Raw genomic sequence first — 41,217 nt, 5'->3', positions numbered from 1 at the left:
TTGTGCAATTTGTTGGTTTTGTTGGGTTTTGTACCCGGTGCCGGATGCGATGCTGGCGCATCTTATCCGGCCTGCGGATTGTGCAATTTGTTGGTTTTGTAGGCCGGATAAGGCGTTTACGCCGCATCCGGCAACCTGTCTTTACGCGGTAGCTTCATCCTCGGCTAACCGCGTTTCAGCATCAGCGACTATCGCTTCCAGCTCGCTCAACATCTCTTCATAGCCAAAGTTTTTAGTAGCGCGGGTGGCTTCTTTCGCCACTACGGACTTCACTTGTTGACGTTTCTTCGTCGATTTTTTACTCACCATCTTCTCCCTGTAAAAACAACTAGACGGGTAAATCTATCAGCAAAGCGCGCAGTGGGGAATCGGCAACCAGCGTAATGTTAGTCTCGTCACGAATAAACGCCCCGTCGCCGCAGCTCAGCGCCGCTTTCTCTTCGTTGTGCGTAATCGCATGAAACTGACCGTGAATCGATTGCAAATAGGCACGCGGGCCGTGTAGTTGAAAGCTCGCACTTTCGTTCTTATCGAGCACGATATGATGCAGCCACACCTGCTGGCGCAGTTGCAGGCTACCCTTCGCGCCATCGGGCGAGGCGATTAATTGCTGCTTATCCATATTAAGCGCCAGTTTTTGAATCAGCGGATTCTCCCGCTGTGGACAAGCGTCCAACCAAAGCTGCATCCGCGTTAACGATTTGTCCTTGCTGATGTTATGTTCGCTATAACTCACGCCCGGCTGAGTAGAAAGCAATAAGGCTTCACCAGCGCTGGCTTGAACATGATTGCCTTCACTGTCGCGGTATTCTGCTTCTCCATCCAGAATCACATTCAAAATATCGACTTTTGGGTAGGTTCGCGGCTGGAAGGCGGCACCTGGGGTCAGCACTTCCTGGTTAAGTACACGCAGGGAGGCATAGCCTAACAATGTAGGGTCGAAGTAGTGTCCAAAGGAAAAAGTATACCGGGCCTGCAACCATCCGTAGTCTGCTTGTCCACACTGTCTGGCAGTTCGGGTAGTAATCATAATTCTTGACCTCTCTTTACTTCCTTTTATGGTAAGGGGCTGGACGCTACATTGTTAGCCAGATATTCTGCCCGGTATGTTCAAATTTCCTGAATGAGAACGACATGGCCAAAGAAAGGGCATTAACGCTGGAAGCACTGCGTGTTATGGATGCTATTGATCGCCGTGGCAGTTTTGCGGCAGCAGCAGATGAGCTGGGACGCGTGCCTTCTGCGCTTAGCTACACCATGCAAAAACTGGAAGAAGAGCTGGATGTGGTGCTGTTTGACCGCTCGGGGCATCGGACAAAATTCACCAATGTCGGGCGTATGTTGCTGGAGCGGGGACGTGTTCTGCTGGAGGCAGCAGATAAACTGACTACTGATGCCGAAGCCCTCGCGCGCGGTTGGGAAACACATCTCACTATTGTGACCGAGGCGCTGGTGCCGACATCGGCCTTTTTCCCGCTAATCGACAAACTGGCGGCGAAAGCCAATACCCAACTGGCAATCATCACCGAGGTGCTGGCGGGGGCGTGGGAGCGACTGGAGCAGGGCCGGGCAGATATTGTTATCGCGCCGGATATGCATTTTCGTTCTTCGTCGGAGATCAACTCGCGCAAGCTCTATACCTTAATGAATGTCTACGTCGCCGCGCCGAATCACCCGATTCATCAGGAGCCGGAGCCGCTTTCGGAGGTTACGCGTGTGAAATATCGTGGGATCGCGGTGGCAGATACCGCCCGTGAGCGTCCGGTATTGACGGTGCAGTTGCTGGACAAACAGCCGCGCTTAACGGTCAGCACCATTGAAGATAAACGGCAGGCGTTACTGGCGGGGCTTGGCGTGGCAACCATGCCGTACCCGATGGTCGAAAAAGATATTGCTGAAGGGCGGTTGCGTGTAGTCAGCCCGGAATCGACCAGCGAAATCGATATTATTATGGCCTGGCGTCGCGACAGTATGGGGGAGGCAAAATCCTGGTGTTTGCGAGAAATCCCTAAATTGTTTACGGCAAAATAATCCATTAAGCACCTTTTGCAAGGTGCTTAATTATTATTCTTGTTCCAGTTTTGGGTCTGGCCCAAACCGGTTTTCACCTGGTGTACCCGCCTGGCAGTTAAACACGATGATAATCAGCCAGCCGATAACCGGGATTAAGAACAGTAGCACCCACCATGCCGAGCGGTCGGTGTCGTGCAGGCGACGGAACTGAACCGCCCACCACGGTAAAAACACCAGAATGCCATAGATGGTCGTCAGAATGCCCTCGCCACCGGCGCGTTGCCAGCCTAACATTTTGTCCAGCAGCCCCAGCACGAACGTAAAGATGATGTTGACCAGAATAAACATCCAGTACTCTTTGCGCCGCGCACGTCCCCGGAAACCGACATAATTTTTCAGTACTTTCAGATACCAGTCCATTTTTGCCTCAATTTTGCTCAATCACTTGTTTTTAAAGCAGCAAATTAAGAATAGACATGAATGAAATGACAGTAAATATTAACTTGATGAATTAATAAGGCATCGTGAAGGGTACCTTTGTTTAGCTGAAGCGAACATCCCGCCCGTGTGGTTCATCGAGATCCTGCCACGGACCAATCGAAATAATCCCGGTGGGATTGATGGTCTTATGGCTGCGGAAGTAGTGATTACGGATATGATCGAAATTGACAGTTTCGGCAATCCCCGGCATCTGGTAGATATCGCGCAGGAAGCCGTACAGGTTCAGGTAATCGCTGATGCGGTGCTTATCGCACTTGAAGTGGGTGACATACACCGGATCAAAACGGATCAATGTGGTCCACAGGCGAATATCGGCTTCGGTGAGCTGGTTACCTGTCAGGAAGCGATGCTGCCCTAAGAGCTGTTCCAGACGCGCCAGTGATTCAAATACTTTTACCACTGCTTCGTCATAGGCCTGTTGGCTGGTGGCGAAACCGGCCTTATAGACGCCATTGTTAACGGTGTCGTAAATCCAGTCATTGAGTTCGTCAATTTTCGTTTGCAGTGCAGGCGGGTAGTAATCACCAGCTTTCGCACCCAGCGCATCAAAAGCGGTATTGAACATGCGGATGATTTCCGCTGATTCGTTGCTGACGATGGTGTGATTCTTTTTGTCCCACAGCACGGGAACGGTGACACGACCGCTATAGTGCGGATCGGCATGAAGGTAAAGCTGATACAGAAACTCGTGTTGATAGAGCGTGTCGCCGGTTGCACCTGGAAAACTGTCATCAAAGGTCCAGCCATTTTCCAGCATCAGTGGGTTCACCACGGAAACAGAGATGAACGGTTCCAGACCTTTGAGTTTACGCATAATCAGCGTGCGGTGTGCCCACGGGCAGGCGAGTGAAACATAGAGATGGTAGCGGTTTTTTTCTGCGACAAAACCACCTTTGCCAGTCGGCCCAGGCGCGCCATCGGCAGTGAGCCAGTTACGAAATGCGGAAGCTGAACGTTGAAATTTACCGCCGGTGGATTTTGTGTCGTACCAGGTGTCATACCAGACACCGTCAATCAGTTGACCCATTTTTTTTCCTCCAATAGCAAAAACGAGGAGCTTCCTCCTCGTTTTTTATCGTTAAGTATAGCCTGTGCTTACCACTTTTTATTCAGCAGGCGGTCGATGCTATATGCGCCCGGACCGGTAATCGCCAGAAGCAGGTATCCACCAGAAATAGTCATATTTTTCATAAACATTAGCGAGTTCATGCCTTCGGCAAAGTTGCTGTGAAATAAAAATGCCGTCAACAGTGTAAAGCCAGCGGTAAACAGTGCGGTGGTACGCGTCAGGAAACCGAACAGGATTGCCAGGCCGCCACCGAACTCAAGCAGGATCACCAGCGGCAGCATAAAGCCCGGGACACCCATCGCTTCCATGTATTGTTGCGTGCCTGCATAACCGGTAATTTTCCCCCAACCTGCGCTAATAAACAGAATTGGCATTAAAATACGCGCTACCAGTACACCAACATCTTCTAATTTTTTCATCTTACTCTCCACTGCGTCACTCAGGCCGCTGATTGTTTTTTTCTGCAAGAGCGCGGTATTAGCGTCGTTGCTGTCGATGGAGAGAAGCATAAACGTAGTGAATGGTGATTGTTAGCAAGGAAAACTGTCAAAAATTTTCAAAAAATTTGAGGGATAAGGCCGGAATGACTCCGGCCAGAGAGGTAATTAACCGCGAAGCTGCTGCTGATTAATCGTACTTTTAACCAGACGCCAGGCACTCCAGACGCCAAAACCGCGTCTGGCCCAGCGAACCAGCATATTCGGATGGCGAATTGTCCAGATAGCCATCACGCTGCTGCCAACCAGCGCCCAGGAGCGCAAACTCAACAGCATATTCCAGCGACGATCGTAAGCGCCTGTTGCCTCCAGCCAGTCACGACGACTGGCGGAAAGATCCAGCCGTTGTTGCTGGATCTGGCTAAGTAGCTGTGCCTTGCGGCGTTCACGTTCGACTTTACCGCTCACGGGACTCCTCCTCGAGCAGTTGCCGATCGTTCGCCAGTTCATGGCGCGTATGGCGCAACAGGGTCGATTTCCGCGACTTGCGTAATGTCCAGATACCGCCAATCAGCGCTAAAAGGAACAACACCACGGTGGTGGCAATCATTGCATTCAGGCGATATTGCGGATCAATCGCCCAGATAATCAGCACCATCAGGCTCATAAGACCAAATGCAGCAAAAAGCATCGTCAGACCCAGCATCAGTAATAACTGAAAGATATTGGCTTTTTCTTCTTCCAGTTCAACCACCGCCAGCCGCAGACGTGTCTCCACCATTTCAACCATGATAGTGACAATTCGCTGCCCGATGCCCAGAACGCTTTTACCGGGCCCTTGCGCGTGCTGAGTGTCCGCCATAATTAACGACGAGACAGTAGAACGCCCAACACTACACCGACGGCAGCGCCAATGCCTACGCCTGTCCACGGATTTTCACGCACGTATTCATCGGCACGTGCTGCCGCTTCACGGGTCTGTTTGGCAATTGCATCACCGGTTTCACCCAGACGGTAACGGCTCTGTTTCAGTGCCTGCTCCGCTTTGCTGCGAATCTTACTCAACTCTTCTTTCGACTTCTCTCCTGAAGCGCTTAGTACTTCTTCCAGCGTATCAGACAGGGATTTCAACTCAGCACGCAGATGTTCCGTAGTGTGTTCTTTCGACATAGTTTTCTCCAGGTGAGTAAGTAGTGACTATTGTGGATTAGTAGGCGCGCGCTTCCAGCTTTTTCAGCTCTTCCTGCGCTTCTGCCAGTTTCCGTTCGCGTTTGGCAATCTTATCCGCATCGCCTTTTTGTTTGGCCTCGGCTAAATCATGTTTGCGTTCCGCTACCTCATCTCTCTGCTTTGCGATTTTCTTCTGATGATCGGCGCGCAGTTGGCTATCTGAACAATTGGCCCGTACTTCTCTAAGGGCTTTGTTCAGGCCGTTGATACGATTCTGGTTTTGGTGTTTTTCAGCATAGCTGATCTCCTTAAGGATATTTTGCTCCTTTTCCTGACAAAGAGTAGTGGCATAACTACTGACACTAAGAGCAAAAAGAGAAACAGCTAAAGCGATGCGGTATTTCATTCTTGAACCTTCCATTGTGACTCGGACCCATTACAGAGGAACGATTGTCCAGACAACGAAGCGGTAGTGTTAACCACCGCCTCATTAATCATAGACAGTAACAGTGAAATCACCAAAGTGAGTGATATGTTTCGGATAACAGGAAGTTATCCGAAGCGATGAGAGTTATCTCGCAGCCGGGTCAGCCACTGCATAGCCTGACTATTATTGTCCTGCTGTGCAATGATGTAGCCATGAGGCAATGTTCTGTCGAGAACAGCTTTTGCGGCGGCACTCTGGTCGCTGGAATCAAATGTAATCAGTAGAGTGTCATTCTTGGGAGTGATGCTTTTGAAAGGAATGCCGTGAGCGTCAAGGTGATGCCAGATGGAAAAACCGTCTGGCATCGTCGTGCCTTGATGAACGGCACGGATCGCCAGCGTTGAATCTTGCTGACGAACCGCGGACCAGGCCAGCAGCAGCGTGCCGACCAGCAGTAAAGCAGCGCCGGACCAGACTAGCTGACGAAGCGACATGCGAGGTATTTGCATCCCTTACCCCCGATTTCCATATTTCTTTTTCCATAACACAACCAAAGAACCTGCCAGACCAAACACCAGCAGTACCACCGGGAGCAGCATCAGGCATGACATGAGCTGATCCTCATACTTCAAAAATACCGGCGTTTTGCCGAGCATGTATCCTAAGGTTGTCAGGATCAACACCCACAGCAGACCGCTCATCCAGTTGAAGAACTGAAAACGGGCATTATTCAGCCCTGACAACCCGGCAATAGTCGGCAGTAATGTTCTGACAAACGCAATAAAGCGACCAATCAGCAACGCGGATAAACCGTGTTTGTGAAAAAGATGATGTGCGCGTTGGTGATAGTGCGCGGGTAAATGGGAAAGCCAGTTTTGCACGGTGCGGGTATTGCCCAGCCATCGCCCCTGTATGTAACTGACCCAGCAGCCAAGGCTGGCGGCAACGGTCAGTAACAGAATCGTTTGCGGATACCCCATCGCGCCTTTAGCAATCAATACACCGACCAACACCAGTAAGCTGTCGCCCGGTAAAAAGGCTGCCGGAAGCAAGCCGTTTTCAAGGAACAAAATTACAAACAAGACAAAATACAACATGCCAATCATCGATGGATTGGCCAGCGTTTCAAAATCCTGCGCCCACAGGGCTTGCAGTAATTGGGTCAAAAGTTCCATTCATTATTCCTGGTGAATCGGTTAACGCCACGCCGGTTTTAAATGATGCACTCCCGCCAGGTTATTACTGTTTTTGTATGGATTGCGGGTCGGGACACCAACACGGCCTGAACTATTCCCTGTTAAAACGTGAGATAAGAAAACATTTAATAGCATAAATTCAAATTGAATCTAATTGTAACAAAGGTCAACGTTGTTCGTTATCAAAATTACATGTCCGTGGGGTCTGATTTTGCTGATTGCAGGGGAGGGTGGCGAGAGGATTTACACAGGCTGACACTTTATACTTTTCGCTTACTGATAAAGCGCACAGGCACCTGGCAGCGCCTGTCAGAAGAGAGGGCTATTTATTGCTATTGGCAGCCGTATCCAGATGTACAACCGGGTTTTCAGCAAACAGGTAACGGTCAGCATTGAATTCGAAATCATCACTGGTTTCGTTAAATAACATAATTTTAGTGTTTTCCAGATGCTGCCACATTGCCAGTTTAGCGGCATGGGGATCTTTGCGAATCAGCGCTTTAAGGATTTGATCGTGGTCATCGCACCAGTTATCGACGGTACGAGAATCAATGTGTTCGTGGAGTTTTTTCCAGTACGGGTTATGGCTACGCTGGGTCCACATTTTCTCAACGATGGCTGCCAGCGCCGAGTTCTGCGTTGCCAGGGCTACCTGAATATGAAACTGCAAGTCCCACTCGGAATCGCGGAAGCATTGTTCGCCGCGTGCCTGCTCCTGGATGGCCATCAGTTTCATGATGTCCTGTTTAGTGACCTGGGTAGCGGCAAACTCAGCAATATTGCTTTCGATGAGCTGGCGTGCCTGGAGCAACTCAAACGGACCGTAATTAGCAAATTCCATATTATCGTCAGCCGCTTGCTGATGGCGAGGCTGGTTGGAAACCACATGAATACCTGAGCCTTTACGCACCTCTACATAGCCTTCTACTTCCAGCATGATGATGGCTTCACGAACCACGGTGCGGCTGACGTTTTTTTCATCGGCAATAAAACGTTCGGCGGGTAATTTATCACCCACCAGATAGACGCCCTGCTCGATGCGCTCTTTCAGGTCAGCAGCAAGTTGTTGGTACAAACGGCGTGGTTCAGAGATTTCCATATGCGCTCCAGGCATGATACAGCAGACTATATTTGTTATACCACTTTTGCGAGATTTGCTCTACTCGCAGTGATGAAAAAGCCGCCTGAAAAGGCGGCTTCGAAGGGAAACTAAAACTTATACTTTGCGTTAATGTTGCGGTGCGGGATCGTTATGTGTTTCCTGCGCCACCTCAATCGCTGGTTTGTTCTGCAATACCGTCCAGATAACCAGCGCGCCTAACAGGTCGAACACTGCCAGTACCGCGAACAGCGGGCTGAAGCCGATGGTGTCAGCCAGTGCACCCACAACCAGCGCAAACAGCGTACTTGCCAGCCATGCGGACATCCCGGTCAGACCGTTTGCCGTTGCCACTTCGTTACGACCGAACACGTCAGAAGAGAGCGTAATCAGCGCGCCAGACAGTGCCTGGTGAGCAAAACCACCGATACACAGCAGCATAATCGCTACATACGGGTTGGTGAACAGACCGATCATACCCGGGCCAATCATCAGTACCGCACCCAGCGTTACAACCATCTTACGGGACACGATCAGGTTCACACCAAACCAGCGCTGGAACAGCGGCGGCAGGTAACCACCGAGGATGCAACCGAGGTCAGCAAACAGCATCGGCATCCAGGCAAACATAGCGATCTCTTTCAGGTTAAAGCCGTAAACTTTAAACATGAACAGCGGGATCCACGCGTTGAAAGTACCCCAGGCGGGTTCCGCCAGGAAGCGCGGCAGTGCGATACCCCAGAACTGACGGTTACGCAGGATCTGACCAACGGACAGTTTTTTCGCCGTGCCAACCTGGTGCTGGGCTTCCTGACCATTAATAATGTAGTCGCGTTCTTCATCGGTCAGATGCTTCTGGTCGCGTGGATGCTTATAGAAAATCAGCCATGCCATCGCCCAGATAAAGCTCAATGCACCAGAGATGATAAATGCCATCTGCCAGCTATGCATTACGATTGCCCATACTACCAGCGGCGGTGCAATCATCGCGCCAATTGAAGAACCAACGTTAAAGTAACCTACTGCGATGGAACGCTCTTTCGCCGGGAACCATTCGGAGCTGGCTTTCAGACCCGCCGGGATCATTGCCGCTTCAGCAGCACCTACTGCACCACGAGCAATCGCCAGGCCGCCCCAGCTACCCGCCAGCGCGGTAGCGCCACAGAACACTGCCCACAACACGGCAAACATCGCGTAACCGATTTTTGTACCCAGAACATCCAGTACATAACCCGCTACCGGTTGCATGATCGTATAAGCAGCAGAATAGGCTGCGATGATGTAGGAATACTGTTGGGTGGAGATGTTTAACTCTTCCATCAGAGTTGGCGCAGCCGCCGCTACAGTGTTACGCGTCAGGTAGCCAAGCACGGTGCCGAGCGTCACCAGTGCGATCATGTACCAACGTAACCCTTTAATTTTACGCATGTAAAACCTCATCGTTTTGTTATATCCGCAGGAATCGCGGCCATCATCCCGCCAGAGGCTGAAGATGTTAGTTACGACCGGGTAACCGAAAAAAAACCGGCACGCCCCGAACGTTGCCATGAAAGTTTCGTGCTAATTCGGCTTCCGTACCGGTCAACCCGATTCATCTAACAAATGAATGAATCAGCAATTTGCATTCCGTCGACTTATGATTTGCGACGGCAGAAAGATAACTTGTCATACAACTTTAAAAGGTGAGAGCCATCACAAATGTGCGAATATTTGTAGGGACATTACTGGATAATGACGAGGCCAGAAATGGCGCGGCTTGCGGCGGTGTTTACCACTTTGAGAGTAATTTTTTTAATTACGTTTATTGATCTAACTCACGAAAATATCTTCTGGCTCTGGAAATTGGTGTGATAACTTTGTCAGCATCGCACCATAAGCAAGCTAGCTCACTCGTTGAGAGGAAGACGAAAATGACTCCGTTTATGACTGAAGATTTCCTGTTAGATACTGAATTTGCCCGCCGCCTGTATCACGACTACGCAAAAGACCAGCCGATTTTCGATTACCACTGTCATTTGCCGCCGCAGCAGATCGCAGAAGATTATCGCTTTAAGAATTTGTATGACATCTGGTTGAAAGGTGATCACTACAAATGGCGTGCAATGCGTACCAATGGCGTGGCTGAACGCTTGTGTACAGGTGATGCCTCTGACCGTGAGAAGTTTGATGCGTGGGCGGCGACCGTTCCACACACTATCGGCAACCCGTTATACCACTGGACGCATCTGGAACTGCGCCGTCCGTTTGGTATCACCGGTAAACTGCTGTCTCCGTCGACTGCCGATGAGATCTGGAACGAATGTAACGAATTGCTGGCGCAGGATAACTTCTCCGCGCGCGGCATCATGCAGCAGATGAACGTGAAAATGGTTGGCACCACCGACGATCCGATTGATTCTCTGGAACATCACGCAGAGATCGCCAAAGACGGTTCTTTCACCATTAAAGTGCTGCCGAGCTGGCGTCCGGATAAAGCCTTCAACATCGAACAGGCGACTTTTAACGACTATATGGCGAAGCTGGGCGAAGTTTCCGACACCGACATTCGCCGCTTTGCTGATCTGCAAACCGCCCTGACCAAACGTCTGGATCACTTCGCCGCTCACGGTTGTAAAGTGTCTGACCACGCGCTGGATGTGGTGATGTTTGCCGAAGCGAACGAAGCGGAACTGGATAGCATCCTGGCACGCCGTCTGGCTGGTGAAACTCTGAGTGAGCACGAAGTGGCACAGTTTAAAACTGCGGTACTGGTGTTCCTTGGTGCCGAATACGCACGTCGCGGTTGGGTGCAGCAGTACCACATTGGCGCACTGCGTAATAACAACCTGCGTCAGTTCAAACTGCTGGGGCCGGATGTAGGCTTCGACTCCATCAACGACCGTCCGATGGCGGAAGAACTGTCTAAGCTGCTGAGCAAACAGAACGAAGAAAACCTGCTGCCAAAAACCATTCTTTACTGCCTGAACCCGCGCGATAACGAAGTGCTGGGCACCATGATCGGTAACTTCCAGGGCGAAGGTATGCCGGGCAAAATGCAGTTCGGTTCCGGCTGGTGGTTTAACGACCAGAAAGACGGTATGGAACGTCAGATGACCCAACTGGCGCAGCTCGGTCTGCTGAGCCGCTTTGTCGGTATGCTGACTGACAGCCGTAGTTTCCTGTCATACACCCGTCACGAATACTTCCGCCGCATTCTGTGCCAGATGATCGGTCGCTGGGTGGAAGCAGGCGAAGCACCGGCGGACATCAACCTGCTGGGCGAGATGGTGAAAAATATTTGCTTTAACAATGCGCGTGACTACTTCGCCATTGAACTGAACTAAGGTCTGGGGTTGATATGCAATACATCAAGATCCATGCGCTGGATAACGTCGCGGTCGCTTTAGCGGATCTGGCTGAAGGCACAGAAGTCAGTGTCGATAGCCAGACTGTTACGCTGCGTCAGGACGTCGCTCGTGGACATAAATTTGCGTTAACGGATATCGCAAAAGGAGCCAACGTCATTAAATATGGTCTGCCGATTGGTTATGCATTGGCGGATATTGCGGCGGGGGAACACGTTCACGCCCACAATACGCGCACGAATCTGAGCGATCTGGATCAGTATCGCTATCAACCTGATTTTCACGATCTGCCAGCACAAGCGGCAGATCGTGAAGTGCAGATCTATCGTCGCGCTAACGGCGATGTCGGGGTGCGTAATGAGTTGTGGATCTTGCCGACCGTTGGCTGTGTCAATGGCATCGCGCGGCAGATCCAGAATCGTTTCCTGAAAGAGACTAACAACGCCGAAGGGACTGATGGTGTGTTCCTCTTCAGCCACACCTACGGCTGCTCGCAGTTGGGCGACGATCACATCAATACTCGTACTATGCTGCAAAACATGGTGCGCCATCCGAATGCGGGCGCAGTACTGGTGATTGGTCTGGGGTGTGAAAACAACCAGGTTGATGCTTTCCGCGAAACGCTGGGGGATATTGATCCTGAACGCGTTCATTTCATGATCTGCCAGCAGCAGGACGATGAAATCGAAGCCGGGATCGAACATCTGCATCAGTTGTATAACGTGATGCGCAACGACAAGCGCGAGCCGGGCAAACTCAGTGAACTGAAGTTTGGTCTGGAGTGCGGCGGTTCCGACGGTCTTTCTGGTATTACCGCTAACCCGATGCTGGGGCGTTTTTCTGACTACGTGATTGCTAATGGCGGTACTACCGTACTGACAGAAGTGCCGGAGATGTTCGGTGCAGAACAGTTGCTGATGAGTCATTGCCGCGATGAAGCGACGTTTGAAAAACTGGTCACTATGGTTAACGACTTCAAACAGTACTTTATTGCCCATGACCAGCCGATCTACGAAAACCCATCACCGGGGAACAAAGCAGGCGGTATTACCACGCTGGAAGACAAATCACTTGGTTGTACTCAGAAAGCGGGTTCCAGTGAAGTGGTTGATGTGTTGCGTTACGGCGAACGTCTGAAAACGCCGGGACTGAACCTGTTAAGCGCGCCGGGTAACGATGCCGTGGCAACCAGCGCACTGGCGGGCGCAGGCTGCCATATGGTGTTGTTCAGTACTGGTCGCGGTACGCCGTATGGTGGTTTTGTTCCAACAGTGAAAATCGCCACCAACAGCGAACTGGCGGCGAAGAAAAAACACTGGATCGACTTTGACGCGGGTCAGTTGATCCACGGTAAAGCGATGCCGCAGTTGCTGGAAGAGTTTATCGACACCATCGTTGAGTTTGCCAACGGTAAGCAAACTTGCAACGAGCGTAACGACTTCCGCGAACTGGCGATCTTTAAAAGCGGCGTAACGTTATAAGATCGAAATGAGTTGTTAATAAAAAACGGCGTTTCATAATGTGAAGCGCCGTTTGCTTTTCCATACCTGCTAAGGATTTATCATGACCGCGTATTGGCTGGCCCAGGGCGTGGGTGTCATCGCCTTTCTGATTGGTATCACAACATTTTTCAACCGTGACGAACGTCGCTTCAAAAAGCAGCTTTCGGTCTATAGCGCCGTTATCGGCGTGCATTTCTTTCTCCTGGGCACCTATCCTGCCGGTGCCAGTGCCATCCTTAACGCCATCCGTACACTGATTACCCTACGCACGCGCAGCTTATGGGTGATGACAATCTTCATTGTGCTCACTGGCGGAATTGGCCTGGCGAAGTTCCATCATCCTGTTGAATTGCTGCCGGTTATTGGCACGATCGTCAGTACCTGGGCGCTGTTTCGCTGTAAAGGGCTGACTATGCGCTGCGTGATGTGGTTTTCAACGTGTTGCTGGGTGATTCACAACTTTTGGGCCGGGTCGATTGGTGGCACGATGATTGAAGGCAGTTTTCTGTTGATGAATGGCCTGAATATCATTCGTTTCTGGCGGATGCAGAAAAGGGGAATTGATCCGTTTAAAGTAGAGAAAACCCCTTCCGCCGTAGACGAAAGGGGTTAAGCATTAATTACGCAGGGCGCTATTTGCCAGACGCTCATCTTCTGCCTGGCATGCTGCCGCGGTGAACAGCACGTCAGTTGACGAGTTCAGCGCGGTTTCGCAGGAGTCCTGCAATACGCCGATAATAAAGCCGACGGCGACCACCTGCATGGCGATGTCGTTTGGGATTCCGAACATATTACAGGCCAGCGGGATCAGCAGCAGAGAACCACCTGCTACGCCTGATGCGCCACAGGCACATAAAGAAGCAACCACGCTCAACAGCAGCGCCGTGGGCAGATCCACCGGAATACCCAGCGTATTGACCGCTGCCAGCGTCAACACCGTAATGGTGATCGCCGCGCCCGCCATATTGATGGTTGCTCCCAGCGGAATAGAAACGGAATAGGTATCACGATCCAGATTCAGCTTTTCGCACAGCGCCATATTCACCGGAATATTCGCCGCAGAGCTACGGGTGAAGAAGGCGTACACGCCGCTTTCACGTAGGCACAGCAGTACCAGCGGGAACGGATTACGACGAATTTTCCACCATACCAGCAGTGGATTAACCACCAGCGCCACCAACAGCATACAGCCAACCAGCACCGCGAGCAGTTGCGCATAACCCCACAACGTGTCGAACCCTGTGGTTGCCAGCGTAGAAGAAACCAGGCCAAAAATACCGATCGGCGCGAAGCGAATCACCAGCTTCACCATAAAGGTGACGGCATTCGACATATCGTTGACCAGGTTTTTGGTGGTCTCGTTACCATGACGCAGGGCAAAACCGAGGCCAATCGCCCACACCAGAATCCCGATGTAATTACCTTTTAGCAGGGCGTCGATAGGGTTGGAAACCATACTCATCAGCAACCCGCGCATGACCTCAATAATGCCTGACGGGGGGGTAATATCCCCCGCACTGCTGGATAAATGCAGAGTAGAAGGGAAGGCGAAGCTGAAGACAACTGCGGCCAGTGCAGCGGAGAAAGTACCCAGCAAATAGAGAAACAGAATAGGGCGGATATTGGTTTTTTGTCCGTGCTGGTGGTTAGCGATGGAAGCCATTACCAGCATCAGCACCAGGATTGGCGCTACAGCTTTCAGCGCGCCGACGAACAGGGTGCCTAACAGGCCGACAGCTTCAGCCGCCGGTTTTGAGATCCATGCCAGGAGAATCCCCAGAACAAGGCCGACCAGGATTTGTTTTACCAGGCTGCCATGAGCCAGACGCCGGAATATCCCCGGTGAACGTTGCGTAGTCATTTTTCGATCCTTTCGTTGTGTTGTCGCACATCCCTGGTGCGTTCTGTCGACGCATCTTTCAGGATGTAACAAAGTATTTGCAAGGTTGAGTATAAGGAAAGTTGTGGGTTCGGGAAGCTAAAAATACTGGATTTTAAAGAGAGGTCATATTTTGCAACTTAATTGTTACATTTATTTGACATAAACAGAGGGAAGGACTGACTACTAAGGCTGATTAGATAACATATGGGCAAAACTATTTGGAGTATGAGAACGGTTGCGCTCCTTTAATGTGCAATGCCATATAAAGTCACTGGCGCAGGGGGCGGCCAATCGCCGCTGCCCCCTGCACCCCGGGCTCTGGCGAACAAAATCGCCGCCGCGCGGTTCCCTCAGCTTATCCCTTGCGGCTATCGGGTACGGGCGCGAGGTAACATCCCTGTAAAACACGCCCTCGCCGCGCATCCATGCGGTCTTTTTGTAACGAGCTATAAGTCGATTACATAATTAATAGCTCATCTTTGTCTGGAATGAGTTATCTCCAGTAATGGCTTAATATACAGCGAATTACTCTACCCGCTGCTTATCATGCTGATAATTCACCCACGCGTTGATAATAAACGTCGTCACCAGAATGCCAAACACCACGCCCAGCGAGACGGCGATCGGAATATGGTAGAAATCGACAATCAGCATCTTGATACCAATAAACACCAGAATCACCGCCAGGCCATATTTGAGCATCGAGAAACGCTCCGCCACGCCCGCCAGCAGGAAATACATCGCACGCAGGCCGAGTATCGCAAACAGGTTTGAGGTCAGCACAATGAACGGATCGGTGGTGACGGCGAAGATTGCCGGAATGCTATCCACGGCGAAAATCACGTCGCTTAACTCCACCAGAATCAACACCAGCATCAGCGGCGTGGCATACAGCAAGCCATTCTTACGCACAAAGAAGTGCTCGTTGTCGATGGTGTCGGTCATGCGCAAATGACCCCGCAGCCAGCGTACCAGCGGCTTGTCGCCAATCCCTGATTCGTCTTCATGGGCCAATGCCATCTTCACGCCAGTAAACAGCAGGAATGCGCCAAAGATATACAGGATCCAGTCGAACTGCGAAATCAGCCAGCTACCGGTGAAGATCATGATAGTACGCAGGACAATCGCCCCGAGCACGCCATACACCAGCACGCGGCGTTGTAATGCCGCCGGAACAGAGAAATAGCTGAACAACATCAGCCAGACAAAGACGTTATCAACCGCCAGAGATTTCTCAATCAGATAACCAGTGAGGAAGGCCAGCGCCTGCGGGTCCGCGACTTCGCGTCCCTGTGTCTGCGCCAGATACCACCAGAAAGCGGCGTTAAACAGTAACGACAGCGTCACCCAAACCAGTGACCAGGCTGCAGCCTGTTTCATGGTCATAGCGTGCGCACCCCGACGCCCCTGCAACAACAGGTCGATAGCCAGCATAACAGCGACAACGACAGCGAATCCGCCCCATAACAACGGCGTGCCGACAGTATTCATAGAAGTTCCTTACACATAAAAAAACGGCCAACGTCGGAAGACGTCAGCCGCTGCTTTTTATGCATAGACCTCGCCTTCCGGCAAGGTCTCACTTACAACAAAAAAGGAATACGTCTGCGTATTCCTTTCGGGTTGCCCGGTGACCGGATGTGGTTTTTCACACATCGTAATGACGATCGACCGGCAATGAAGTTACTCCCCTTTGCAGGTAACAAAGTATGACAGACCATTCATCCAGTCAATGGTCTGTTACATGCCTTTTACACTGCTTTACGGTAACAATTATTGCTTTACGCTATCTGCCGGAAAAATCACCCCGGTCTGGCGGCGGATCTCGGTCAGCAGTTTGGCGGTGATACGACTGACTGCCAGACCCGGATGATCTACCAGATGCTCATCCACCAGAGTGGCGAACAGCTCTGCTTCGTAGAGCATGGTATTAATATGCTGCGGCAAGGTGAGATCCTGCATCTGGCTGCCACGCGGTACAAAACAGACTTTCTGGCACTCGGAAAGTTTTTCAATTACCAGTGATCCCGCTTCGCCCTGAATCTCGCTTGCCAGTACAGAATCGCTGACTTTGGAGTGCTGCAACGTAACGCTGAAATCACCGTAATCCATCACCACCACGCCGTGGGCATCCACGCCGCTTGCCAGCAAACTGGCGGTTGCCTGCACGCTTTTCGGCTCACCAAATAACGCCACTGCCGACGCCAGGCAGTAAAAGCCGATATCCATGATCGAGCCGTTAGAGAACGCCGGATTAAAGGTATTGGGATTCTCGCCGTCGAGATAACGTTGATAACGCGAAGAGTACTGGCAGTAGTTAAAAAAGACTTTACGCAATTTGCCGACTTTCGGCAGCGCCTGGCGTAACAAATGAAAGTTAGGCAGGCTGGCCGTTTTAAATGCTTCAAACAGCACCACCTGATTTTCCCGCGCGCAGGCAATGGCGGCATCCACTTCCGCCAGATTCGACGCCAGCGGTTTCTCGCAAATTACATGCATTTTGTGACTGAGGAAAAGCTGCGTCTGGGAAAAATGCAGGGCATTCGGGCTGGCAATATACACCGCGTCAATGGCATCGCTTTCCGCCATCGCTTCCAGCGAAGTGAACAGATGCTCGACAGAAAAATCATTGGCGAAGTGCTGGGCCTGTTCAAGGCTGCGGGAATAGACGGCGGTTAGCTTGTATTTGCCGCTCTCATGGGCGGCCTCGACGAACTGGCGGGTGATCCAGTTCGTGCCAATCACGGCGAAACGTATCATAACGCGTGGTTACTCCATAAAGGGATTCTGTCGTCAATGTAGCACGCCTTTTTCATCTTCGGCGTGCGTGGATACGCATTATTTCTGCGCCGGACAGCCATGTTCGCTAAATGGCCCAATCATGACCGACGGCCCGAGATATTTCGGCTGGCGATGGAGGATTTTGGCGTCAATCACCGCGCTGACGCGAGCGAGTTTTTCCCGCAGTTGAGTATAAAAACCCTGTTTCATATTCAGGTCAGGGGCATTAAAACCGATAGCATCGATGCCGTACTGTTTTGCCAGCCAGATGGCGCGTTGGTTATGAAATTTTTGCGAAATAATGGTGATATGGTTCTCACCAAACACTTTATTGGCGCGCACCACCGAATCAAGCGTTGAGAATCCGGCATAATCGCAGAAGATGACTTTCGCCGGTACGCCTTTAGCGATGAGCGCCCGCTGCATTCCTGACGCTTCATCGTAATTTTTTCGTCCGTTATCGCCACTGACCAACAGCCACTTCACTTTTCCGGCGTGGTACAACTCTGCGGCGCTATCAATACGTCGGGTAAAGTAGCGATTACCCGGCTTTGCTCCCAGCAATAACCCCACGTTACGTACCGGAACTGCGTTGACATCGCTCCATGTTAGTTGCTGGCTGGCGTTGACCATCGCCCGATCGCTGATAAAAACCGTCGCGCCTGCTACAAGCAACAGTAAACAGGCAATCTTAAGAATCCGGCGGGAAAAACAAACGCGACGAAGAAGGCGGAAAAATGCGCGCAGCATGGTCGTTATCCTTAACGAAAGAGGGACGTCGATTTTAGGCGTTAATGGGAGAAAATATAACGCCTGAATCCATTTTCAGATTTTGCCCCGGCCAAGCGACAGTTGCGTCAACCACAGGCGAGTGTCGAACTCAAGCTGGTGGTACTGTGGTTCCATATGACAGCACAACTGGTAGAACGCTTTGTTGTGCTCCTTCTCTTTCAGATGCGCCAGTTCATGCACCACGATCATGCGCAAAAACGGTTCCGGCGCGTTGCGAAACACGGTAGCAACGCGAATTTCAGCCTTCGCTTTCAGCTTGCCGCCCTGCACGCGGGAAACAGCAGTATGTAATCCCAGCGCGTTTTTCAGCACGTGGATCTTATTGTCATACATCACTTTATTGATCGGCGGGGCATTACGCAGAAACTGATTTTTCAGATCCTGAGTGTATTGCCAGAGGGCTTTATCGGTGGCGTAGTCGTGCGTTCCCGGATAGCGTTTTGCCAGCACATCACCCAGACGCTGTTCATTAATTAGCGTGCGCACCTGGGAAAGTAGCTGCTCGGGATAGCCCTGAAGATAAGTAAGATTGCTCATAACTGCCCATGAAAAAGAGAAAAAGGGTATACTCACGCACCCTTTTCAGGGGCAACGTCGAAATTTTATCATTCAGGAGGGCCGATGAGCCACTTAGACAACGGTTTCCGTTCACTGACACTACAACGTTTTCCGGCGACGGATGACGTTAACCCGCTACAGGCGTGGGAAGCGGCGGATGAATATTTGCTGCAACAGTTGGACGACACAGAAATCCGCGGCCCGGTGTTAATCCTGAATGATGCTTTCGGTGCGTTAAGCTGCGCGCTGGCGGAACATAAACCGTACAGTATTGGTGATTCGTATATCAGCGAGCTGGCAACGCGCGAGAATTTGCGTCTCAACGGGATTGATGAGTCGAGCGTGAAGTTTCTCGACAGCACTGCCGACTACCCGCAACAGCCGGGCGTGGTGTTGATCAAAGTGCCGAAAACGCTGGCGTTGCTGGAACAACAACTGCGTGCGCTGCGCAAAGTGGTCACGCCGGATACACGTATTATTGCTGGCGCTAAAGCCCGCGACATTCACACTTCCACGCTGGAACTGTTCGAAAAAGTGCTCGGCCCAACCACCACCACGCTGGCATGGAAAAAAGCGCGACTGATTAACTGTACCTTCAATGAACCGCCGCTGGCTGATGCACCGCAGACCGTTAGCTGGAAACTGGAAGGCACCGACTGGACTATCCACAACCATGCGAATGTCTTCTCCCGCACCGGGCTGGATATTGGCGCGCGTTTCTTTATGCAGCATCTGCCGGAAAATCTTGAAGGGGAGATTGTCGATCTCGGCTGTGGTAATGGCGTCATTGGTCTGACGCTGCTTGATAAAAACCCGCAGGCGAAAGTGGTGTTTGTCGATGAATCACCGATGGCAGTTGCTTCCAGCCGATTGAACGTAGAAACCAACATGCCTGAAGCGCTGGATCGCTGCGAGTTTATGATCAACAACGCACTTTCTGGCGTAGAGCCTTTTCGCTTTAATGCTGTGCTCTGCAACCCGCCGTTTCACCAGCAACATGCGCTGACCGATAACGTTGCCTGGGAGATGTTCCACCACGCCCGCCGCTGCCTGAAAATCAACGGTGAGCTGTATATCGTTGCCAACCGCCATCTGGATTACTTTCACAAACTGAAGAAGATTTTTGGCAATTGCACCACTATCGCGACGAATAATAAATTTGTGGTGCTGAAAGCAGTGAAGCTGGGGCGTCGTCGATAAGGTTGGGAGCTACCTGCCGGATGCGGCGTAAACGCTTATCCGGCTTACATTCAGCACGTTACCCCGAGGCCGGATAAGACGCGTCAAGCGTCGCATCCGGCACTTCAAAGAACGATTTAAATCTCCAGCGCAAGCCGCGTCCCCTGAGCTATCGCTCGCCGCGCGTCCAGCTCCATAGCCACATCGCAGCCGCCAATTAAATGCACGGTTTTCCCGCTATCAATGAGCGGTTGTGCCAGTGCGCGGTTTGGCTCTTGCCCTGCACAGATCACCACATGATCTACTGCGAATACCTGCGTTTCACCGTTGATCACCACATGCAGTCCGTCATCATCGATCTTCTGATAACTTACGCCTGGGATCATTTTCACGCCGCGCGAGAGCAGGGTGGTGCGATGGATCCAACCGGTGGTTTTACCCAATCCCTGACCTGGTTTGCTGGCTTTACGTTGGAGCATTACAATTTGTCGTGGGCTACGGGGGAGCTGTATACCTTGCGAACTTAAGCCACCAGCTTGTTGCAGGCTGCTGTCGATACCCCATTCTGTGCAGAATTCAGCGATATTCTGGCTGGTGGATTCGCCTGGCTGACTCAAATACATTGCCGTATCAAAACCAATACCGCCACAACCGATGATGGCGACTTTGTTGCCCACTGGCGCTTTGTCGCGCAGTACATCGAGGTAACTCAGTACTTTCGGATGATCGATCCCGTCGATGGGCGGAATACGCGGCACGATCCCGCTGGCAAGGATCGTTTCATCGAACGCCTGTAATTGATCCGCCGTCACGGTGTGATTGAGTTTCAGCGTCACGCCCGTCACTTCGATCATCCGGCGGTAGTAACGCAGTGTTTCGTAGAACTCCTCTTTACCGGGGATCTGTTTGGCAATGTTGAACTGCCCACCGATCTCGCCGCGAGTATCAAACAGCGTTACCTGATGTCCACGTGCTGCTGCGTTAATGGCAAACGCCAGCCCCGCCGGACCTGCACCGACCACCGCCAGATTTTTTTTCTGCATAGCAGGAAGGATTGGCATTTTGGTTTCATGGCAGGCGCGAGGATTGACCAGACACGAAGTCACTTTGCCGACGAAGATCTGATCCAGACAGGCCTGGTTACAGCCAATACAGGTGTTGATCTCATCAGCTCTCCCCGATTGCGCTTTTGACAGCAGCTCGGCATCAGCCAGAAACGGTCGCGCCATCGACACCATGTCCGCATCGCCACGCGAGAGGATATCGTCGGCAACCTGCGGATCGTTAATTCGGTTGGTGGTCACCAGCGGCAGTGATACATGGCCTTTCAGTTTGCGCGTGACCCAACTGAATGCGCCGCGCGGCACGGGAGTGGCGATGGTCGGAATCCGCGCTTCATGCCAGCCAATGCCGGTATTGATAATGGTTGCGCCAGCCGTTTCAATGGCCTGCGCCAGTTGCACCGTTTCGGTAAAAGTGCTGCCGCCTTCTACCAGATCGAGCATCGACAGACGGTAGATAATAATGAAATCGTTGCCGACGCGTTCGCGCACTGCACGTACCACTTCAACGGCAAACCGCATCCGGTTAGGGGAATCACCACCCCACTGGTCGCTACGCTGGTTGGTGCGCAGAGTCAGAAATTCGTTGATCAAATACCCTTCGGAACCCATAACTTCTACGCCATCGTATCCGGCCTCCCGCGCCAGTTGCGCACAGCGGGCGAAATCGTTGATCAGTTGCAGGATCTCTTCATGGCTTAACTCATGAGGAACGAAACGGTTGATGGGAGCCTGCAATGCGGACGGGGCGACCAGATGCGGCTGGTAACTGTAGCGCCCGGTATGCAAAATTTGCAGGGCGATTTTGCCGCCTTCCTGATGTACCGCTTCGGTAATAATGCGATGGTGTGGGATCTGACTGGCGTCGTTGAGCATTGCGCCGCCTTCCATGCCAACGCCCGTTAAATCTGGTGCGATACCGCCGCTGACAATCAGCGCCACGCCGTGGCGGGCGCGTTCGGCATAAAACGCCGCCAGCCGCTCAGCGCCATCCGGGTATTCCTCCAGCCCGGTGTGCATTGACCCCATCAGTACGCGGTTTTTTAACGTGGTGAAGCCTAAATCAAGCGGGGCGAACAGCGACGGGTAGCTCATAAGATTGTCCAGTATGTAAAATAATTGTTATGTGGTCGGATGAGTTCTAATTTAGCCGTCGCCGGAGAAAAGGGAAAAGGGGAATGCGGGGTTTGTGATGGGATTCAAAAAGAATACGCCCGGTGGTAATGCCGGATGCGACGCTTGCCGCGTCTTATCCGGCCTACGGGGACTTATCCGGCCTACGGGCGTACATGTAGGGCGGATAAGGCGTTCACGCCGCATCCGCCAGTGGCGCGGTGCAGATGCCGGATGCGACGCTTGCCGCGTCTTATCCGGCCTACGGGGACTTATCCGGCCTACGGGCGTACATGTAGGGCGGATAAGGCGTTCACGCCGCATCCGCCAGTGGCGCGGTGCAGATGCCGGATGCGACGCTTGCCGCGTCTTATCCGGCCTACGGGGACTTATCCGGCCTGCGGGGACGTACATGTAGGGCGGATAAGGCGTTCACGCCGCATCCGCCAGCCGTTGTAAATTACTGCTTACGGAAAAAATCGTTATACAACATATACAAATGCGCTGCGCTCCAGGAGAAATTTGGGGCACCTTGCTGTGCGCCGGTCAGCGGGTTGTAATTCTCCTGAATCGGACCGTCGGCGGTTAAGCCTTTGGCGTGCTGGAAAAAAGTATCCGCAAGTTTCAGGGCATCATCGCGATAACCGTAACGCTCCATACCTTTCAGAGCAAACCAGAACTGATCCACCCATACGCGCCCGCGCCAGTAGATATCCGCGCCAAAGGCCGGATTGGTTAACGCTGCCGTTCCCAGTGGGACAAAGGTGTTGAACTCTTTGGTGTCCAGCATCACCTTCACCACCGCGTCGGCATTGGCCTGCGTTGCTGCACCATTAAACAGCGGCGACCAGCCTTCCGGCCCTTTACCGCGCTCGACAATCGGCTTGCCCGCGCAGCCGTTCGCTAACGGTTTATCTTCAATGCGTATGTCATAGTAGAACTGTGTGGCCGGGTCGAACATACAAGTATTGATGTAATCTGCGAGCTGTACTGCCAACTGGCGATAACGTTTGGCTTCTTCGGGTTTGCCGAGGATTTTCGCCATCTCGGCCAGATAATGATTATCGCTGTACATATAGCTGGCCTGATCCACCGATTCCTGTAACAACGAGTAGCCCAGCAACGTCCCGTCCTGACTGCGGTTTTCAGCGAATTTCACCGTCCAGTCACTACGTTTGCCGCCGTTAGCGACATATTTATCCAATTGTTCTTTGTCGATAAAACCAAAGACGGCTGCATCATCACGCCCCGATTCCCACGACGCGGCAACCTGCGCCGGAATTTCCAGGCTGTCGTACTGGCCTTTCTCAACTACCCGGGCGTAATTGTTCAGCCCGGACTGCGTCTCTTCTTTGTCGCCTTTTTTCACTGTAAACAGCATCTCGCCATTCTCAGTATTGTGGGCTTTATCGCGGGTTGCGCCATATTCCGGTATGCCGTTGCCGTTATGATCGCGGTTACGTAACCACCAATCGTGATAGGCCACCAGTTTCGGGTACATCTCTGCCAACCAGCCTTTATCCTGTGTGACGTTGTACACTTCCATCACCGACCAGGCGGCAAGACTGGGTTTGGTATTACGTTCATTCCAGTTGCCGCCATCGCCGCCACGCTCGGGGCTAAGGTTCCACGCAATCAGGTCCGGCACAAATCCCACATCCTGCGGACGCACGGCGTCGCCAGGTTGGATCTGCCAGGAGAAGACCGCGCGGATATTCTCTTTGGCGATGTCCGGATTGAAATGCGCCATCGCAAACGCCTGCTTCCAGGTATCCCACGGCCAGGTCTGATTGCCGGAGAACCAACGCCCGGTTACCGACGGCGTGACGGTGTTATATTTCACCGCACCGCCCGGCGAACGCCAGTTGCCGTTGAGGGTTTCGATCGCTTTCACCGCGACGCGCGTCTGCTCCAGCGTCGCATCCGGATTGGTTAACCCTTTCTTCAGGTACTCTTCCCAGCGTCGCTGCGAGGCGGTGAGATAAAACGCCGGACGCGCCAGAATATCGCGGATTTGCATCTGTTCTTTGCTGACTTCCTGGGCGGTCAGCAGATGGGAATAGGTGGTATAGAGTGTCGTCGAACCGTTGATATGCGCCTTACTGGTAAAGCGATTACCGTTGATTTCAGTCTGCATCGGTAATGATTTATGCACCTGATATTCCGATTCGCCGGAGGTCAGCAGATCCCAGGTGGCGCGCACTTTGCCAAAGGTAACTTTCAGGCCATCACGGGTGGCGCTGATCTTGCGTTGATAATCAGGGTACTCGCCAGTAATGGTTTTATCAGAAAGCGGTTTCCCTTCTTTCGCTTCCAGTTTTTCCAGCAGCTCGCCGTCCCACACCAGATCCAGCGGTTTATCGCTGGTGATTTTGGTTTCCAGTAGTGACGTGCGCGGCGTGGCGAAGCGCAGAGTCATTTCTATCTGCACATCTTTTGCTGTCAGCTTTTGCACCAGCGCACCGGGAATACTGTATGCCTCCGGTGTGAAGTCGACTTTTTGGCCGTCCTGCCAGACAGTCAGGCGGTCGAAATTGGTGGCCATAAAGTTGATGTACTCTTCCGTTAGCAGTGCAACGCCCGGAAAGCCACCCATGGTGTTCGGGCCGTCAGGCAACAGGTGGCCATGCCAGGCACCGAGATCGAAAAATGGGTTAAAACGCTGGTGGTCGTCGTAATCGTAATCCTTCATGTACTGCGGCGCGCCGGTACGGTTAATCACGTTTTTATAATTGTCGGCGTTAGCGGCATGGGCGGAAAAGCTCATCAGCAGGGCGCAGGCTACTGGCGTTAAAATGGTTTTGATTTTCATGAGATTACTGTCCTTATTACCAGTAAAAATATTGCATCAGGAAGAGTTGGTCGCTGGGATCGTGAGAGGCATTTTTCATGTAGAAGCGGCTGTCAAAAGCCGTAGCGAAACGTCCGCCACCGTATTCGTACCAGATACCAAACTGCATGAAAGAGGTGGTTTCATCGTCTGCGTGGTCAGGGCGATGTCTGGCGTAGGTGTAAGCGGTGGAGAGATAAATGCCTTTTAACGCTTCATACATGGCGCTCACCATCATCCCGCTTTCACTTCCCGGTACGTCCAGCCCGTCGGCGCGTCCGGTATGGTGCCAGGCGCGTGCGGCGAAGTTAGGGGTAAGCAGGCCAGTGAGATAAAGCTGTCCTGTGCCGTCGGTAATTTCCAGACCGTTCATCCAGGTGATGCCTTCGGCAAGGTCATACTGGATGTAACCGTTCATCATTGCCGGATAGGTGTATTTATCGTCGTAGCGATCGTATTTGCCAAAATGCAGCCAGGCTTTGCTTTCGTCATGATGTCCGGCAGGTGTGGCGGTGACGCTATAACGAAAATTACCGGTTAGGTTTTGTACCTTCAGCGCGGTCATAATGTCACGGGTATTGGGAATGACGTAGCCCAGATCGGGCGTGAAATCGCCCCACCATTGCAGGTCATCCAGTGAGGAATCCTGACGCAGACTCAGCATGATTTCGGTGCCATCATTGGTACGATAACCGCCATAGAAACGGTTAATCCCACCTTCAAAACCGCCCCAGCTATGGTCAGGCACCCATGCATTGCCGTCGTGGTCGGCCTGCACGGTCCAGCCTTCACCGTAAATCAGGCCGAACCAGGAGCCATACTTCATCTCCAGGCCACCTTCAATATAGGTGCCGTCACTGTATTTATGTTTATTCTCACCCTCTAAATCCATATATCCACCAACCCCTAATTCGCCGTAAAAACGAAATGAAGGAGAAGACGTCGAAGTAATCGCGGGTGTTTTTGTGTCGTCATGTTCTGCCGGACGTGCTTCATCAGCGGCCGCAAAAAACGCGTAGCAAAACGGCAGAGCAACTAATGCTCTGCAAGGCGTACTATTAAATTTCATAATGTTAATCCATGAGCTAAAGAAAAAGTACAGCCTTTTATCGACATAATTAATAATGTTAAAAATACTCAGGCAGAAACTATTTTCCCTCTCCCCATCCAGGAAGAGGGAAAATGCCTGCTCATTTTTTATTAGTCTGCTTAATCCACGTTGTTGGCTGGCGTCGCTTCAATATGGCGTTCTTCAGCCGTTAATCCTTTTATATATTTGCTGTATTTCCACCACGCAAAGCCGAGGAAAATAACAATACCGCCGACGTTATAAAAAATGATGGTCAGAATATTTGCACCGGTCGGGAAGGTCGAGGCGACAAATCCTACGGCAAATATCGCAATCAGCATTGAAACAACGATAATACCGGTGCGACGGGAACCCATACGGAAATCACGTGGCAGGTGATCTAATTTGGCGCGTAAATTCAGATAGGCCAGCATGATGAATAACGGCGGAAGCATGGACGCTGCCGCGGTCATATTAATAATAGTATTCATTAGATCCTGCACGGTATTGGAGCCGAGCATCGGGATAATCATCAGTGGGATCACGATCAGGAACTGGATCCACGCCGCGCGTGCCGGAACGCCGTTTTCGTTCAGTTCGACGGTTTTCTTACCAAAGATCCCTTCCGGGATTTCGGAGAAGAAAATTTTCACCGGCGTTGCGGTCCACATCAGCAGGGAACCAAACATCGCGGTAAAGGACACAAGGCCAACAAAGCGGTTCATTAATGCTTCCGGCAGACCAAAGTATGCGGCCATGCCGTGGAATACCTGCACCGATCCGCCAGTAAATTTCAACTCTTTGCTGCTGACGAAGACGTTAATCAGCACCGAGGAGACGGAGTACAGTACACCGATAAAAATCCCGGCGAGGATGATCACTTTAACGAACGATTTCGAGCCGCCTTTAACGTCGTTAACGTACACAGCAACGGACTCTGCGCCGCCTGCGGCCATAAAGATCCAGGTGGTAACGCCGAGGAACGCCCAGTTAAAGTTCGGGATCATCGCGTCAACGGTGATGGGGTCTGCAGGTTGTACGCCGCCAACCAGCGCCGTACCTGCCAGTAAAATGTAGGAGAGCGTTAACAGCAGCATCAGCGTTGAAGTAACGGAGGTGATTGGTCCCAGCATTTTCGCCCCGTTGGTGGAAACCCATGTGGAGAAGGCGAACAGCACCATGCTGATAATGGTGGTGGCAACTGGCGTCATAATATATTCGTAGCCGAGGAAGGCATACGAGGCGTAAGCAATAACGCGCGGCAATAATGAGGTGAAAAAGAACAGGTTCACGAACCAGTAGGTATAGGCAGTAATAAATGCCCAACGTCCGCCCAGCGAACTTTTTACCCATGCGTAGACACCAGCTTCCGAGTTTTTATTTAACGAAACAAATTCTGCGATGATCAGACAGAAGGGAATAAAATAAAAAATCGTCGCGAGGAAAAACATCGGTGCCGAGGCCAGTCCAAGCTCAATATTATTATTGATGACGTTATTAAAGCTATAAACGGCGGCAAAAGTCAGCGAGAGCAAGCCGAATTTGCCGATTGTATTACGTTTGGTATCAGACATAACACATCTCCGAAAATGAGTAGGGTAGCGGTGGCGGCAAACTCCTTTTGCCGCCGTAGTTGTTATTTGTTATGGAAATAACCATCTTCGATGGTGACTTTGAGAACGACCTTTTTGACTGCGTTATTACAGATAAACCGATACGCTTCATGGTTATCGCAAATAATGATTTGCCCTTCATGAACTTCAACGGTTTCTCCGCAGCCCTTTAAATATTCACGGTCAGTTTCATCGCGATAATATTCCACGACCTGTAACATCTCTTTCGGTGCATATTCAATTTTTTGCTGCCCTTGCAGGTAGTAATGCACTTCAAAATAGCGGCGATGTCCGGTAAATAACGCATCAGTCGCGGAGTCGTTTTCCACTCGATAGGTCAATGAGTCACCGATGGAGTGGGCGACGCCAGGCTGAATATTGTCGATATTTTCAATCGCTTCAACGCAGCGTTGCCACTTCTTGCCAGAGGCGTAAATCTGGCGGAACTGTTCTAAGTTATCGATGATCCTCATTGCTTATTCTCGCTGTGCAAATTCGTGGAAAAGAACCCTGCGCCGAACTCATGCGACGCCAGGCTTTGCGCGGTGGCTTCTCCGCCAGAAACTGGCAGCAACGTAAAGCCGTAGCTGAAGTCACGGAACCAGACGCGCCAGGAGTCCAGCACCTCGCTACCCCAGGAGTTGGAGCCGAGGCCAAGCAACTGGTGATCGAGGTTCAGAGTGATGTCATCGCTGCGCCGCAGCTCGTTGCAGTGCTGGGCTGCGTGGATGTTCTCCTGGGTATAGTGCCAGGCGCTGAAGTTAATCGGGCGCTGCGGAACCACCAGCAGACCGCTGCCGTGGCGGTTAGTCAGTGCCGCCCAGCGGACATGCTGGCGGTTGCCGTTGTTCTGCGGGAAGGGATAGTTCTCGAACATGGCATCGACGTTGCTGCGCCAGATATCGATGATGTTAGCCTGCTGGCTGTCGGCGTAGTTTTCGCCCGGTCCACGTCCGTAATACGCCACCTGATCGTATTCGCCGTTAATTCCCATGGTGAAACCGATGCACGGAATGATGTGCGGATAGTCGCCGTAACGTTCGCCGGAAAGTGCCACGTTAACCTGACCATCGGCAGCGATGCGCCAGATGTAGGTGCAGCGCATCCCGAAGTCAAACACCGGCGGAGCAATAACCGTGCGGCTGATGATCAACACCTCGCCATCACTTTGCTCAACGGCAAAGTCGCGCAGATGCTCCTGCATGATCTGCAAATGATTCGGTTGCCACAGTCCTTCGTACTCCTGCTTGTGGTTGTCGATCATTGGCTTGAAGAAGTTGATCTTTGGCTCGCGAGTCAGCAGTGATTCGCCATTCACCTGCCATGACGTCGGTTTGCCAGTCAATTTTGAGAAGGTGATTGCGAAGTTGTAGCCGCGAACGGTGCAGCTCAAACGTTCATCTTCCAGCGTCAGCGGATGGGCGTTATTCGGCGCGAAAGGCACAGGCTGCGCAGTGTTTTCCTTCAGCGGGAACTGATAAGTGGCGATAGGGTGCCCGGCGTCGCTGTAGCGAGTGCGGGAATCTTTGGTCACCGTAATGTTGAGAAACGCTTCGCGGGTGTCCAGTTGCGGCAGCGTGATGTGCAAGGGGGCTTCGCTGTTCGGCGCAACGTCGCGCAGCTTAATTTGCTGCGTCGCGAGCGTTTCACCTTCGGCGCGCACGTCTACGTGCAGGGTGTAGTCATCAAGCGTGGTAAACCACAGTTTATTTTCGACGTTCAGTTCGCCGCGATTCAGATCCAACGCGTGAATTTTTACCGGCGCGATAACCTGTTTGTACTCTTTCAGACCCGGCCCCGGTGTCTGATCGGAATAGATCAAACCATCAAGACAGAAGTTATAGTTGTTGGGATAGTCGCCGTAATCGCCGCCGAATTTATACCAGACGTTGCCGTTGTCATCCTGCGCCTGGATCCCGTGATCACACCACTCCCAGACATAATGCCCCTGAATGCAATCGTGCTTATAGAAGACGTTCTGGTATTCCGTCAGCCCGCCAGGTCCGTTACCCATCGCATGGGCGTATTCACAGATGATGCGCGGTTTTGGATGCGGGTATTCACCAAACTCATTCATCAGCGGCACGCGGGTGTACATGGTGGAAATAATATCGACCACTTCAGCATCGCGATCTTCTTCGTAGTGAACCAGGCGCGTGTCATCCAGCGCCTTCGCCGCGTGGTACATCGCGCGGATGTTACAGCCATAGCCGGACTCGTTGCCCAGCGACCAGATGATGATCGACGGATGGTTTTTCTGCGCGTGAATATGACGAACGATGCGCTCGACGTAGACTTTTTCCCACTGCGGATCGTCGGTAATGCGGCTGATATCACCAACGTTAGCAAAGCCGTGCGATTCGACGTCGGTTTCCGCCATTACAAACAGGCCGTAGATATCACACAGTTCGTAAAAACGCGGATCGTTCGGGTAGTGAGCAGTACGCACAGAGTTGATGTTGTGTTGTTTCATCAACTGGATATCTTTCTCAACGCGATCTATCCCAACGGCGCGGCCTTTGCGATGATCGTTGTCGTGGCGATTGACGCCGTGCAGCATCACATAACGGTTATTGATCCAGAACAGACCGTCGCGCACTTTGATATCACGGAAGCCAACGCGTTGCGGCACCACTTCCAGAACATTGCCGTTGGCATCTTTCAGCGTCATGACCAGATGGTAAAGATAAGGGGATTCTGCTGACCATTGCTGCGGCTGTTCGACAGTAAAAGCAAAACTGGCGCTGGTCAGTTTTTCAATTGCCAGGTGATTAATGGCGCTGCGGTGCACCACGCGTTCGCCGTCGAACAGGGTATATTCCAGCGTCGTTACGGCAGGGGAGGCAGCGAGATTTTCCAGCACCACTTCGCAGGAAAGTGTGGCGTCGCAATAGGCTTCGTCAAAGTCGGTACGCACGGTGAAATCGTTAATGTGCGTCAGTTGTTTACCGATCAGATAAACATCGCGGAAGATCCCCGCCGACCACCACATATCCTGGTCTTCCACGTAGGTGGAGTCAGCCCACTGCATCACGCGCACACACAACAGGTTGTCGCCGGTTTTAACCATCGTACTGATGTCAAACTCTGCGGTCAGGCGACTGCCCTTGCTGAAGCCAACATACTGACCGTTAACGTAGACTTCAAAATAGGTTTCGACGCCGTCAAATTTAATCAGCGTCTGTTTACCCTGCCAGCCGTCGCTGAGGGTGAAAATACGTTGATAGGCACCGGTTGGGTTATCGCTGGGAACAAACGGCACATCGATGGGGAATGGAAAACCTTCGTCGGTATATTGCAGTTTGCCGTGACCTTCCATTTGCCACATGGCGGGGACGGTGATGTGCCCCCAGTCAGCCATTAGCTCAGAGGTGAAGGCTTCTGGCACTTGCAGCGGATGATCAAAAAAATGGAAATTCCACTGACCGCTTAAAGGCAGAAACAGGCTGCTGGTTTCGCGGGCAAAGGTACGTGCCTGCGCAACAGAATCATATGAAAAAAAGTACGCACGCGGCGTAAGTCGGTTTTCGTGGGTGAGCTGAATGTTTTCCCAGCGATTCATAGGGCCTCCCGGTAGAGAGAAATCGGAACCATTTATGGCGATGGTAGTTTGTGTAATTGATGGGGAGTTTAGTAAAATTTTTACTAAAAAGTAGCAGGTAAATGCATTTACTTTAACTGGATCACGAAAATAAACGGCAGCACTGTCCGGCAAAAACGATTGCCAGACAGTGTGTGAGGGGATTTAGCGGGTTGTACCGCGCAGTTTTAATTTGCTGGGAACGAAGACTAGCAGCGGCAGCGCGCGACCATCGCGAGCCTTTTCATACACCAGATTAACGCCCTGGCTTCCCATCATCTCGGAATGGATTCGCACGGTTGAGAGCGGCGGAAAGGTAAATCGCGCGGTAGGAATGTCGTTAACGCTGATAAGCGAAATATCCTGCGGGATGTTCAGGCCACGTTCATGAATTGCCCGTAGTACGCCGATAGCAATGGAATCGGAAGCGACAAACAATGCCTTCGGGTAGTTTTCCCGCGCCAGCATTTGTTTTGCCAGTTCATAGCCTGACGAGCTGGAAAAACCGCCGCGCCAGATATCCTCTTCGCGCACAACGTGCTTGAGATGACCATACTCGACAAATGCCGCTTCGCGAATATCTGCTTTGCCTGGCTCGTCTTCGCCGCCAATAAAACCGATGCGATTTACACCCTGAGCAATATAGAAATCGATGATTTCTTTACTGATGCGTGCCAGATCGATATCTACCGCATCGTAATTGCTGCCTGGCTCGTGAAAGTCGATAAAACAGATATTATCGGTTAACGCACTGGCGGCGGCGCGTAGGGCAGGCGTGGGCTTGCCGACAATTAAAATGCCGGTGACGTTTTTAATGTCCGGCAAGCCGTTGTGCTCATAACAGTTGGTCAGTTCGATCGCCAGCTTTTCGCACTGGGTTTCAATGCCGTGACGGATCGCCAGATAGTAAGGGTCGTTGATCTCCAGCTCCTGCTGGTAGCTGTAGATGGCCAGAATATGGTGCTGGTTGACTGCGCCAGTCTGTAATTTACGGGCGCTGCTGGTCTTGTACTCCAGCTTTTCTGCGATCTCCAGAATGCGATGTTTCGTCTCTTCCTTTACATTCAATGTCGGATCGTCATTTAAGACCCTGGATACTGTCGCCAGGGATACGCCAGCTTCGATTGCGATGTCTTTTAGTGTTGCCATGTTTACCTTTTTTACTTTCCCTGATGTGCGCCTTCATTGTAGAGGAAGTGCTTATTGGGTCACCTGTTTTCAGTAAATAAAGCGCGTTTCTTTGACGCTGTAACGGTAACACAGTGGCTTACGAATGTGATCACGCCTGCATTCTCTATTTTTAGCCTACAGGATTCAGAAAAACTTTTGCTATAGTTTAGTAAAATTTTACTTGAAGGGGAGAAACAATGGAAACCGTGGCTTACGCTGATTTTGCGCGTCTGGAAATGCGTGTCGGGAAGATTGTGGAAGTTAAACGCCATGAAAACGCCGACAAGCTGTACATCGTACAGGTTGATGTCGGTGAAAGAACGCTGCAAACCGTGACCAGCCTGGTGCCGTACTACCGCGAAGAAGAGCTGATGGGTAAAACGGTGGTGGTACTGTGCAATCTGCAAAAAGCAAAAATGCGCGGTGAAACCTCGGAATGCATGCTGTTGTGTGCAGAAACTGATGACGGCAGTGAAAGCGTGTTATTAGCGCCGGAGCGGATGATGCCTGCGGGTGTGCGTATCGTATAAAAAATGGCGGATGGCGAATTTGCCTCGCTATCCGCCATCGGTATTACGCCTCTTCGACACTTACTCGCATGGCGGCCAGCGCCTTACGCGCCGCTTTGATCACCTGCTCACACTGTTCAATGCTCAGTGTCAGTGGCGGTTCAATGCGGATCGTTTTGGCATTGTTGAGCGTTCCGGCAACCAGCACGCGCTGGCGGAACATCTCGCTGGCAAAGTTGTAGCCGATTTCGTTATCAACAAACTCAATCGCCATCAACATTCCTTTGCCGCGCGCGTCCTGCACCAGATCGGGATATTCCCGCGCCAGTTGACGGAAACCGTCCAGCAACATATCGCCTTTTTGCTCAGCCTGGGCCGGTAAATTCTGTTCCAGCAACACGTTGATGGTTGCCAGCGCTGCCGCACAGGCCAGCGGGTTGCCGCCAAAAGTGGTGGTATGCAGAAACGGATTGTCGAACAGCACTGAGAATACCTCTTCGGTGGCGATGGTCGCGCCAATCGGCATTACGCCGCCGCCGAGGGCTTTCGCCAGGCACAGGATGTCCGGCTGAACGTTCTCATGTTCGCAGGCGAACATCTTGCCCGTGCGCCCCATGCCCGTTTGCACTTCATCGAGGATCATCAGTGCGCCGAACTCATCGCACAGCTTACGTACGGCGGTGAGATAACCCGGCGGCGGCAGAATTACACCACCTTCGCCCTGAATTGGCTCAAGGATCACTGCGGCAACATCATCACCGGTTTTTTTGCACTCGCTAAGGGCTGTGCGCATGGCTTCAATATTGCCAAACGGTACATGACGGAAACCCGGCAGCAGCGGCATAAACGGTTTGCGGAAGGTCGATTTCGCCGTGGCCGACAGTGCGCCAAGCGATTTGCCGTGGAACGCGCCGCTGGTAGCAATAAAAGTAAATTTGCCGCGCGGTGACTGATAAGCCTTCGCCAGTTTTAGCGCCGCTTCAACGGACTCGGTGCCGCTATTACAGAAGAAGCTGTATTTCAGTTTACCGGGCGTCAGCGCGGCAAGGGTTTTCGCCAGCATCGCCCGTAACGGATCGAGCAACTCCTGGCTATGCAGTGGCTGTTTCGCAAGTTGATTCTGTACGGCGGAAACTACAACTGGATTACGGTGCCCCACGTTGAAAATTCCAAAACCTCCCAGGCAGTCAATAAACTCCTGTCCCTGGGTGTCGACAAGCGTATTTAAACCTCCCGCTTGCCACTCTACGGCTCCGTAATCCCCGCCAGCGGTAACAGATTTGCGATACTCTAAAAATCCCGGATTGACATGTTCTTTGAAGTATTCAATCACCTCCCGGTTAAGTGCTTTCATCTCCTCATGATCCAGCGTTCGCTTTTCAATGAGATTCAGGGCGTGGGCGCTGCACGCTAAAGCCGATGCGCTCGAAGGTAACCTGTTCAAAATATGCTCCGGAGGCTCGCGTATCACATGATACCGATTTAAGTATTGCAGGGATTGCGCCACTCCGGCTGCGATTGCGAAAATCGGGATAAACACAAATGCGGCAATCATCTGTGCAACATTTAATGCTGATTGTTAACATTTGTTGTTATTTGGTACGATTTCTATCGAGTATGGATTTTGCGCTTGTTATGTAAATGCACTCTTTCAGGGCAGCAAATGCCTGTTTTTTGGGCAATGTAATTAATGTTATCGCATAGTAACATGGTGAAAGTATTTTAAATCAATGAATTACATTTTGTGCTTTAATCGCAAATTGCGATCTAAATCAAATTAAACCGCTAAAGATAACCGCGCCGGGGCCGACATAACTTCCGACAAGAAGTTAACAACAATATAACCTGCACAGGACGCGATTATGTCTTCTCATCCGTATGTCACCCAGCAAAATATCCCGCTGGCTGACGATACCACTCTGATGTCTACTACCAATCTACAAAGCTATATCACACATGCTAATGACACTTTTGTGCAGATTAGCGGCTATACATTGCGGGAGTTACAGGGGCAGCCGCATAACATGGTGCGCCATCCGGATATGCCGAAAGCGGCCTTTGCTGATATGTGGTACACCCTGAAACAGGGGGAACCCTGGAGTGGAATCGTGAAAAATCGGCATAAAAATGGCGATCATTATTGGGTGCGGGCGAACGCGGTGCCGATGGTGCGCGATGGCAAAATCAGTGGCTATATGTCGATTCGCACGCGGGCGACGGATAAAGAGATCGCAGCGGTAGAGCCGCTGTACAAGGCGTTGAATGTCGGGCGCACAAATAAGCGTATCCATAAAGGTTTAGTGGTGCGTAAAGGCTGGTTGGGAAAACTCCCTTCATTGCCGCTTCGCTGGCGGGCGCGTGGAGTGATGGCGCTGATGTTTATCGCGCTGGCGACCATGCTCTGGTTTGCCGCCGCACCAGTGGTGAATTATTTCCTCTGTGCGTTAGTGATGCTGTCAGGAATTGCCTGTTTTGAATGGCAGATTATTCGTCCGATAGAAAATGTCGCCAGCCAGGCGCTGAAGGTGGCGACCGGTGAGTGTAACAGTGTTGATCATCTGAATCGCAGTGATGAACTGGGGTTGACGTTGCGGGCAGTAGGGCAGCTTGGTTTGATGTGCCGCTGGTTGATTAATGACGTATCAAGCCAGGTTTCCAGCGTCAGAAGCGGCAGTGAAACGCTGGCAAAAGGCACCGATGAACTTAACGAACATACTCAGCAGACGGTAGATAATGTTCAGCAAACGGTAGCGACCATGAATCAGATGGCAGCGTCGGTAAAACAGAACTCTGCCACGGCTTCGGCTGCCGATAAACTTTCTATTACCGCCAGTAATGCGGCAGTGCAGGGCGGGGAAGCGATGACCACGGTGATCAAAACGATGGATGATATTGCAGACAGTACTCAGCGCATTGGCACTATTACTTCGCTGATTAACGATATTGCTTTTCAGACCAATATCCTCGCGCTGAATGCGGCGGTGGAAGCGGCGCGTGCCGGAGAGCAGGGTAAAGGTTTTGCGGTGGTTGCGGGCGAAGTACGTCATTTAGCCAGCCGCAGCGCCAATGCTGCCAACGATATTCGCAAGCTGATCGATGCCAGTGCTGATAAGGTGCAATCCGGTTCACAACAAGTGCACGCTGCCGGACGGACGATGGACGATATTGTGGCGCAGGTGAAAAACGTAACTCAGTTGATTGCTCAGATTAGCCATTCAACGCTGGAACAAGCTGATGGGCTTTCCAGTCTGACCCGTGCGGTAGATGAGCTTAACCTGATTACCCAGAAAAACGCCGAGCTGGTGGAAGAGAGCGCGCAGGTGTCAGCGATGGTTAAACACCGCGCCAGCCGACTGGAAGACGCGGTGACGGTGCTGCATTAATCGGTATGCCGGATATCGTGGTTGGTACACAATGCCTGATGCGATGCTGGCGCATCTTATCAGGCCTACGGGCGCGTAGGCTGATAAGGCGTTCACGCCGCATCCGGCAATCGGTGATTAATCCAGTTGCGTAATATCAAAAGCGGCGCGGTCAATTACCGCAATGATCTTTTTTATCTGCGCGTCGCTGATGTCACACTGGTTGACACGTAAGTCCAGCACCGCTTTAAAATTATCCAGCGCCCGCTTCATTTGCGGGTTCTGGCGTAGCGCAGCGCCAACGCAGCGGGCTTTGATCCGTTCTTCAATCATTTCCACTTGTTCGCGATTTTCTTCCAGCCACTGCGCGCCCTGTTCGGTCAGCGCAATCTGCTTCTTGCCGCCTTCTTCTTCGCGGATGGTAATCAGCGACTGCTCCTGGAGAAAATCCAGCGTCGGATAGATGACGCCCGGACTTGGGGTGTAATTTCCCTGGGTCAGATTCTCAATCGCTTTAATCAACTCGTAACCGTGGCTGTCATCGCGTGAAAGAATATCCAGAATCACCAGACGCAATTCACCGTGACCAAAGAAACGCTGCCGACGACCACCGCCGCGACCGTGACGACCACCGCAGCATTGACCATGCTCGTGCTCATGCTGATGACCGTGCCCGCAGTGCTCGTGTTCTGACTTCTCACCTTTGCAGCAGCCTTCATGGCGTGGCTGGCCTTCATGTTTACAACACCCTTCGTGATGATGGCTCATAATCAGCCTCCTGTTGCTTAATTAGATATATCTAATTTATATCTAATGTGAACATTACTGCAAGTGTAAAAATGATTTTTAAACGCAGATGTGCTCAACATGTAGGCCGGATAAGGCGTTCACGCCGCATCCGGCAGCCTTGCTATGGTGCTGAATGCCTTCACATACTTCAGATATATCAATTCTACAAATTGCTTGCATTTATCATGATTAGCAATCATTATCATTTGTGAATTTTATTTAGATATATCTGATTACCATCACGAAGGCGATAACAATGACTAACTCTCCCCGCTACCCACAGCGCGTTCGAAATGATCTGCGCTTCCGTGAACTGACTGTGTTACGTGTTGAGCGTATCAGCGCCGGTTTTCAGCGTATTGTCCTTGGCGGCGAGGCGCTGGACGGTTTTACGTCGCGCGGCTTTGACGATCACAGCAAACTCTTCTTTCCTCAAACTGACGCTCATTTTGTGCCGCCAACAGTAACGGAAGAAGGTATCGTCTGGCCGGAAGGACCGCGCCCGCCGTCGCGTGACTATACGCCGCTGTACGATGAACAACGCCATGAACTGGCGATCGATTTCTTTATACACGACGGCGGCGTCGCCAGCGGCTGGGCGATGCAGGCGCAACCAGGCGATAAACTCACGGTGGCCGGACCGCGAGGTTCGCTGGTGGTGCCGGAGGATTACGCGTATCAGGTGTATGTCTGCGATGAGTCCGGAATGCCTGCACTGCGCCGCCGCCTGGAAACGTTGAGCAAACTTGCCGTTAAACCGCAAGTTACTGCGCTGGTCAGCGTGCGGGATAACGCCTGTCAGGATTATCTCGCGCACCTTGACGGTTTTAACATCGAATGGCTGACGCATGATGAGCAGGCGGTGGACGCGCGTCTGGCGCAGTTGGCAATTCCTGCCGATGATTACTTCATCTGGATAACCGGTGAAGGAAAAGTGGTTAAGAATTTAAGCCGTCGCTTTGAAGCGGAACAGTATGATCCACAACGGGTACGCGCAGCGGCTTATTGGCACGCGAAGTGATTGAACAGAAAGAAAAAAACAAAAGGCTGACGATTTCTCGTCAGCCTTTTGCTGTGTCTGGTGGCCCCTGCTGGACTTGAACCAGCGACCAAGCGATTATGAGTTGGTTGATAACCCTTTACTTACAGATACTTAGTGATACTTTTCAATACCTTGGCATTTTTTAAAACTACTGTATAAATACCTGTATATACCCCTAAATACTTCTTTACGGTATCCTATAGGTATCCTAGAGCAGAACAAGCGATTTTCCAGGATGCCAGATCGCTTGGTGGGGTGTATGAGTGAAATTATTCAGATTCTCTAAAGTAAAAATTGCAGAACTGCCAACGCCGGAACATGGACAGGTCGAATATGGTGATACGGAGGTTAACGGGCTGCGTGTCCGTGTGGGTTCGTCTGGTGTGAAAAGTTTCTGCATTTCCCGTAAGCGTAACGGAAAATTTATTCGTGCAACGCTGGGGCGTTTTCCCGATCTGAGTGTGGACAATGCCAGGGCTAAAGCTATGGAACTCCTTGGAGAGGTCGCCACAACGGGGAAAAACCCGAACATAGCGAAGCGCACGAACAACAAGGCCATGATAACGCTGAATGAGGCGCTTGAAGCCTACATAAAAAATCGTGGCCACCGCCTGAAACCCGCCACAGAAAAACAGTACCGCAGCATATTACAGAATTATTCCGGTGACTGGATGGCCCATACCCTCGCCAGTATTACCCGCGAACGGGTGGAACAGCGGCATAAGGCTGTCACAGACGGGGCTGTATGGTTCGGTGCTGATAAAACCACGTTACGGGCTGGGGTTGGCACAGGAAGCAAGGCACAGGCCGATTTATGGGCGCGTGCGCTGCGTGCCGTGTGTCGGTTTGCGCATGATCATTACCGTGATGATGCGGGTAATACTCTTTTACCGGATCCGCCGACGCTGGTACTGAGTACCAAACGACAGTGGCACGGAACGGTAAGAAAAACGGAACGTATCCGCCTGCATGATTTTCCCCGCTGGTTTGCTGCTGTAGCTGCTGTACGTGACCAGGGCGAACAGGAAAGGGATGATATAGCGGTAACGGTATGCGATGCCGTGGAAATGGCGCTTTTTACCGGGCTGAGGAAATCAGAAATTTTTGGCCTTACGTGGGATCGCGTGAATATGGGCGGTCGTTTTTTCTGGATAGACACCACGAAAAACGGGGATCCGCTCGAATTGCCGATTACTGATACGTTGCGGGAAATGTTCCGCCGCAGGCTGAAAATAAAAAACGCTGATGATGTTCTGGTGTTTCCTGGTGTGAAGGGAGTGATTCAGGAGACACGGCACATCATAGACCGGATAAGCGCGGCTACCGTTCCAGAGTCGAACGATGAAATGCTCTCCACTGTACCATTCAAATGGCACGATGCGCGCCGGACGTTCGGGACGGTTGCTGAGCTGGTGGGCGTGGGTAATTACATCCTCAAGCGCTTGATGAATCACCGCACTATGCGAAGTGCTGACGTAACGCAGGGGTATTTACATTTTGGTGCTGATGAACTGCTGGAGCCAGCGTCACGGATAGAACGGGCAATTCTGGAACATGCCGGGCTGGTGGAGAGTAAAAAATCTATCGATGCGCAATTGCTTTCCGCACTGGAGAGCATGGGTGATGATGAAAAACGTCGCTTGTTGTTTGACTTATTAAATCAGCAAAAGGCTATTGAGAAATGAGCTACTTAGATAGAGTTGATGCTGAATACGTCGAAATGCTAATGGCGTTGAGAATAATGGAACATGATCGTGCTTATCGATCTGCTGAAGAACATGTTGAACTTCTTGATAGAGAGCTTAAATATAAAACAATTAACGAAAGGCTATGGATTGCCAATAAGTTATCACAAATGAAATTTTCGGCAAAACACAGGGATCTACAAACATTACTTAAAGCGACAAACGTATTAATTGCGTTGGGTTATAACGAATTGGGAAAAGAATTAGGAACATTCACTGAAAAATTTCATCTCCGCATGAATTTATCAGAAACATATGTTGATCATATTATTGATGGAGCAATAAAGAAGCACCGGAGCGATTCAGCTTCCGGCCCCCGCCACCATTTGCATGACGAGATAGTCGCCATCATGAAAGCAACATGGAAAAAAGAGCCAGCATTATCCAGAACAAAAATGATTGCGAAGCTGTCGCGTCGGTATGAGGGCCGGATAAGCGAGGAAACAATCAAGTACTGGATAAAAAGCGAAAAACTAGCCCCACCGCCACCGCCTGGTAAAAAGTACAAAGACGCGAAGTTAGTGATCCCGCCAGAGTACGCATAAAAATTTTTTTATCAGCCAGGGTAAAAGCAGCTATTCCCCTGGCTTACCTGCTTTCCCCTGGGAAAATCTGCTTTTCACCTTACCGCCCTCACAGCAAAAAACTAAAGTAATCCACGGTAACAATAGGTAATACGTGGAGTTACTTGTGAACGTAATCAATTCTCAAGAAAAAATGACCCGCAAAGAAGCCGCCGAGCATTTGGGGGTAAGTGTCCAGACGCTGGCGAACTGGGCCTGTACTGGTAAAGAAAAAATCCCTTTCCATAAGCTGGGGCGCAAAGTGCTGTATATGCGCTCTGATCTCGATGCTTATCTTGCATCCACTCGCAGAACGCAGACGGCATAACCACCAGCAAACAAAAGTAACTTAATTCGATAGCAGGAGTTTTTATGAAACTGCGAAAAACGCCCGTACAGGGGCAGGGCTTCGTTCGGCCTGAAAACCAGAGCCAACAAAATTTCGGCGAAATTATCCCGGTTATTTCTGGCGTTATTGGCAGGCGTGAAACCAATATTGTTAGCGCCAGAGCGTTGCATAAGGCGTTAGGTGTAGGGCGCGTTTTCCGTTCGTGGATCAAGGGGCGCATTGAAGAATACGGCTTCACGGAAAGCGTGGATTATGAGGTTGTTGAATATTTGAGCCGACCCGATCCGGTGAGCGCAAAATCTCGCCAGCAAACAGCTCTTGAGTACATCATTACCGTGAACATGGCGAAAGAACTGGCGATGGTCGAACGCACCGAACAGGGCCGCGCCGTTCGCCAGTACTTCATCAAATGCGAGGAGGAGCTACACAAGGTAGCGCCAGTGCGTTCCGCAGCGTTACGCCGGGAACTGAA

General features: G+C 51.5%; 40 protein-coding genes. 12 read left to right on the top strand and 28 right to left on the bottom strand.

Annotated elements, in window-relative coordinates:
• Positions 1-141: 141 nt before the first annotated feature.
• A complete protein-coding gene (gene yhaL / locus BEA93_RS20265) occupies positions 142-306 on the bottom strand; it encodes a protein YhaL (RefSeq protein ID WP_010379152.1) in 165 nt (54 codons plus the stop codon).
• Between the two features lie 22 nt (positions 307-328).
• A complete protein-coding gene (locus BEA93_RS20260) occupies positions 329-1,030 on the bottom strand; it encodes a pirin family protein (protein WP_000633605.1) in 702 nt (233 codons plus the stop codon).
• 104 nt (positions 1,031-1,134) lie between these two features.
• On the opposite strand from BEA93_RS20260, the gene yhaJ reads away from it, so the two are divergent.
• Positions 1,135-2,031 (top strand): DNA-binding transcriptional regulator YhaJ, encoded by an 897-nt coding sequence (yhaJ, locus tag BEA93_RS20255; RefSeq protein WP_001041020.1) that lies wholly within the window; start codon positions 1,135-1,137, stop codon positions 2,029-2,031.
• A gap of 33 nt (positions 2,032-2,064) precedes the next feature.
• Here the strand turns inward: yhaJ and BEA93_RS20250 are convergent, their stop codons facing one another.
• From BEA93_RS20250 to exuT, 12 genes are all read right to left on the bottom strand, one after another.
• Positions 2,065-2,433 (bottom strand): DUF805 domain-containing protein, encoded by a 369-nt coding sequence (locus BEA93_RS20250; protein WP_000384147.1) that lies wholly within the window; start codon positions 2,431-2,433, stop codon positions 2,065-2,067.
• A gap of 121 nt (positions 2,434-2,554) precedes the next feature.
• Positions 2,555-3,541, bottom strand: a complete 987-nt coding sequence (gene yqjG / locus BEA93_RS20245; RefSeq protein WP_105224985.1) for a glutathionyl-hydroquinone reductase YqjG — start codon at positions 3,539-3,541, stop codon at positions 2,555-2,557.
• Positions 3,542-3,609: 68 nt separating this feature from the next.
• Positions 3,610-4,002, bottom strand: a complete 393-nt coding sequence (locus BEA93_RS20240) for a DoxX family protein (RefSeq protein ID WP_000732229.1) — start codon at positions 4,000-4,002, stop codon at positions 3,610-3,612.
• Positions 4,003-4,188: 186 nt separating this feature from the next.
• Positions 4,189-4,488: a YqjK-like family protein gene (locus BEA93_RS20235; protein ID WP_000015590.1), complete on the bottom strand. Its 300-nt coding sequence runs from the start codon at positions 4,486-4,488 to the stop codon at positions 4,189-4,191.
• Positions 4,478-4,882, bottom strand: coding sequence for a phage holin family protein (locus tag BEA93_RS20230; protein WP_001517136.1), 405 nt, complete (start codon positions 4,880-4,882; stop codon positions 4,478-4,480). Before BEA93_RS20230 ends, BEA93_RS20235 begins: the two co-directional genes overlap by 11 nt.
• A gap of 2 nt (positions 4,883-4,884) precedes the next feature.
• On the bottom strand, positions 4,885-5,190 hold the full coding sequence (locus BEA93_RS20225; protein WP_000031410.1) for a DUF883 family protein: 306 nt from the start codon (positions 5,188-5,190) through the stop codon (positions 4,885-4,887).
• A gap of 37 nt (positions 5,191-5,227) precedes the next feature.
• A complete protein-coding gene (gene yqjC / locus BEA93_RS20220) occupies positions 5,228-5,596 on the bottom strand; it encodes a DUF1090 family protein YqjC (protein WP_010379140.1) in 369 nt (122 codons plus the stop codon).
• Positions 5,597-5,742: 146 nt separating this feature from the next.
• Positions 5,743-6,126, bottom strand: coding sequence for an EnvZ/OmpR regulon moderator MzrA (gene mzrA, locus BEA93_RS20215; RefSeq protein WP_001166776.1), 384 nt, complete (start codon positions 6,124-6,126; stop codon positions 5,743-5,745).
• A gap of 3 nt (positions 6,127-6,129) precedes the next feature.
• Positions 6,130-6,792 (bottom strand): DedA family general envelope maintenance protein YqjA, encoded by a 663-nt coding sequence (gene yqjA, locus BEA93_RS20210; RefSeq protein WP_000422149.1) that lies wholly within the window; start codon positions 6,790-6,792, stop codon positions 6,130-6,132.
• Between the two features lie 21 nt (positions 6,793-6,813).
• Complete coding sequence (locus tag BEA93_RS26390) at positions 6,814-6,948, bottom strand: hypothetical protein (protein ID WP_420842026.1); 135 nt, start codon at positions 6,946-6,948, stop codon at positions 6,814-6,816.
• Positions 6,949-7,135: 187 nt separating this feature from the next.
• Positions 7,136-7,912, bottom strand: a complete 777-nt coding sequence (gene exuR / locus BEA93_RS20205; RefSeq protein ID WP_000406032.1) for a transcriptional regulator ExuR — start codon at positions 7,910-7,912, stop codon at positions 7,136-7,138.
• Positions 7,913-8,041: 129 nt separating this feature from the next.
• Positions 8,042-9,340: a hexuronate transporter ExuT gene (exuT, locus tag BEA93_RS20200; protein ID WP_001517135.1), complete on the bottom strand. Its 1,299-nt coding sequence runs from the start codon at positions 9,338-9,340 to the stop codon at positions 8,042-8,044.
• Between the two features lie 482 nt (positions 9,341-9,822).
• Between exuT and uxaC the strand changes: the two genes are divergently transcribed.
• The 3 genes from uxaC (at position 9,823) to BEA93_RS20185 (ending at position 13,371) form a co-directional block, all read left to right on the top strand.
• Positions 9,823-11,235 carry a glucuronate isomerase gene (uxaC, locus tag BEA93_RS20195; protein ID WP_000187442.1) on the top strand — a complete coding sequence of 471 codons (1,413 nt, stop codon included), beginning with the start codon at positions 9,823-9,825 and terminating at the stop codon, positions 11,233-11,235.
• A gap of 14 nt (positions 11,236-11,249) precedes the next feature.
• Positions 11,250-12,737 (top strand): altronate dehydratase, encoded by a 1,488-nt coding sequence (uxaA, locus tag BEA93_RS20190; RefSeq protein WP_001199399.1) that lies wholly within the window; start codon positions 11,250-11,252, stop codon positions 12,735-12,737.
• 82 nt (positions 12,738-12,819) lie between these two features.
• A complete protein-coding gene (locus tag BEA93_RS20185; protein WP_001517134.1) occupies positions 12,820-13,371 on the top strand; it encodes a YgjV family protein in 552 nt (183 codons plus the stop codon).
• Positions 13,372-13,374: 3 nt separating this feature from the next.
• On the opposite strand, the gene sstT is transcribed toward BEA93_RS20185, so the two are convergent.
• From sstT to BEA93_RS20155, 5 genes are all read right to left on the bottom strand, one after another.
• Complete coding sequence (gene sstT, locus BEA93_RS20180; RefSeq protein ID WP_000211634.1) at positions 13,375-14,619, bottom strand: serine/threonine transporter SstT; 1,245 nt, start codon at positions 14,617-14,619, stop codon at positions 13,375-13,377.
• A gap of 546 nt (positions 14,620-15,165) precedes the next feature.
• Positions 15,166-16,131: a TerC family membrane protein Alx gene (gene alx, locus BEA93_RS20170; RefSeq protein ID WP_001098824.1), complete on the bottom strand. Its 966-nt coding sequence runs from the start codon at positions 16,129-16,131 to the stop codon at positions 15,166-15,168.
• A 282-nt stretch (positions 16,132-16,413) separates the two neighbouring features.
• On the bottom strand, positions 16,414-17,400 hold the full coding sequence (locus BEA93_RS20165) for a Gfo/Idh/MocA family protein (protein ID WP_001517133.1): 987 nt from the start codon (positions 17,398-17,400) through the stop codon (positions 16,414-16,416).
• 78 nt (positions 17,401-17,478) lie between these two features.
• Entirely contained in the window at positions 17,479-18,171 is a 693-nt protein-coding gene (locus BEA93_RS20160) for a SanA/YdcF family protein (RefSeq protein WP_000942580.1), read from the bottom strand.
• 75 nt (positions 18,172-18,246) lie between these two features.
• The gene (locus BEA93_RS20155) at positions 18,247-18,750 is read right to left on the bottom strand and encodes a M48 metallopeptidase family protein (RefSeq protein WP_016249231.1); all 504 of its coding nucleotides are present in this window, start codon (positions 18,748-18,750) and stop codon (positions 18,247-18,249) included.
• A gap of 84 nt (positions 18,751-18,834) precedes the next feature.
• On the opposite strand from BEA93_RS20155, the gene rlmG reads away from it, so the two are divergent.
• Entirely contained in the window at positions 18,835-19,971 is a 1,137-nt protein-coding gene (gene rlmG / locus BEA93_RS20150; protein ID WP_000018671.1) for a 23S rRNA (guanine(1835)-N(2))-methyltransferase RlmG, read from the top strand.
• 116 nt (positions 19,972-20,087) lie between these two features.
• On the opposite strand, the gene fadH is transcribed toward rlmG, so the two are convergent.
• The 7 genes from fadH to ebgR all read right to left on the bottom strand — a co-directional run bounded on the left by fadH (position 20,088) and on the right by ebgR (position 32,365).
• Positions 20,088-22,106, bottom strand: a complete 2,019-nt coding sequence (fadH, locus tag BEA93_RS20145; RefSeq protein ID WP_105224986.1) for an NADPH-dependent 2,4-dienoyl-CoA reductase — start codon at positions 22,104-22,106, stop codon at positions 20,088-20,090.
• Between the two features lie 478 nt (positions 22,107-22,584).
• Entirely contained in the window at positions 22,585-24,936 is a 2,352-nt protein-coding gene (gene ygjK, locus BEA93_RS20140) for an alpha-glucosidase (protein ID WP_105224987.1), read from the bottom strand.
• A 16-nt stretch (positions 24,937-24,952) separates the two neighbouring features.
• Positions 24,953-26,023 (bottom strand): protein YgjJ, encoded by a 1,071-nt coding sequence (gene ygjJ, locus BEA93_RS20135; protein WP_000671503.1) that lies wholly within the window; start codon positions 26,021-26,023, stop codon positions 24,953-24,955.
• Between the two features lie 140 nt (positions 26,024-26,163).
• Complete coding sequence (locus tag BEA93_RS20130) at positions 26,164-27,597, bottom strand: amino acid permease (RefSeq protein WP_001285444.1); 1,434 nt, start codon at positions 27,595-27,597, stop codon at positions 26,164-26,166.
• A 62-nt stretch (positions 27,598-27,659) separates the two neighbouring features.
• The gene (locus tag BEA93_RS20125) at positions 27,660-28,109 is read right to left on the bottom strand and encodes a beta-galactosidase subunit beta (protein ID WP_001517130.1); all 450 of its coding nucleotides are present in this window, start codon (positions 28,107-28,109) and stop codon (positions 27,660-27,662) included.
• The gene (ebgA, locus tag BEA93_RS20120) at positions 28,106-31,198 is read right to left on the bottom strand and encodes a beta-galactosidase subunit alpha (RefSeq protein ID WP_105224988.1); all 3,093 of its coding nucleotides are present in this window, start codon (positions 31,196-31,198) and stop codon (positions 28,106-28,108) included. Before ebgA ends, BEA93_RS20125 begins: the two co-directional genes overlap by 4 nt.
• A gap of 183 nt (positions 31,199-31,381) precedes the next feature.
• Positions 31,382-32,365 carry a transcriptional regulator EbgR gene (ebgR, locus tag BEA93_RS20115; protein ID WP_000212448.1) on the bottom strand — a complete coding sequence of 328 codons (984 nt, stop codon included), beginning with the start codon at positions 32,363-32,365 and terminating at the stop codon, positions 31,382-31,384.
• A gap of 218 nt (positions 32,366-32,583) precedes the next feature.
• On the opposite strand from ebgR, the gene BEA93_RS20105 reads away from it, so the two are divergent.
• Entirely contained in the window at positions 32,584-32,916 is a 333-nt protein-coding gene (locus BEA93_RS20105) for a tRNA-binding protein (protein ID WP_000450593.1), read from the top strand.
• A gap of 43 nt (positions 32,917-32,959) precedes the next feature.
• Here BEA93_RS20105 and ygjG read toward each other — a convergent pair whose 3' ends face one another.
• Positions 32,960-34,339 carry a putrescine aminotransferase gene (gene ygjG / locus BEA93_RS20100; RefSeq protein WP_032141512.1) on the bottom strand — a complete coding sequence of 460 codons (1,380 nt, stop codon included), beginning with the start codon at positions 34,337-34,339 and terminating at the stop codon, positions 32,960-32,962.
• 418 nt (positions 34,340-34,757) lie between these two features.
• Between ygjG and aer the strand changes: the two genes are divergently transcribed.
• Positions 34,758-36,278, top strand: coding sequence for an aerotaxis sensor receptor Aer (gene aer, locus BEA93_RS20090; RefSeq protein ID WP_001517126.1), 1,521 nt, complete (start codon positions 34,758-34,760; stop codon positions 36,276-36,278).
• Between the two features lie 117 nt (positions 36,279-36,395).
• Here aer and nfeR read toward each other — a convergent pair whose 3' ends face one another.
• Positions 36,396-37,025: a DNA-binding transcriptional regulator NfeR gene (gene nfeR / locus BEA93_RS20085; RefSeq protein WP_105224989.1), complete on the bottom strand. Its 630-nt coding sequence runs from the start codon at positions 37,023-37,025 to the stop codon at positions 36,396-36,398.
• A 277-nt stretch (positions 37,026-37,302) separates the two neighbouring features.
• Here nfeR and nfeF point away from each other — a divergent pair, with 277 nt between their 5' ends.
• The 5 genes from nfeF to BEA93_RS20060 form a co-directional block, all read left to right on the top strand.
• A complete protein-coding gene (gene nfeF / locus BEA93_RS20080) occupies positions 37,303-38,067 on the top strand; it encodes an NADPH-dependent ferric chelate reductase NfeF (protein WP_000185302.1) in 765 nt (254 codons plus the stop codon).
• A gap of 284 nt (positions 38,068-38,351) precedes the next feature.
• Complete coding sequence (locus BEA93_RS20075) at positions 38,352-39,773, top strand: tyrosine-type recombinase/integrase (protein WP_105224990.1); 1,422 nt, start codon at positions 38,352-38,354, stop codon at positions 39,771-39,773.
• A complete protein-coding gene (locus tag BEA93_RS20070) occupies positions 39,770-40,378 on the top strand; it encodes a hypothetical protein (protein WP_105224991.1) in 609 nt (202 codons plus the stop codon). Before BEA93_RS20075 ends, BEA93_RS20070 begins: the two co-directional genes overlap by 4 nt.
• Before the next feature lie 172 nt (positions 40,379-40,550).
• On the top strand, positions 40,551-40,724 hold the full coding sequence (locus BEA93_RS20065; RefSeq protein WP_077630326.1) for a helix-turn-helix domain-containing protein: 174 nt from the start codon (positions 40,551-40,553) through the stop codon (positions 40,722-40,724).
• 44 nt (positions 40,725-40,768) lie between these two features.
• Positions 40,769-41,217, top strand: a 449-nt coding sequence (locus tag BEA93_RS20060; RefSeq protein WP_172955106.1) for an antA/AntB antirepressor family protein, incomplete at its 3' end; no start/stop codon positions are given.

Origin of the sequence: Escherichia sp. MOD1-EC5950 (assembly GCF_002965345.1) — a bacterium.
Taxonomy (GTDB): domain Bacteria; phylum Pseudomonadota; class Gammaproteobacteria; order Enterobacterales; family Enterobacteriaceae; genus Escherichia; species Escherichia marmotae.
Note: the sequence above shows the minus strand (reverse complement) of the source record. Positions and strands in the feature narration are given on the sequence as shown.

Coding starts and splice junctions, on each gene's coding strand:
- BEA93_RS20260 (WP_000633605.1), bottom strand. CDS start 1,030: ATGATTACTACCCGAACTGCCAGACAGTGTGGACAAGCAGACTACGGA.
- yhaJ (WP_001041020.1), top strand. CDS start 1,135: ATGGCCAAAGAAAGGGCATTAACGCTGGAAGCACTGCGTGTTATGGAT.
- BEA93_RS20250 (WP_000384147.1), bottom strand. CDS start 2,433: ATGGACTGGTATCTGAAAGTACTGAAAAATTATGTCGGTTTCCGGGGA.
- yqjG (WP_105224985.1), bottom strand. CDS start 3,541: ATGGGTCAACTGATTGACGGTGTCTGGTATGACACCTGGTACGACACA.
- BEA93_RS20240 (WP_000732229.1), bottom strand. CDS start 4,002: ATGAAAAAATTAGAAGATGTTGGTGTACTGGTAGCGCGTATTTTAATG.
- BEA93_RS20230 (WP_001517136.1), bottom strand. CDS start 4,882: ATGGCGGACACTCAGCACGCGCAAGGGCCCGGTAAAAGCGTTCTGGGC.
- BEA93_RS20225 (WP_000031410.1), bottom strand. CDS start 5,190: ATGTCGAAAGAACACACTACGGAACATCTGCGTGCTGAGTTGAAATCC.
- yqjC (WP_010379140.1), bottom strand. CDS start 5,596: ATGAAATACCGCATCGCTTTAGCTGTTTCTCTTTTTGCTCTTAGTGTC.
- mzrA (WP_001166776.1), bottom strand. CDS start 6,126: ATGCAAATACCTCGCATGTCGCTTCGTCAGCTAGTCTGGTCCGGCGCT.
- yqjA (WP_000422149.1), bottom strand. CDS start 6,792: ATGGAACTTTTGACCCAATTACTGCAAGCCCTGTGGGCGCAGGATTTT.
- BEA93_RS26390 (WP_420842026.1), bottom strand. CDS start 6,948: ATGCTATTAAATGTTTTCTTATCTCACGTTTTAACAGGGAATAGTTCA.
- exuR (WP_000406032.1), bottom strand. CDS start 7,912: ATGGAAATCTCTGAACCACGCCGTTTGTACCAACAACTTGCTGCTGAC.
- exuT (WP_001517135.1), bottom strand. CDS start 9,340: ATGCGTAAAATTAAAGGGTTACGTTGGTACATGATCGCACTGGTGACG.
- uxaC (WP_000187442.1), top strand. CDS start 9,823: ATGACTCCGTTTATGACTGAAGATTTCCTGTTAGATACTGAATTTGCC.
- uxaA (WP_001199399.1), top strand. CDS start 11,250: ATGCAATACATCAAGATCCATGCGCTGGATAACGTCGCGGTCGCTTTA.
- BEA93_RS20185 (WP_001517134.1), top strand. CDS start 12,820: ATGACCGCGTATTGGCTGGCCCAGGGCGTGGGTGTCATCGCCTTTCTG.
- sstT (WP_000211634.1), bottom strand. CDS start 14,619: ATGACTACGCAACGTTCACCGGGGATATTCCGGCGTCTGGCTCATGGC.
- alx (WP_001098824.1), bottom strand. CDS start 16,131: ATGAATACTGTCGGCACGCCGTTGTTATGGGGCGGATTCGCTGTCGTT.
- BEA93_RS20165 (WP_001517133.1), bottom strand. CDS start 17,400: ATGATACGTTTCGCCGTGATTGGCACGAACTGGATCACCCGCCAGTTC.
- BEA93_RS20160 (WP_000942580.1), bottom strand. CDS start 18,171: ATGCTGCGCGCATTTTTCCGCCTTCTTCGTCGCGTTTGTTTTTCCCGC.
- BEA93_RS20155 (WP_016249231.1), bottom strand. CDS start 18,750: ATGAGCAATCTTACTTATCTTCAGGGCTATCCCGAGCAGCTACTTTCC.
- rlmG (WP_000018671.1), top strand. CDS start 18,835: ATGAGCCACTTAGACAACGGTTTCCGTTCACTGACACTACAACGTTTT.
- fadH (WP_105224986.1), bottom strand. CDS start 22,106: ATGAGCTACCCGTCGCTGTTCGCCCCGCTTGATTTAGGCTTCACCACG.
- ygjK (WP_105224987.1), bottom strand. CDS start 24,936: ATGAAAATCAAAACCATTTTAACGCCAGTAGCCTGCGCCCTGCTGATG.
- ygjJ (WP_000671503.1), bottom strand. CDS start 26,023: ATGAAATTTAATAGTACGCCTTGCAGAGCATTAGTTGCTCTGCCGTTT.
- BEA93_RS20130 (WP_001285444.1), bottom strand. CDS start 27,597: ATGTCTGATACCAAACGTAATACAATCGGCAAATTCGGCTTGCTCTCG.
- BEA93_RS20125 (WP_001517130.1), bottom strand. CDS start 28,109: ATGAGGATCATCGATAACTTAGAACAGTTCCGCCAGATTTACGCCTCT.
- ebgA (WP_105224988.1), bottom strand. CDS start 31,198: ATGAATCGCTGGGAAAACATTCAGCTCACCCACGAAAACCGACTTACG.
- ebgR (WP_000212448.1), bottom strand. CDS start 32,365: ATGGCAACACTAAAAGACATCGCAATCGAAGCTGGCGTATCCCTGGCG.
- BEA93_RS20105 (WP_000450593.1), top strand. CDS start 32,584: ATGGAAACCGTGGCTTACGCTGATTTTGCGCGTCTGGAAATGCGTGTC.
- aer (WP_001517126.1), top strand. CDS start 34,758: ATGTCTTCTCATCCGTATGTCACCCAGCAAAATATCCCGCTGGCTGAC.
- nfeR (WP_105224989.1), bottom strand. CDS start 37,025: ATGAGCCATCATCACGAAGGGTGTTGTAAACATGAAGGCCAGCCACGC.
- nfeF (WP_000185302.1), top strand. CDS start 37,303: ATGACTAACTCTCCCCGCTACCCACAGCGCGTTCGAAATGATCTGCGC.
- BEA93_RS20070 (WP_105224991.1), top strand. CDS start 39,770: ATGAGCTACTTAGATAGAGTTGATGCTGAATACGTCGAAATGCTAATG.
- BEA93_RS20065 (WP_077630326.1), top strand. CDS start 40,551: ATGACCCGCAAAGAAGCCGCCGAGCATTTGGGGGTAAGTGTCCAGACG.